This window comes from Massilia sp. DD77, from assembly GCF_036961685.1.
In the GTDB taxonomy this organism is placed as follows: domain Bacteria; phylum Pseudomonadota; class Gammaproteobacteria; order Burkholderiales; family Burkholderiaceae_D; genus Telluria.
Window position 1 is genome coordinate 1 of the sequence record NZ_JBAMDH010000025.1, and the last position, 57671, is coordinate 57671.

44 protein-coding genes and 1 tRNA gene are annotated in these 57671 nt (G+C 66.9%); 28 read left to right on the forward strand and 17 right to left on the reverse strand.

Features of this window, described 5'->3' with window-relative positions; all coding sequences use genetic code 11:
* Window positions 1–211: 211 nt before the first annotated feature.
* Together V7778_RS15980 and V7778_RS15985 are read right to left on the reverse strand one after the other, a co-directional pair.
* The gene (locus V7778_RS15980; RefSeq protein WP_335557033.1) at window positions 212–1054 is read right to left on the reverse strand and encodes a chemotaxis protein; all 843 of its coding nucleotides are present in this window, start codon (window positions 1052–1054) and stop codon (window positions 212–214) included.
* Window positions 1054–5958 carry a response regulator gene (locus V7778_RS15985; RefSeq protein WP_335557035.1) on the reverse strand — a complete coding sequence of 1635 codons (4905 nt, stop codon included), beginning with the start codon at window positions 5956–5958 and terminating at the stop codon, window positions 1054–1056. Before V7778_RS15985 ends, V7778_RS15980 begins: the two co-directional genes overlap by 1 nt.
* A 365-nt stretch (window positions 5959–6323) precedes the next feature.
* Here V7778_RS15985 and V7778_RS15990 point away from each other — a divergent pair, with 365 nt between their 5' ends.
* The gene (locus tag V7778_RS15990; protein WP_335557036.1) at window positions 6324–7064 is read left to right on the forward strand and encodes a LuxR family transcriptional regulator; all 741 of its coding nucleotides are present in this window, start codon (window positions 6324–6326) and stop codon (window positions 7062–7064) included.
* Here V7778_RS15990 and V7778_RS15995 read toward each other — a convergent pair.
* Together V7778_RS15995 and V7778_RS16000 are read right to left on the reverse strand one after the other, a co-directional pair.
* Entirely contained in the window at window positions 7039–7311 is a 273-nt protein-coding gene (locus tag V7778_RS15995; RefSeq protein WP_211522085.1) for a helix-turn-helix domain-containing protein, read from the reverse strand. The genes V7778_RS15990 and V7778_RS15995 overlap by 26 nt on opposite strands.
* Before the next feature lie 152 nt (window positions 7312–7463).
* Entirely contained in the window at window positions 7464–9548 is a 2085-nt protein-coding gene (locus V7778_RS16000) for a prolyl oligopeptidase family serine peptidase (RefSeq protein WP_335557039.1), read from the reverse strand.
* An 83-nt stretch (window positions 9549–9631) separates the two neighbouring features.
* Between V7778_RS16000 and V7778_RS16005 the strand changes: the two genes are divergently transcribed.
* The 5 genes from V7778_RS16005 to V7778_RS16025 all read left to right on the forward strand — a co-directional run bounded on the left by V7778_RS16005 (window position 9632) and on the right by V7778_RS16025 (window position 22694).
* Window positions 9632–12742: a CHASE domain-containing protein gene (locus V7778_RS16005; protein WP_335557041.1), complete on the forward strand. Its 3111-nt coding sequence runs from the start codon at window positions 9632–9634 to the stop codon at window positions 12740–12742.
* Window positions 12743–12846: 104 nt separating this feature from the next.
* Window positions 12847–16233: an exodeoxyribonuclease V subunit gamma gene (gene recC, locus V7778_RS16010; RefSeq protein ID WP_335557043.1), complete on the forward strand. Its 3387-nt coding sequence runs from the start codon at window positions 12847–12849 to the stop codon at window positions 16231–16233.
* A complete protein-coding gene (gene recB, locus V7778_RS16015; RefSeq protein ID WP_335557044.1) occupies window positions 16230–19889 on the forward strand; it encodes an exodeoxyribonuclease V subunit beta in 3660 nt (1219 codons plus the stop codon). Before recC ends, recB begins: the two co-directional genes overlap by 4 nt.
* Entirely contained in the window at window positions 19876–21807 is a 1932-nt protein-coding gene (gene recD / locus V7778_RS16020) for an exodeoxyribonuclease V subunit alpha (RefSeq protein ID WP_335557046.1), read from the forward strand. Before recB ends, recD begins: the two co-directional genes overlap by 14 nt.
* Before the next feature lie 92 nt (window positions 21808–21899).
* Window positions 21900–22694: an IS1595 family transposase gene (locus V7778_RS16025; protein ID WP_335557048.1), complete on the forward strand. Its 795-nt coding sequence runs from the start codon at window positions 21900–21902 to the stop codon at window positions 22692–22694.
* Window positions 22695–22756: 62 nt separating this feature from the next.
* On the opposite strand, the gene V7778_RS16030 is transcribed toward V7778_RS16025, so the two are convergent.
* A complete protein-coding gene (locus tag V7778_RS16030) occupies window positions 22757–23692 on the reverse strand; it encodes a serine hydrolase (RefSeq protein ID WP_335557049.1) in 936 nt (311 codons plus the stop codon).
* 300 nt (window positions 23693–23992) lie between these two features.
* Entirely contained in the window at window positions 23993–25003 is a 1011-nt protein-coding gene (locus V7778_RS16035; protein WP_335557051.1) for a sulfate ABC transporter substrate-binding protein, read from the reverse strand.
* Window positions 25004–25219: 216 nt separating this feature from the next.
* Here V7778_RS16035 and V7778_RS16040 point away from each other — a divergent pair, with 216 nt between their 5' ends.
* The 5 genes from V7778_RS16040 (at window position 25220) to V7778_RS16060 (ending at window position 27891) form a co-directional block, all read left to right on the forward strand.
* Window positions 25220–25753, forward strand: coding sequence for a GNAT family N-acetyltransferase (locus V7778_RS16040; protein ID WP_335557053.1), 534 nt, complete (start codon window positions 25220–25222; stop codon window positions 25751–25753).
* A gap of 69 nt (window positions 25754–25822) precedes the next feature.
* Window positions 25823–26452 (forward strand): YcbK family protein, encoded by a 630-nt coding sequence (locus V7778_RS16045; protein WP_335557055.1) that lies wholly within the window; start codon window positions 25823–25825, stop codon window positions 26450–26452.
* A gap of 125 nt (window positions 26453–26577) precedes the next feature.
* Complete coding sequence (locus V7778_RS16050; RefSeq protein WP_335557057.1) at window positions 26578–26871, forward strand: DUF378 domain-containing protein; 294 nt, start codon at window positions 26578–26580, stop codon at window positions 26869–26871.
* A gap of 5 nt (window positions 26872–26876) precedes the next feature.
* Window positions 26877–27338 carry a metallophosphoesterase family protein gene (locus V7778_RS16055; protein ID WP_335557060.1) on the forward strand — a complete coding sequence of 154 codons (462 nt, stop codon included), beginning with the start codon at window positions 26877–26879 and terminating at the stop codon, window positions 27336–27338.
* A 148-nt stretch (window positions 27339–27486) separates the two neighbouring features.
* Entirely contained in the window at window positions 27487–27891 is a 405-nt protein-coding gene (locus V7778_RS16060) for a hypothetical protein (RefSeq protein ID WP_335557061.1), read from the forward strand.
* A 1-nt stretch (window position 27892) separates the two neighbouring features.
* Here the strand turns inward: V7778_RS16060 and V7778_RS16065 are convergent, their stop codons facing one another.
* Window positions 27893–28834 (reverse strand): SMP-30/gluconolactonase/LRE family protein, encoded by a 942-nt coding sequence (locus tag V7778_RS16065; RefSeq protein ID WP_335557063.1) that lies wholly within the window; start codon window positions 28832–28834, stop codon window positions 27893–27895.
* A 117-nt stretch (window positions 28835–28951) separates the two neighbouring features.
* Here V7778_RS16065 and V7778_RS16070 point away from each other — a divergent pair, with 117 nt between their 5' ends.
* From V7778_RS16070 to V7778_RS16085, 4 genes are all read left to right on the forward strand, one after another.
* Complete coding sequence (locus V7778_RS16070; protein ID WP_335557065.1) at window positions 28952–30058, forward strand: Gfo/Idh/MocA family protein; 1107 nt, start codon at window positions 28952–28954, stop codon at window positions 30056–30058.
* Window positions 30059–30139: 81 nt separating this feature from the next.
* Window positions 30140–30952, forward strand: coding sequence for a transporter substrate-binding domain-containing protein (locus tag V7778_RS16075; protein ID WP_335557067.1), 813 nt, complete (start codon window positions 30140–30142; stop codon window positions 30950–30952).
* A gap of 35 nt (window positions 30953–30987) precedes the next feature.
* A complete protein-coding gene (locus tag V7778_RS16080) occupies window positions 30988–31650 on the forward strand; it encodes an amino acid ABC transporter permease (protein ID WP_335557173.1) in 663 nt (220 codons plus the stop codon).
* Window positions 31651–31808: 158 nt separating this feature from the next.
* Window positions 31809–33935, forward strand: coding sequence for a putative bifunctional diguanylate cyclase/phosphodiesterase (locus tag V7778_RS16085; protein WP_335557069.1), 2127 nt, complete (start codon window positions 31809–31811; stop codon window positions 33933–33935).
* Window positions 33936–34214: 279 nt separating this feature from the next.
* On the opposite strand, the gene V7778_RS16090 is transcribed toward V7778_RS16085, so the two are convergent.
* Window positions 34215–34748, reverse strand: coding sequence for a hypothetical protein (locus V7778_RS16090; protein WP_335557070.1), 534 nt, complete (start codon window positions 34746–34748; stop codon window positions 34215–34217).
* A 198-nt stretch (window positions 34749–34946) separates the two neighbouring features.
* Window positions 34947–36623 carry an electron transfer flavoprotein-ubiquinone oxidoreductase gene (locus V7778_RS16095; RefSeq protein WP_335557072.1) on the reverse strand — a complete coding sequence of 559 codons (1677 nt, stop codon included), beginning with the start codon at window positions 36621–36623 and terminating at the stop codon, window positions 34947–34949.
* A gap of 173 nt (window positions 36624–36796) precedes the next feature.
* On the opposite strand from V7778_RS16095, the gene V7778_RS16100 reads away from it, so the two are divergent.
* Window positions 36797–37573, forward strand: a complete 777-nt coding sequence (locus V7778_RS16100; protein ID WP_335557073.1) for an SDR family oxidoreductase — start codon at window positions 36797–36799, stop codon at window positions 37571–37573.
* A 40-nt stretch (window positions 37574–37613) separates the two neighbouring features.
* Entirely contained in the window at window positions 37614–38036 is a 423-nt protein-coding gene (locus V7778_RS16105; protein ID WP_335557075.1) for an acyl-CoA thioesterase, read from the forward strand.
* A gap of 150 nt (window positions 38037–38186) precedes the next feature.
* Here the strand turns inward: V7778_RS16105 and V7778_RS16110 are convergent, their stop codons facing one another.
* The gene (locus tag V7778_RS16110) at window positions 38187–38747 is read right to left on the reverse strand and encodes a PAS and helix-turn-helix domain-containing protein (RefSeq protein WP_335557175.1); all 561 of its coding nucleotides are present in this window, start codon (window positions 38745–38747) and stop codon (window positions 38187–38189) included.
* Between the two features lie 244 nt (window positions 38748–38991).
* Here V7778_RS16110 and V7778_RS16115 point away from each other — a divergent pair, with 244 nt between their 5' ends.
* Window positions 38992–39690 carry a CoA transferase subunit A gene (locus V7778_RS16115; RefSeq protein ID WP_335557077.1) on the forward strand — a complete coding sequence of 233 codons (699 nt, stop codon included), beginning with the start codon at window positions 38992–38994 and terminating at the stop codon, window positions 39688–39690.
* A gap of 19 nt (window positions 39691–39709) precedes the next feature.
* Complete coding sequence (locus V7778_RS16120) at window positions 39710–40360, forward strand: 3-oxoacid CoA-transferase subunit B (RefSeq protein ID WP_335557080.1); 651 nt, start codon at window positions 39710–39712, stop codon at window positions 40358–40360.
* Between the two features lie 117 nt (window positions 40361–40477).
* On the opposite strand, the gene V7778_RS16125 is transcribed toward V7778_RS16120, so the two are convergent.
* From V7778_RS16125 to V7778_RS16145, 5 genes are all read right to left on the reverse strand, one after another.
* Window positions 40478–41734 carry a M56 family metallopeptidase gene (locus V7778_RS16125; RefSeq protein ID WP_335557082.1) on the reverse strand — a complete coding sequence of 419 codons (1257 nt, stop codon included), beginning with the start codon at window positions 41732–41734 and terminating at the stop codon, window positions 40478–40480.
* Window positions 41731–42126 carry a BlaI/MecI/CopY family transcriptional regulator gene (locus tag V7778_RS16130; protein WP_335557083.1) on the reverse strand — a complete coding sequence of 132 codons (396 nt, stop codon included), beginning with the start codon at window positions 42124–42126 and terminating at the stop codon, window positions 41731–41733. The genes V7778_RS16125 and V7778_RS16130 overlap by 4 nt, the downstream gene beginning before the upstream one ends.
* Window positions 42127–42261: 135 nt before the next feature.
* The gene (locus V7778_RS16135; RefSeq protein ID WP_335557085.1) at window positions 42262–43563 is read right to left on the reverse strand and encodes a dicarboxylate/amino acid:cation symporter; all 1302 of its coding nucleotides are present in this window, start codon (window positions 43561–43563) and stop codon (window positions 42262–42264) included.
* 121 nt (window positions 43564–43684) lie between these two features.
* Window positions 43685–44968 carry a metal-dependent hydrolase family protein gene (locus V7778_RS16140; protein ID WP_335557087.1) on the reverse strand — a complete coding sequence of 428 codons (1284 nt, stop codon included), beginning with the start codon at window positions 44966–44968 and terminating at the stop codon, window positions 43685–43687.
* A gap of 148 nt (window positions 44969–45116) precedes the next feature.
* Window positions 45117–45911, reverse strand: a complete 795-nt coding sequence (locus V7778_RS16145) for a 3-hydroxybutyrate dehydrogenase (protein WP_335557088.1) — start codon at window positions 45909–45911, stop codon at window positions 45117–45119.
* A gap of 126 nt (window positions 45912–46037) precedes the next feature.
* Here V7778_RS16145 and V7778_RS16150 point away from each other — a divergent pair, with 126 nt between their 5' ends.
* The 6 genes from V7778_RS16150 (at window position 46038) to V7778_RS16175 (ending at window position 52135) form a co-directional block, all read left to right on the forward strand.
* Window positions 46038–46916 carry an alpha/beta fold hydrolase gene (locus V7778_RS16150; RefSeq protein ID WP_335557089.1) on the forward strand — a complete coding sequence of 293 codons (879 nt, stop codon included), beginning with the start codon at window positions 46038–46040 and terminating at the stop codon, window positions 46914–46916.
* Between the two features lie 37 nt (window positions 46917–46953).
* Window positions 46954–47304, forward strand: coding sequence for a RidA family protein (locus tag V7778_RS16155; protein ID WP_335557091.1), 351 nt, complete (start codon window positions 46954–46956; stop codon window positions 47302–47304).
* Between the two features lie 6 nt (window positions 47305–47310).
* Window positions 47311–49548: a RelA/SpoT family protein gene (locus V7778_RS16160; protein WP_335557093.1), complete on the forward strand. Its 2238-nt coding sequence runs from the start codon at window positions 47311–47313 to the stop codon at window positions 49546–49548.
* Window positions 49549–49734: 186 nt separating this feature from the next.
* Window positions 49735–50541, forward strand: a complete 807-nt coding sequence (locus V7778_RS16165; RefSeq protein WP_335557095.1) for an MlaE family ABC transporter permease — start codon at window positions 49735–49737, stop codon at window positions 50539–50541.
* Window positions 50542–50573: 32 nt separating this feature from the next.
* Window positions 50574–51506 carry an MlaD family protein gene (locus V7778_RS16170; RefSeq protein ID WP_335557097.1) on the forward strand — a complete coding sequence of 311 codons (933 nt, stop codon included), beginning with the start codon at window positions 50574–50576 and terminating at the stop codon, window positions 51504–51506.
* Window positions 51503–52135 carry a hypothetical protein gene (locus V7778_RS16175; protein ID WP_335557099.1) on the forward strand — a complete coding sequence of 211 codons (633 nt, stop codon included), beginning with the start codon at window positions 51503–51505 and terminating at the stop codon, window positions 52133–52135. The genes V7778_RS16170 and V7778_RS16175 overlap by 4 nt, the downstream gene beginning before the upstream one ends.
* Window positions 52136–52229: 94 nt before the next feature.
* Here V7778_RS16175 and V7778_RS16180 read toward each other — a convergent pair whose 3' ends face one another.
* Both V7778_RS16180 and V7778_RS16185 read right to left on the reverse strand, forming a co-directional pair.
* Window positions 52230–53159 carry an NAD(P)/FAD-dependent oxidoreductase gene (locus V7778_RS16180; protein ID WP_335557101.1) on the reverse strand — a complete coding sequence of 310 codons (930 nt, stop codon included), beginning with the start codon at window positions 53157–53159 and terminating at the stop codon, window positions 52230–52232.
* A 68-nt stretch (window positions 53160–53227) separates the two neighbouring features.
* On the reverse strand, window positions 53228–54151 hold the full coding sequence (locus V7778_RS16185) for a cation diffusion facilitator family transporter (protein WP_335557103.1): 924 nt from the start codon (window positions 54149–54151) through the stop codon (window positions 53228–53230).
* A 132-nt stretch (window positions 54152–54283) separates the two neighbouring features.
* Here V7778_RS16185 and V7778_RS16190 point away from each other — a divergent pair.
* The 3 genes from V7778_RS16190 (at window position 54284) to infC (ending at window position 57054) form a co-directional block, all read left to right on the forward strand.
* Window positions 54284–54360, forward strand: a tRNA-Val gene (locus tag V7778_RS16190).
* Window positions 54361–54586: 226 nt separating this feature from the next.
* Window positions 54587–56497 carry a threonine--tRNA ligase gene (thrS, locus tag V7778_RS16195; RefSeq protein ID WP_335557105.1) on the forward strand — a complete coding sequence of 637 codons (1911 nt, stop codon included), beginning with the start codon at window positions 54587–54589 and terminating at the stop codon, window positions 56495–56497.
* Window positions 56497–57054, forward strand: a complete 558-nt coding sequence (gene infC / locus V7778_RS16200) for a translation initiation factor IF-3 (protein ID WP_335557177.1) — start codon at window positions 56497–56499, stop codon at window positions 57052–57054. Before thrS ends, infC begins: the two co-directional genes overlap by 1 nt.
* Window positions 57055–57671 lie beyond the last annotated feature (617 nt).

Consider the following 57671-nt stretch of genomic DNA (forward strand, 5'->3'; position numbering starts at 1 on the left):
CTTGGGTCCCCGCCTTCGCGGGGATGACGATTTTCAGCTAGGTGAAATTATCCCGGACAGCAGTGGGCGAAGGCCGGAACCTAAGTTTACATGCGTACCACCAACATGGGCGTCCAGTGGCGGCGCAACGAACTTGGGTTCCGGCCTGCGCCGGAACGACGTGCATAGGGTGCGTGGAGATGGAGCGGAACGTGGTCGGCGACCGCAGGAACTACCTTACCCGCTTATACCAGGCCCCATCCTCGAACACCCGCTGGTAATCCTCCGCAAACGCATCCGTCGCCCCCAGCTCGCGGTCGATCCCCATCACCCCGAACAGCGCCAGGCTGTCGTGGAACAGCCGCAGTACGCGCTGGCGCAGCACCGGCCCGAAATCGGCCAGGGCGCGGCAGCAGACGATGGCGTGGAACTCGTTGAAGGAAGCGTCGGTCACGAGGCTGTACTGCGCCCAGGTGATGCGCTCGCGCAGGCGCGGCAGCAGGCGGGCTTCGCCGTTCGCCACCTCGAAGTAGTCCGCCAGCCGCCCCGTGCCGCCGCTCTGCTCGTACTGCGGTTGGAATTCGGCCAGCTGGGCCACCGGCACGGCGGCGTCGCGCAGCTCGGCCAGCAGTTCGTCGCTGGCCAGGGTGGCGAACACCTCGGTGCGCGCGTACAGCTTTTCCTCGGCCAGCAGGATCACCATGGTCCAGGCCTCGCCCACGCCGGCCGGCTCGGCCAGCCAGACCTTGGGCAGGGCGGTGGGACGCAGGCTGTCCGCGAGGGCGATGCGCTGGCGCCGCACCCAGTCGGGACGGTCGAACAGCGGCGCGCTCGGCACCGCCAGGGTGCGCACCACGCTGAGCGCGGCGCCCGATTCGTGCAGCACCTTCTCCTGTAGCGCCGACACCGTGGACAGCGCCCGCTGGCGCAGCAGCGCCAGCAGCTTCCTGCGCAGCAGATGCCTGTCGTAGCCGCGGAAATCGACACCGAAGCGCTGGAACAGGGCTTCCAGCAGCAGCTCGATCTCGAGATCTTCGGTCGCCTGCAGGGAGGCGAAACCGGTCATTGCGTCCATCAGTGCAGCCAGACGCGCATCATCGACAGCAGCTGGGCCACATCCACCGGCTTGGTAATGTAGTCCGAGGCGCCCGCGGCGATGCACTTGTCGCGGTCGCCCTTCATCGCCTTCGCGGTCAGGGTAATGATCGGCAGCGAACGGAACTTCGGAATGCGGCGGATCGCCCGCATCGTGTCGTAGCCGTCCATCTCCGGCATCATGATGTCCATCAGGACGATCTCGATGCTCGGGTCCTTTTCCAGCACCTCGATGCCGTCGCGGCCGTTCTCGGCGAACAGCACCTGCATCTGCTGGCGCTCCAGCAGGGTGGACAGGGCGAAGATGTTGCGCAGGTCATCGTCGACGATCAGGACCTTGCGGCCCGCCAGGCCGCCGTCCGCCGCGTGGATCTCTTCCAGCATGCGGCGCTGGGTCTCCGGCAGGCTGGCTTGCGAGCGGTGCAGGAACAGCGCTGTCTCGTCCAGCAGGCGCTCCGGCGAGCGGGCGTCCTTGATCACGATGGTCTTGGCGTAGCGCTTGAGCTTCGTGACTTCGCCGCGCGACAGTTCCTTGGCGGTGTAGATCACGATCGGCAGGTCGCGCAGGCGCTCGTTCTTGCCGATCTTGTCCATCAGCTCGAAGCCCGAGATGTCCGGCAGTGTCAGGTCCAGCACCATGCAGTCGAAGTGCGAGCTCTCCAGCGCCTCCAGCGCACCCTTGCCGTCTTCCACGGTGACGATGTGGATGTCGGTGTTGCCGATCAGGGCCACGATCGATTCGCGCTGGGCCATGTCGTCTTCCACCACCAGCAGCGAACGCTTGCCGCCCATCAGGAACTTCTGGATGCGCTTGAATTCCTCCTGCAGCTGCTCGCGGCCGACCGGCTTGTTGATGTAGGAGATTGCCCCCTGGCGCAGCGCGCGCTCGCGCTCGCGCAGCGAGGACATCACGTGCACCGGGATGTGGCGGGTGCTCGGGTCGCGCTTCAGGCGGTCGAGCACCGTGAAGCCGTCGATGTCCGGCAGGTCGATGTCGAGCAGGATCGCCGAGGGCAGGTAGTCGCGCGCCAGCGACAGGGCCGAGTCGCCGCGGTGGGTGACGATGCCCTTGAAGTTCTTCTCGCGGGCGAATTCGAGCAGCACCTTGGCGAAGCGTTCGTCGTCCTCGACGATCAGCACCGAGGGATCGCCCGGGGTGACCAGGCCGCGGTCGTCGGCCATGGACGCATATTCGACCAGGGCGCCGGCGGCGTCGAGCACCTCGACCGCGGCAGGCTCGAGCTGTTCCTGCACGGCCGGCAGCTGCGGCAGCTGCTGCAGCTGCTGCGGCGGAGCCAGGCGGGCCGGCTGCGGCTGGCGGGTCTGCTCGTAGTTGATGAAGCCGGCGCGGTTGTAGGGCAGGTAGAGGGTGAAGGTCGAACCGACGTTGACGGTCGACTCGACGCGGATTTCGCCGCCCAGCAGGCGCGCCAGTTCGCGCGAGATCGACAGGCCCAGGCCGGTGCCGCCGTACTTGCGCGCGGTCGAGCCGTCGGCCTGCTGGAAGGCCTCGAAGATCAGCTGCAGCTTGTCGGACGGGATGCCGACACCGGTATCGCGCACCGAGAAGGCCAGCACCGCGTCGGCATGCACCAGGTTCGGGTGGTCGGCGGTCCAGCCGCTGCCCACCAGGCTGATGGCCAGCGAGACGTTGCCGTGGCTGGTGAACTTGAACGCGTTCGACAGCAGGTTCTTCAGGACCTGCTGCAGGCGCGTGGTGTCGGTCATCAGGGCGGTCGGCAGGTTGTCCGCCAGCTCCACCTGGAAGCCGAGGTGCTTGGCTTCCGCCATGTGGCGGAAGGTGCGGTCCACGTAGTTGCGCAGGTTCGAGAAGCGGTATTCCGACACGTCCAGGGTGACGGTACCGGATTCGATCTTCGACAGGTCGAGAATGTCGTTAATCAGGGTCAAGAGGTCGGAACCGGACCCGTGGATGGTCTTGGCGAATTCCACCTGGCGCGCCGACAGGTTGCCCTCGGGGTTGTCCGACAGCTGCTGGGCCAGGATCAGGAGCGAGTTCAGCGGAGTGCGGAGCTCGTGAGACATGTTTGCCAGGAACTCGGACTTGTACTTGGAGGACAGGGCCAGCTGGGTCGCTTTTTCTTCCAGCGCCAGCTTGGCCTGTTCCACCTCGCGGTTCTTGCGTTCCACCTCGATGTTCTGCTCGGACAGCAGGCGCGCCTTTTCCGCCAGTTCCTGGTTGGTCTGCTGCAGTTCCTGCGCCAGCGACTGCGACTGGGTCAGCAGCGACTCGGTACGGCTGTTCGCCTCGATGGTGTTCAGCACCACGCCGATCGATTCCATCAGCTGGTCGAGGAAGGACAGGTGGGTTTCGGTAAAGCGGTCGAGCGAGGCGATCTCGATGACCGCCTTGACCTGCTGTTCGAACAGGATAGGCAGCACCACGATGTTGTTCGGCGGCGCCGAGCCCAGGCCCGAGGACACCACGATGTAGTCGCGCGGCACGTCGGTCAGCCAGATGCGGGTCTTCTCCAGCGCGCACTGGCCCACCAGGCCTTCGCCCGGCAGGAAGGAGGTCGGCAGCTTGCGGCTGGAACGGTAGCCGTAGCTGGCGATCATGCGCAGGCGCGCGTCGGATTCCTGCGAATCCATCATGTAGAACACGCCGTGGTGGGCCGAGACCAGCGGGGCCAGTTCCGACAGGATCAGCTTGGTCACGGCCTGCAGGTCGCGCTGGCCCTGGAGCAGGCGGGTGAAGCGCGCCAGGTTGGTCTTCAGCCAGTCCTGCTGCGCGTTCTTCTGCGTGGTTTCCTTCAGGTTGCGGATCATCTCGTTGATGTTGTCCTTCAGGTAGGACACCTCGCCGCGCGCTTCCACCTGGATGGAACGCGACAAGTCGCCGCGGGTCACCGCGGTCGCCACTTCACCGATCGCGCGCATCTGGTTGGTCAGGTTCGCCGCCAGCTGGTTGACGTTCTCGGTCAAGTCCTTCCAGGTACCCGCCACACCCGACACGTTCGCCTGTCCACCGAGTTTACCTTCCGTCCCCACTTCACGCGCCACGCGGGTCACCTCGGATGCGAAGGAGGACAGCTGGTCCACCATGACGTTGATGGTGTCCTTCAGTTCGAGAATCTCGCCCTTCACGTCCACGGTAATCTTCTTGGACAAGTCGCCGCGCGCCACCGCGGTGGTCACCGCCGCGATGTTACGCACCTGGCCCGTCAGGTTCGAGGCCATGAAGTTCACGTTGTCGGTCAAGTCCTTCCAGGTGCCGCCCACGCCAGGCACGTAGGCCTGGCCGCCCAGTTTACCTTCGGTACCGACCTCACGCGCCACACGGGTCACTTCCGATGCGAACGAGGACAGCTGGTCCACCATGACGTTGATGGTGTTCTTCAGCTCGAGAATCTCGCCCTTCACGTCCACGGTGATCTTCTTGGACAGGTCGCCGTTCGCCACCGCGGTGGTCACCTCCGCGATGTTACGCACCTGGCCGGTCAGGTTGCCCGCCATCGAGTTCACGCCGTCGGTCAAGTCTTTCCAGGTGCCCGCGACGCCCGGCACGTTCGCCTGGCCGCCCAGGCGGCCTTCGGTACCCACTTCCCGCGCCACGCGCGTCACTTCCGATGCGAAGGAGTTCAGCTGGTCGACCATCACGTTGATGGTGTTCTTCAGCTCGAGAATCTCGCCCTTCACGTCCACGGTAATCTTCTTGGACAAGTCGCCGTTCGCCACCGCGGTGGTCACGTCCGCGATGTTGCGCACCTGGCCGGTCAGGTTACCCGCCATCGAGTTCACCGAGTCGGTCAAGTCCTTCCAGGTGCCCGCCACGCCTTTCACGACCGCCTGACCGCCCAGCTTGCCCTCGGTACCCACCTCGCGCGCCACGCGGGTCACCTCGGATGCGAAGGAGGACAGCTGGTCCACCATCACGTTGATCGTGTTCTTCAGTTCGAGAATCTCGCCCTTCACGTCCACGGTAATCTTCTTGGACAAGTCGCCGTTCGCCACCGCGGTCGTCACCGCCGCGATGTTACGCACCTGGCCGGTCAGGTTGGACGCCATGAAGTTCACGTTGTCGGTCAAGTCCTTCCAGGTACCCGCGACACCCGGCACGTAGGCCTGGCCGCCGAGCTTACCCTCGGTACCCACTTCGCGCGCCACGCGCGTCACTTCGGAAGCGAAGGAACGCAGCTGGTCCACCATGACGTTGATGGTGTCCTTCAGCTGCAGGATCTCGCCGCGCACGTCCACGGTGATCTTCTTGGACAAGTCGCCGTTCGCCACGGCGGTGGTCACTTCCGCGATGTTACGCACCTGGGACGTCAGGTTACCCGCCATCGAGTTCACCGAGTCGGTCAAGTCCTTCCAGGTGCCCGCCACGCCCTTCACCTGCGCCTGGCCGCCCAGCTTGCCCTCGGTACCCACCTCGCGCGCCACGCGCGTCACTTCGGAGGAGAACGAGGACAGCTGTTCCACCATGGTGTTCGCGGTCATCGCCGCGCGCAGGTACTGGCCCTTCAGCGGGTGGCCGTCGACCTCGAGCGCCATGGTCTGGGACAGGTCGCCCTTCGCCACCGCGCCGATGACGCGCGCCATCTCGGTGGTCGGGCGCACCAGGTCGTCGATCAGGGTGTTGACCGAGCTGATGATGGTGCTCCAGCCGCCCACCACGCCCGGCAGGTCCGCACGCTGGGTCAGGTGGCCCTCGCGGCCGACCACGCGCGACACTTCGGTCACGGTCTCGACCATCTTCTGTTTGGTTTCGATGATGTCGTTCAGCGTATCGGCGATCTTGCCGGACACGCCCGTCCAGTCGGACGGCATGCGCACCGAGAAATCACCCTTTTTCAGCGCCATCAGGGTGTTCAACAGTAGCTTGACGTCCAACTGTTCGCCCATGTCGGTCATGTTGTTCATCGATAAATCCTTGTTTCGTAGAAGAGAGGGATCGGCAGGTGCGGCAGCCTGCGGACTGTTACAAATCGAATTGTGAAAAGATACTCTTGTATATATCCAAGTCAAGTATTGCCGTTCAACCAAGGAATCTTTTCAGAACAAAACTTGCAAAAATGAAATTTCTAGACATGAATCCGGGGGAGGGTAACCGAATTCATAGAGAGGATGGCGCACGATTGCAGCAACTGTCGTGTCTCGACTACAACAATAACTTTAGGTTGTAGGGTCATGTCTTAGAATTATTCTTCAGATGTTAATTTCTGTGAATCTTTAAGGGGGTGAACTCAACTAGCATAGCGGTGTTGCATATTAACTGGGCTCATCCCATGATCGATACCGCCTCACTCGCCGACATGATGCACTGCCGGGACGTCATGTCCTGGTCCGACCTGCTGTTCAAGCTGGCGCGCGGCCAGGGCTTCGACCGGGTGCTGTATGGCGTGGTGAATTCGCGCCACACCCGCTTCGATTCCGCCTTCTTGCGAAGTAACTATTCGTCGGAATGGCGGGAGCGTTACGACCGCAAGGGCTTCGCCCATGTCGATCCCACCGTCGGGCATTGCATGACCAGCAGCCTGCCGATCGTGTGGGAGCCGGCCACCTTCAGCGAGCCGGCCCAGCGCGCGATGTACGACGAGGCCAGCGAGTTCGGGATCCGGAGTGGGGTCACCCTGCCGGTCCATGGACCGCAGGGTGAGTTCGGGGTGCTCAGTTTCGCGTCGGATGCGGAGCCGGACGATGCATTTCGCAAATCGGTGGCCGAGGTGCTGCCCGGCCTGTCGTTGATCCGCGATTATGCGTTTGCATCGTCGGCGAAGTTTCGGGTTCAGGATACCCGTCAGGAAAGTAGTGTTCCGCGTTTGACGCGGCGCGAACTGGAAGTGCTGCAGTGGGTGGCGGCTGGCAAGTCATCCTGGGAGATTGCGCGCATCACCAGCTGCTCCGAGGCGACCGTCAACTTCCACCTGGCGAATGTGCGCCAAAAATTTGGCGTCAACACCCGCCAGCAGGCGGTTGTGAAGGCGATCGCCCTGGGCCTGATCAGCCCTGAAGATCCCCATCGTTGAGCTTACCGTTGATGTAGAGGCGCAGCAGGATCGCGACCGGGGCGGGAATCGCCAAGCCGGTTTCGAACCGGCTGCCGCTCGACTGGGTCACGCCGAAGCGGCTCCAGAATTTCTCCTGACTTTCGCGCTTGCTGATGCGAAGGCGACGCAGTTCGTGGGGCGCCATGCGAAGCGCTCCCGCTGCCTGGACTACTTGCTGGGCCTGAAGCTCTGCGGCCAGCGCGTCGCACATCAGATCATTTGCCATGGTACTTCCTTTCCTGAGGATTCGTTAGTCACTACAGGAACAAGTATTCCACCGACCGGCCCCGTCGCCACCTAGCAGAGCTGATAGTGTGGAAACAGGTCTCTCGATCAAGGCCGAATTCAAGGCCGAACTCAAGGTGGAATTCGAGGTCTTCAGGGCCGTTTCGACAGCTCCTCGAGCAAGAAGGTATAGGTCAGCGCGAGCATGCGCGCGGTCTGCGCATTGTCCGCCGCGCCGGCATGTCCGCCCTCGGTATTTTCCCAGTACAGCAGGTCGTGGCCTTGCTCTCGCATGCGTGCCGCCATCTTGCGTGCGTGGCCGGGATGGACCCGATCGTCGCGGGTCGAGCTGGTGAACAGCACGCGCGGATAGCGCCGCTGCGCCGACACCTGGTGGTAGGGCGAATAGCGCGCCAGCCAGGCCCATTCGGCCGGATCGTCCGGGTCGCCGTACTCGCTCATCCATGAGTGCCCGGCCAGCAGGGCGTGATAGCGGCGCATGTCCAGGAGAGGCACCTGGCACACCACGGCGCCGAACAGCTCGGGGCGCTGAGTGAAGGCGGCGCCCACCAGCAGGCCGCCGTTGCTGCCGCCCATGATCCCGAGATGCGGCGGGCTGGTCAGGCCGCGCGCGACCAGGTCCTCCGCCACGGCCAGGAAATCGTCGAAGGCGCGCTGGCGGTGCTGCTTGAGGGCGGCCTGGTGCCAGCGCGGGCCGAACTCGCCCCCGCCGCGGGTATTGGCCAGCACGTAGATGCCGCCAGCGTCCAGCCAGGCCGCGCCTGTCATGCCGCTGTAGAAGGGCTTGAGCGAGACTTCGAAACCGCCGTAGCCGTAGAGCAGGGTCGGATTGCGGCCATCCGCCACGGTGGCGCGGTTCATCACCACGAAGTAGGGCACCATGGTGCCGTCCTGCGAGCGCGCCGCGTGCTGGCCCACGGTGTAGGGATGGGCGTCGAAGAAGGCGGGCATGGCCTTGAGCGGCTCGCGCTCATCCATACCGACGCGCATCAGGTAGAGCGTGGTCGGGTGCAGGAAGTCGGTCACGGTCAGGAAGAATTCGTCGGACTCGTCCGGGTCCAGGCTCGCCACGCCGAGGGCGCCCATGCCGGGGGCCGCGACCTCGCGCCGCTGCCAGGCGCCATCCACATGGCGCAGCTCGACCACGCGGTTCTTGACCTTGTCGAGGATGGTCAGGAGCAGGGCGCTGCGGGTCACCGCGACGCCGTCGAGCGAAGTGTCCGGCGTCGGTGTGTAGAGCATCTGGAGATCCAGGCCGCCATGCATGAAGTCGTCGAAACCGGTCGCCAGCAGCGCGCCCTGCGGATACAGCCTGGCGCCCGGCTGCCAGTCCGAGCGCAGCTCGATCACGAGCTGGTCGCGTACGGTGAAAGCGTTGGCGTCTGGCGGCTTGGGCACCGGCAGCAGCCGTCCGCCGCGCCGCAGGAACAGTTCGGTGGTGGTGAAGTCGAGCTGGCGCTGGATGAACTCGCGCTCGTGGCCCGGTGTGCTGTCCTTGTAGCCGGAGGCGGCCAGGTCGCCGGGGAGGGCCTCGTACACGGTCGGGGCGCCGGCGAGCGGCGTGCCGCGCCGCCATTCCTTGACGATGCGCGGGTAGCCCGATTCGCTCAGGCTGCCGGGGCCGAAGTCGGTGGCGACGAACAGGGTGTCGCGGTCGATCCAGGCGACGTCGCTCTTGGCCTCGGGCAGGAAGAAGCCGCCCTCGACGAAGCTGCGCGATACCAGGTCGAACTCGCGCAGCTCGTGCGCGTCGCCGCCGCCGCGCGAGAGCGAGACCAGCACCCGGTCGCCGTGCGGCTCGAGCCAGACCACGCCGGCCCAGACCCAGTTTTCGCCCTCGCCCCTTGCCAGTTCGTCCAGGTCGAGCATGGTCTCCCATGCCGGCTCCGGGCGGCGGTACTGGTCCAGGGTGGTGCGGCGCCAGATGCCGCGCACGTGCCCGGCGTCGCGCCAGAAGTTGTAGCACAGGCCGCCGTGCACGCCGGCGTAGGGGATTTTTTCCTTGGAATCGAGGATCGCGGTGAGCCGCTCACGCAGTGCGCCGTAGCCGGGGCGGGCCTCGAGTTCGCTTTCGGACTCGGCGTTGCGCTCGGCGACCCAGGCAAGGGCGCGCTCGCTGTCGATGTCTTCCAGCCAACGGTAAGGATCGTCCGGCGCCGGACTCCCCGCTTCCCCGCTGGTGGGCAGGCCAGGTTTTTCTTCAGCGAACTGTTGCATTACAGCCTCTCTCCTTATGCCTTTGTCACCGGCGGCACTTATACTAGCAATTTTTGAGGGCCGGGACCGTCCGCGGGAACAGCATGATGCGATCGAAACAGGGCGGGGAAGGCAGCACGCGCGCCGCGGCGGATAGCCGTCGGGGTAGGCGCGCGCGCCGCAGCGCCGCTACGCGCCTGGCCTTGCGCTGGGGCGGCGGCGTGCTGCTGGCGCTGGCCGTGGGCGGGGCGCTGGGCACCGTGACGGCGCGCGCGATCGAGGACGACGCCCGGCGCCGCTTCGACAACCTGGCGCGCGGCGCCCAGGAACGCCTGAACGTGGCGATCGCCTCGTACGGGCGTGCGGTGCGCGGGCTGGCGGCCCTGCACGCGGCCGGCGACACGCCGGACGGTTCGCTGTCGCGGCGCGCCTTCGAGCGCTACGTGCGCGCCCTCGACCTGGCGCGCGACTATCCCGCGATCGAGGCGGTGACCTTTGCCGCGTATGTACGCGAGGGCGAACGCGCGGCCTTCGAGGCCGCCATGCGCGGCGACCGCAGCGTCGATCCGGACGGCTATCCCGATTTCACGATCCGCTCCGACGGCCCCCGTCCCAGCTACGAAGTGATCGCCTACCAGTTCCCGTCCAGCCTGCCCAGCGGACGGGTCGGGGTCGACATCGCCGCCCAGCCGCTGGTGGCCAGGTCGCTGGCGCGTTCGCGCGACAGCGGCGGCCTGAGCGCTTCTGGCAACCCGGTCCTGATCCGCCATCCAGTGCCGCACAACGTACTGGGCATGCGCCTGCCGCTGTACCGCGGCGGCATCCTGCCGCCGACCGTGGAAGCGCGCCGCGCCGCCTACCTGGGCTCGGTGGGTATCGCCTTCTCGGTGCAGGAACTGGTCAGCGGCGCCCTCGGTTTCCTCGAGGACCAGCCGGTGCGCGTGAGCCTGTACGGCAGCAGCCTGCCGACCGGCAGCACCGGCCTGGTGCCGGGCGCCGCCGACCGCCTGCTGTTCGGCGCCGACGTGCGCGCGGGCCGCGGGCAGGGGGGAGGAGCCGGGGACGAGCGCTTCGTCTCCCTGCTCGGCGTCGACTATGCCGGCAGCCAGTGGAAAGTGCATTTCTCGGCTCCGCGCAGCGGCATGATGGTGGGCGCCGACCCCTACCTGCCGGGCGCCGCGCTGGTGCTGGGCTTCGGCGGCACCCTGCTGGTCTACGGCCTGTTCCTGGCCCAGTACAACGCGCGCCGCCAGGCGGTGCGCCAGCGCCTGCTGCTCGACTCGGTGCTCGACAACCTGGATGCCTGCGTCTACCTGAAGGACGGCGCGCGCCGCTTCCGCTACGTCAACGCCAAGGGCGCCGAGGGCCTGGGCCAGCCGGCCGCGCTGCTGGTCGGACGGCGCGACCTGGACGTGATGCCCGCCGCCAGCGCCGACGCCCTGTGGGAGCGCGACCGCGCCGTGCTCGAGGGCGGCCAGCGCAGCGCCGGCCAGGTGGAGCAGGCGGCGCCCGACGGCGCCCCGCGCCAGTTGTGGAGCGTGCGCGTGCCGTTGCAGGTCGGCAGCCACGACCCGGCGGTGCTGTGCGTGTCGACCGACATCACCGAGCTGCACCAGCTCAAGGCCCAGGCCGACGCCGCCAGCAAGGCCAAGAGCGACTTCCTGTCGAACATGAGCCACGAGATCCGCACGCCGATGAACAGCATCATCGGCATGACCCACCTGGCGCTGCAGGGCGCGCCCGATCCGCGCCAGCGCGACTACCTCGAAAAGATCCACCACTCGGGCCAGCACCTGCTGGGCATCATCAACGACATCCTCGACTTCTCCAAGATCGAGGCCGGCATGCTCAAGCTGGACCAGGTCAGCTTCATGCTCGACAGCCTGATGCGCAACGTCGAGACCCAGCTCGGCCAGGCGGCCGCCGCCAAGGGCCTGGGCTTCGACGTCGACATCGCGCCCGAGCTGATGCGCCCCCTGCGCGGCGACCCGCTGCGCCTGGGCCAGGTGCTGCTGAATTTCGCCGGCAACGCGGTCAAGTTCTCCTACCGCGGCCGGATCGCGCTGCGGGTGCGCCTGGAGCGCGCTTTCGGTCCCGAGGTGCTGCTGCGCTTCGAGGTGCGCGACCAGGGCATCGGCATCGATCCCCAGGCCGCCATGCGCCTGTTCACGCCTTTCCAGCAGGCCGACGGCTCGGCCACCCGGCGCCACGGCGGCACCGGCCTGGGCCTGGCGATCAGCCGCCAGCTCGCCGAGCTGATGGGCGGCGCGGCCGGCGTCGACAGCAGTCCGGGACTGGGCAGCACCTTCTGGTTCACCGCTCGCCTGGGCCTGGATGAAACCATGGGCGGCGCGGGAGCGGGCCTGGGCGCCGCGCCGGCGCCGCAGAGCGCGCGCCTGGACGGCTGCGCGGTGCTGCTGGTCGAGGACAATCCCTTCAACCAGCAGGTGGCGCGCGAGCTGCTCGAGCAGGCCGGCGCCGCCGTGGTGGTGGCCAACCAGGGCGAGGAAGCGCTGGCGGCGATGGCCGGGCAGCGCTTCGACTGCGTGCTGATGGACATCCAGATGCCGGTGATGGACGGCCTGGAAGCCACGCGCCGCATCCGCGCCACCCCGCAGCTGGCCGATACCCTGGTGGTGGCCATGACCGCCAATGCCGGCGTCGACGACCGCACCCGCTGCCTGGAGGCGGGCATGAACGAATTCCTGACCAAGCCGGTGGTGCCGGAGCTGCTGGCCGCCACCATCGCGCGCTGCCTCGGCCGCACCTCGGCGCCGGTGCCGGACGTGGCCACCGTCAACCCGGCGGCTGTCGCGGCCGCGGCCGGCGGCCTGCTCGACATGGCCCAGCTGGGCGTGACCTCGAGCGGCGACCGCGCCAAGATGCGTAAATACGCCTTCATGTTCCTGGAGGCGGCGCGCGAAGCCCTGCCCGAGATCGACGCCGCGCTGGCCGCGGGCGACCTGGAGCTGGCGGCCAGCGTGGGCCACCGCATCAAGTCCTCGGCGCGCGCCGTCGGGGCGCGCGATTTCGGCGCCGTGTGCGAAGACCTGGAAGCCCAGCCGCGGCGCCAGCAGGGCAAGACCGGCCCCACCAGTACCGCCCAGGCCCGGGCCCTGGTGGCGCGCCTGCGCGCCATGCTGGTGCGGCTCGAGCGCGAGATCACGGCCCAGCTCGGCGACCGCGCCGGAGATCAACGCGGGGACGCGCGCTAGGTGTGCCCGGCAGGGCGCCTGCGCGGCCCCTGTTGGCCGCCATGCACTACCGCCGAGCGCGCAAAACGGGTATCCTTTGCCCCTGAGCTGTCCGAACCGAATCCATGTCCTCCCCCATCACTCCCGGCTTGTTGATCTTGCACGGCAACCACCTCGAGTTGCTGCGCAGCGCCGTGTTCGACTGGATGCGCAGCCACCCGCTCGGGCCCCTGGAAGAAGAAATCATCCTGGTGCAATCGAACGGCGTGGCCGAGTGGCTCAAGATCGCCCTGGCCGAGGAACTGGGGGTGTGCGCCGCCACCCGCGTGGCCCTGCCGGCGCGCTTCATGTGGGAAGCCTACCGCGGCATGCTGGGGCGCGAGCGCGTGCCCACCCGCTCGCCCTTCGACAAGGATCCGCTCACCTGGCGCCTGATGCGCCTGCTGCCCGACCTGCTGCAGGAGCCGGGCTACGAGCCGCTGGCGCGCTTCCTGGCCGACGGCGACGCCGAGCGCCGCCTGCAGCTGGCCGAGCGCCTGGCCGACCTCTATGACCAGTACCAGGTCTACCGCGCCGACTGGCTGATCGACTGGGCCGCCGGGCGCGACCAGTTGCGCCGCGCCGTGGGCGACCCGGTGCCGCTGGCGCCGGACCAGAAATGGCAGGCCTGCCTGTGGCGCGCCGTGCACGCCAGCGTGTTGCCGGAACAGCGTTTCTCGGGCCGCGCCACCATCCACCAGCAATTCCTGGCCGCCAACCTGGAAAGCCGGCGCCCGGTATCGCGCCTGCCGCGCCGGGTGATCCTGTTCGGCATGTCGACCCTGCCTTACCAGACCCTGCAGGGCTTCGCCGCGCTCTCGCTGCACACCCAGGTGGTGGTGGCGGTGCCGAATCCCTGCCGCTTCTACTGGGGCGACATCATCGAAGGCCGCGAGCTGCTGCGCGCCGCGCGCCGCCGCCAGCCGCTGCGCGCGGGCGCCGACCTGGCCAGCGTGCCGATCGAGGAACTGCATTCCCACAGCCACCCCCTGCTGGCGAGCTGGGGCCGCCAGGGCCGCGACTTCGTGCGCATGCTCGACGAGTTCGACAATGGCGAAGGTGCACGACAGGGCAACCTGCGCGTCGATCTGTTCTCGGAGGAGGACGGCGAGACCCTGCTGGCCCAGGCCCAGGCCGCAGTGCGCGACCTGCTGCCCCTGAGCGAGCACCCGCACGTGCCGCCGGCGCGCGCGGACCGCTCGATCGAGTTCCACATCACCCACAGCGTGCAGCGCGAAGTCGAAGTACTACACGACCAGCTGCTGTCCTGGTTCGCCCAGGACCCGAGCCTGCGCCCGCGCGACATCGTGGTGATGGTGCCCGACATCGACGCCTTCTCGGCCGCCATCCACGCCGTGTTCGAGCAGCACCGCCGCAGCGACCCGCGTCACATTCCCTTCGAGATCGGCGACGTGCGCGACCGCAGCGTCAACCCGCTGCTGGCCGCCCTGGAATGGCTGCTGCGCCTGCCGCAGCAGCGCTGCCGCCAGAGCGAGGTGCGCGACCTGCTCGACGTGCCGGCGGTGGCGCGCCGCTTCGGCCTGCGTGAGGACGACCTCGCCATCCTGGGCCGCTGGATCGAAGGGGCCGGCGTGCGCTGGGGCCTGGACCGCGAGCACCGCGACGGACTGGGCCTGGGTTCGGCGGGCGAGCAGAATGCCTGGATCTTCGGCGTGCGCCGCATGCTGCTCGGCTATGCCAGTGGCGCCGGGAGCAGCTTCGGCGAGATCGAGCCCTATGCCGAAGTGGGCGGGCTGGACGCCGCGCTGGCCGGCTCGCTGGCCCAGCTGGTCGAAGCCCTGCTCGAATGGCGCGCCGTGCTGGCCGCGCCCCGCCGTCCGCTCGAGTGGGGCGAGGTGGCGCGCCGCATGCTGGCCGCCTTCTTCACGGCCCAGGACGAAGCCGACCGCCTGACCCTGGCCCAGCTGAACGAAGGCCTGCAGTGCTGGCTGGAGACGGTCGACGCGGCCGGCTTCGACGAACCGGTGTCGCTGGCGGTGCTGCGCGAAGCCTGGCTGTCCCAGCTCGACCAGCCGACCCTGAACCACCAGTTCGTTTCCGGCGGCGTGACCTTCTGCACCCTGATGCCGATGCGCGCCGTGCCTTTCCGCGTGGTCTGCCTGCTCGGCATGAACGACGGCGACTTCCCGCGCCGCGCCCAGCAGGCCGACTTCGACCTGCTGGCCTTGCCGGGGCTGGCGCGCCCGGGGGACCGCTCGCGCCGCGACGACGACCGCTACCTGATGCTGGAAGCGATGCTGGCGGCGCGCGACAAGTTTTACGTGAGCTGGGTGGGGCGCAACGTGCGCGACAACAGCGAGCAGCCGGCCTCGGTGCTGGTGGCCCAGCTGCGCGACTACCTGGCCAATGGCTGGGACCTCGACCTGTCCGAGCGCACCGTCGAACACGCGCTGCAGCCTTTCAGCCGGCGCTACTTCGAGCGCGGCGGCCTGCTGACCTATGCCGGCGAATGGCGTTCGGCCCATGGCGCCGAGTCGGGGGAGGCCGGCGATGCGCTTCCCCCGTATGAACTGGAACCGGGCGCCGTGCTGCGCCTCGGCGAACTGGCCAGCTTCCTGCGCCAGCCGGCGCGCTACTTCTTCCGCCGCCGCCTGGGCGTGAGCTTCGCCGACGCCGCCGTGGTGGGCGAGGACGAGGAACCCTTCGCCCTTGACGCGCTGGAGCGCTTCTTCATCGAAGACCACCTGCTGGACGACAGCGGCCCGGCCGAGGGCCTGCACGAAGTGCGCGCCACCCTCAAGGGCCGCGCCGAGCGCCTGGCGCGCGAAGGCGTGCTGCCGATCGGCCTGCTGGGCCGCCAGTATCAGGAGCAGCTGGTCGAGGGCCTGGTGCCGGTGCGTAGCGCCTGGCTGCGCCTGGGTGCGCGCTTCCCCCAGCCGGCGCCCAAGCTGGCCGTCAGCCTGGTGTTCGACGACGGCCTGGCGCTGGAAGACTGGATCGACCGCTTGCGCAGCGACGGCGAACGCAGTGCCTGGCTGGTGCAGATCTCGTCCAAGGTGCTGGATAAACAGGGACGTCCGCGCGGCGACAAGCTGATCGGCCCCTGGCTGCGCCAGCTGGCCAGCGCCGCCTGCGGCACGCCGGTGGCGGGCTGCCTGGTGGCGCGCGACGCCGTGATCGAGATGGCGCCCCTGGAGCAGGAGGCCGCCCGGCGCGCCCTGCGCGAGCTGGCGCTGCTCTGGCGCAGCAACCTGGACCAGCCCCTGGCCGTGGCCTGCAAGACCGCGCTGGCCTACCTGGCCGAAGGCGATGCGCGCGCCACCTACGACGGCACCTACGAGATGTCGGGCGAGGTGGTGGAACCCTGCCTGGCGCGACTGTGGCCGGACTTTGAAAGCCTGGCCGCGGCCGGCGACTGGCCCCAACTGGCGGTCCAGCTCTACGGACCGCTGGCGCGCTGGCTCGACGAGGGGCTGACGGCGACGCCGCTTGGCGCGGAGGAAGACGCATGAGCATCGAGCTCCAGCCGCTGTCCTTCCCGCTGCACGGCTCGCGCCTGATCGAGGCCTCGGCCGGCACCGGCAAGACCTGGACCATCGCCGCGCTCTACCTGCGCCTGGTGCTGGGGCATGGCGGCGACGATGCTTTCGCCCGACCTCTGTTGCCGTCCGAGATCCTGGTAATGACCTTCACCCGCGCCGCCACGCGCGAGCTGTCGAACCGCGTGCGCGAGCGCCTGGTGCAGGCCGCCGCCTTCTTCCGCGGCGAGCTGGACCTGATCGATCCCTACTTGCGCGACCTGGCCGAGGCCTACCCGGAAGGCAGCGCGCGCAGCGTGGCCGCGCACCGCCTGATGCTGGCCGCCGAGACCATGGACGAGGCGGCGATCTTCACCATCGACGCCTGGTGCCAGCGCATGCTGCGCGAGCATGCCTTCGATAGCGGCAGCCTGTTCGACGAGGAACTGGTCACCGACGAGCGCGCCCTGTTCGAGGATGCGGCCCACGACTACTGGCGCCAGCACGTCTATCCGCTGGGCGCCGAGGCGCTCGAGCAGGTGCTGGCATGCTGGAGCAGCGTCGAGGCGCTCAAGGAAAGCGTGCGCGAACTGGTCTACCGCACCGCGCTGCTGGGCGACCTGAGCGAGGAAGCCCTGGGCGTGCTGGTGGGGCGCCTGGCCGCCGCCCAGCGCGCCCAGCTGGCGCAGCTCAAGGAAGGCTGGCACGAGCGCGCCGGCGAGATGGAACGCTGGATCGCCGCGCACCGCGAGCGCAATCCGAAGTGCTTCAATGGCAACAAGATGCGCGCCGATTCCCTGGTCAAGTGGTTCGACGCCTTGCGCGCCTGGTCGCTCGACCCCGACCTGCATCTGCCGCGGCTGCCGGACACCGCCTGGAAGCGCCTGACCGAGGAAGGCATCGTGGACGCCTTCAGCAAGGATTTCCATGCCGAGGTGCCGGACTGTTTCGGCTGCATGGCGCAGCTCCGGGAAGACCTTCAAGCCTTGGCGCCGATCGGCCACGCGCTGCTGCGCCACGCCGCCGGCCAGATCGCCCAGCGCATGCGCGAGCTGAAACGCCGCAACCGCCAGTTCGGGTTCGCCGACATGCTCGAACGCCTCAAGGATGCGCTCGAAGGCGAGAACGGCGAGGTCCTGCGGCGCCGCATCGTGGAACAGTATCCGGTGGCGATGGTCGACGAGTTCCAGGATACCTCGCCCGACCAGTACCGCATCTTCGACCTCTTGTACCGCGTAGCGGACGACTCGCCGCAGCAGGGCCTGTTCCTGATCGGCGACCCCAAGCAGTCGATCTACGGCTTCCGCGGCGCCGACATCCATAGCTACCTGTCGGCGCGGCGCGCCACCGCAGGCCGCCACTACAAGCTGGGCACCAACTACCGTTCGACGGCGCCGCTGGTGTCGGCGGTAAACCGCGTGTTCGCCTGCGCCGAGGGCGACGGGAATGGCGGCGGCTATCCGCAGGGCGCCTTCCGCTTCCGCCGCGGCGAGGACAATCCCTTGCCCTTCGAACCGGTGGCGGCCAAGGGCCACCGCGAGCGCCTGGTCGGCGCCGAGGGCGTGCTGCACGCGATGACGGTGGCCTGCTGCCACCGCGACGACCTGAAGGGCGACGAATACCGCGAGTTCTTCGCCGGCCACTGCGCCGAACAGATCGTGCGCCTGCTGAACGACGAGCGGGTCGGCTTCTCGGACGGCGAGCGCTTCCGCCGCCTGATGCCGGCCGATATCGCGATCCTGGTGCGCGACCGGCGCGAGGCCGGCGCCGTGCGCCGCGCCCTGGTGCGGCGCATGGTGGCCAGCGTCTACCTGTCGGACAAGGATTCGGTGATCGAAAGCGAGGAGGCGGCCGACATGCTGCGCTGGCTGTACGCGGTCGCCAATCCGCTCGACGGCGCGCTGGCGCGCGCGGCCTTCGCCACCCGCACCGCCGGGCTGCCGCTGGCCGAGCTGGCGCGGCTTTCGCACGACGAGGAAGCCTGGGAAGCGCGGGTCGAGCAGCTCAAGGCCCTGCACGGCAGCTGGCAGCGCCAGGGCGTGCTGGCCATGCTGCGCCGTTTCGTCCACGAACTGAACCTGCCGGGACGCCTCTTGCGCGAACCGGGCGGCGAACGGCGCCTGACCAATTTGCTGCACCTGGCCGAACTGCTCCAGGAAGCCAGCACCCAGCTGGAGGGCGAGCAGGCCCTGATCCGCTGGTTCGCCGAGCAGATCGAAGGCCTGGGCGAGGGCGGCGACGAGCGCGTGCTGCGCCTGGAAAGCGACGCCGAGCTGGTCAAGGTGGTCACGGTGCACAAGTCCAAGGGCCTGGAATACCCGCTGGTCTTCCTGCCCTTCGCCGTGACCGCGCGCCCGGTGGAGAAGGGCAGCCGCGCCTTCTTCGAATTCATCGACCAGGACGGCGAGCGGCGCCTCGACCTGAGCCTGAGCGCCGAGGCCCAGGCCGCGGTCGACCGCGCGCGCCTGGAGGAAGACCTGCGCCTGTTCTATGTGGCGCTCACGCGCGCGCGCCACGCCCTGTGGCTGGGCACGGCCGTGGTCCTGCACCGCGGCAAGAACCGCCTGCATGAATCTGCCTTCGGCTACCTGCTGGCCGGCGGCGAGCCGATTCCCGCGCCGGCGCTGCGCGAGCGGCTGGAAGCGCTGTGCGGGGGCCTGGACTGCATCCGCCTGCTCGACCTGGAACAGGACCGCGGGGAGTGCGGTTCGACGGCCTTCGCGCGCGACGACGAGCGGGCCGACTTGCTGGACGCGCCGCGCTACGCGGCCAGCTTCGAGCGCGACTGGTCGATCGGCTCCTTCACCTCGCTGACCCGCCACGCGGTGGCGGTGGCGCCGCCGGCGCCGATGCGGGCCCAGGAACAGACCTTGCTCGAGGAAGAACCTGCCGTGGCCACGCCGCCCAGGATCGAGGACGCGCCCTGGCACCGCTTCCCGCGCGGCTCGGTGCCGGGCAACTTCATGCACGAGCAGCTCGAGTGGCTGGCCGGCGAAGGCTTCGGCTGCCTGGACGACCCAGCCTGCGAAACCCGCCTGGTGCAGCGCATCGAGCGCGCCGGCTGGGCCAACCGCCTGGACGACGCCCTGGCCTGGCTGCGCGCCATCGTCGCAGCCGAATTGCCGCCGCTGGGCACTTCGCTGGCCGAGCTGCAGGACCCGCTGCCCGAAATGGAATTCTGGTTCCCGAGCGAGCGCCTGGACCTGCCGCGCCTGGACCGCCTGTGCCGCGCGCACATCTTCGACGGCGCCCAGCGCCCGATCCTGCCCGAGCGTGCGCTGCACGGCATGCTCAAGGGCTTCGCCGACCTGGTGTTCGAGCACGAGGGGCGCTTCTGGGTGCTGGACTACAAATCGAATGCGCTGGGGCCGGGCGACGCCGCCTATACCCAGGCGGCGATGGAAGCGGGCATGCTGGAACACCGCTACGACATCCAGGGCACGATCTACATGCTGGCCCTGCACCGGCTGCTGCGCGCGCGCCTGGGCGACAGCTACCGTCCGCGCGAGCAGCTGGGCGGCGCTGTATTCCTGTTCCTGCGCGGGGTCGCCAACCCGGCCACGCGCGGCTGCTGCACCCTGGCGCCGGACCTGGCGCTGCTGGATGGACTGGAACGCTTGCTGAACGAGGACCACGATGGCCAAGGCTGAAGGCAGCATCGCCGCGCTGTGGAGCGAGATCGGCCGCCTGACCGAGGAGGGCGAGCTGCGCCGTCTGTCAGGCGCCTTCGCGCGTTTCGTGGCCTCGCTGGGCCACGGCTCGCCGCCGCTGGTCCTCGCGGCCACCGTGCTGTCCGAGCTCGAAGGCCATGGCCACAGCTGCCTGCAGCTGTCCGACCTGGCCGACGGCCAGGCCGCGGCTAGCCTGCTGGGCTGGAGCGAGGAGCAGTGGAAGGCGCTGGCGGCATGCGCCGCGCCCTTGCCGCGCGGCGCCAAGGCATGGGCGGCCCAGCTGGCGGCCTGCGAGCAGGTCTGGCAGGTCGGCGAATTCAACTACGACCAGCCGCTGGTGCTGGACGGCGAGCGGCTCTACCTGCGCCGCTACTGGCGCGACGAGCTGCTGGTGGCGCAATCGGTGCGCGAGCGCGCCAGGTCCCAGCGTCCCGTCGATGCGGCCGCCGTGCGCGAATGGCTCGATATCCTGTTCGCCTCGCAGCGCGCGGCGGAAAAGCCCGACTGGCAAAAGCTGGCCTGCGCCATCGCCCTGCGCGGCGCGGTCGGCATCATCACCGGCGGTCCCGGCACCGGCAAGACCTATACCGTGGCGCGCCTGCTGGCGCTGCTGTTCGCCACCGCGCCGCAAGCGGGCAGCCAGCGCATCGCCCTGGCCGCGCCGACCGGCAAGGCGGCGGCGCGCCTGAAGCAGTCGATCGACAAGGCCCTGAACGAGCTGGCCGAGCGCGTGGGCGACAAGCTGCCGCTGCGCGACCTGACCGCCCGCATGGGCGCGGCGCGCACCCTGCACAGCCTGCTGGGCGCGCGCCCCGACAGCCGCGCCTTCGCCCACCACCGCGGCAATCCGCTCGACGTCGACGTCCTGATCGTCGACGAAGCCTCGATGGTGCACCTGGAGATGATGGCCAGCCTGCTGGACGCACTGCCGCCCACGGCGACATTGATCTTGCTGGGCGACAAGGACCAGCTGGCCTCGGTGGAGGCGGGCGCGGTGCTGGGCGACTTGTGCCACAACGCCCAGGCCGGCGCCTACTCGCCTGCCACGCTGGACTATGTGCGCGAGGCCAGCGGCGAAGACCTCCCCGAGGAATTCCTCGGCGGCGGCGGGCCGCTGGCCCAGCAGACCGTGATGCTGCGTCACAGCCGCCGCTTCGGCGGCCCGATCGGCCAGCTGGCCCTGGCCGTGAATGCGGGCGAGGCCGCGCGCGCCGTGGACACCTTGCGCGCCGGCGAAGCCAGTGTGCGCTGGATCGACCATGCCCAGCCCCAGCAGCTCTTGCAGCTGGCGCAGTCGGGCTATGGCCCCTACCTGGAGCTGCTGCAGGCCGGGCCGCAGGGGCCGCATGACGACTGGGTGCGCCAGGTGCTGCTGCGCTTCGAAGCCTTCCGCATCCTGTGCGCGGTGCGCGAAGGCGAGTGGGGCGTGGCGGGGCTGAACGACGCCATCGGCCAGCGCCTGGAGTCGGCGCGCCTGCTGCGCCGCGGCGGCGAATGGCATGTGGGGCGCCCGGTGATGGTGACCCGTAACGACTACGGCACCGGGGTATTCAACGGCGACATCGGACTGACCCTGATGGACCCGGCGCGTCCCGGTTCCCTGCGCGTCTATTTCCTCGAGGGCGACACGGTGCGCAGCGTGCTGGCGACCCGCCTGCGCAACGTCGAGACGGCTTTCGCGATGACGGTGCACAAATCGCAGGGCTCGGAATTCCGCCACACGGTGCTGGCCCTGCCGCGCGAGCGCAGCGCCATCCTGACGCGCGAGCTGGTCTACACCGGCATCACGCGCGCCAGCGAGTTCTTCACCCTGGTCACGCCTGCCGGCGAGGTACTGCTGGATGCGATCGGGCGGCGCACCCACCGGACCAGCGGATTGCGCGACATGATCGGGTAAGAAAGAAGGCGCTGTCACCGCTGTGTGTGGAATTTGAACTGTCGAGCTTTGTCGAAGTCCAAGTCGCATCCTCACAGGCCAGCGGAGCAGCGATGGAAACGAAACGCTTTGGCAGGTGGCTGCGGCAGCTTTCCCTACTGACCAGGCGCCAGCGTCTCCAACTGATGGATGCCTTGCGCCCGGCGGTCGGATTGGACCAGGTGTGCGAGGCAATGGCGGGCGCGGCGCCAGATCCTTGCTGTCCGTCATGTCAGGGCCGGCGCCCTTACCGGCACGGACACGAGGTGCAACGCAACACGAGCTTCCGCTGGCGCCACCGCTTTCTCGCGCTCGTCAAACACGACCGCCCGGAGCGGCTGGCAGGCATTGCCGAAGCCGACGAACTTTTCCTACTCGAGTCGCAGAAGGGCTCGCGCAAGCTCGACCGGCCGGCGCGGCGCCGGGGCGGCGTGGCTGCGAGCCGCGTCATCTCCCGCGAGCACGTGTGCGCGCTGGTCGCGCGCGACCGCACCGGCGGCACCCACGACTTCATCACCGGACGCGGCGCCCTCACCAAGGATCAATTGCACCGGCACCTGTTGCCCGTGCTCGATCCCGATGTGCTGCTGGTGACCGATGGGCATCCGGCGTACCGCTGCTTTGCGCGCGAGGCGGACATCTCCCATCAGTTCGTCAACTTGCGGTCCGGCGAGCGTGTCCGTGGCGCCGTCCACGTCCAAAACGTGAACGCTTACCACCGGCGCTTCCGGCAATGGCTGGCGCGATTTCATGGCGTTGCCTCTCGCTACCTGCCGAATTACCTGGGCTGGCAATGGGCGCTGGACGGGGCGCGCATCGCCACGCCAGAGCGATTTCTGCGCTGTGCGATCGGCGTCTTCAACACATAACGGGCACAGCGCCAAAAAGAAAAGGGGCCTTGCGGCCCCTTGAGCATTCCTGCGTGCGGAGTTTAATTCCTGCGCTTGCGGGTGACCTTCACCTTGGCCTTGCTGCGTTTCTTGGTCACCTTGAGCTTGCCTTTGGCGGCGCTGGCCTTGATGCGGGCGCGGCCCGAGCTGGCCTTGAAGCGCGGCGCGCGGGTCGAGGCGGTGGCCACCGGTTCGCCGCTGATGAAGCGGCGGATCTTGAGGGCGTCCAGGATGCGGGTCGACGAGGCGCTGGCATTCAGGAGCACCAGGGTCGCATTCTTGCCGGCGGCCTTGATGTTCATGATCAGGCAGCGGCCCGCCTCCGAGGTGTAGCCGGTCTTCGACAGGCCGATGTCCCAGCCCTTGGCGCCCACCAGGCGATTGGTATTGCGGTACTCGACCTGGCGGCCGTTGATGCTGATGAGATCCTTCGAATCCGTGGTCATCTCGGTGATCTCGGGATAGCGGCTCGACGCGGCCGCCATCTTGATCAGGTCGCCCGCGGTCGAGCGGTTGCGCGGCGACAGGCCGGTCGGCTCTTCGATCACGGTCTGGCTCATGCCCAGCGCGGCGGTCTTGCGGCGCACGGCGGCCTTGAAGCCGGCGTCGCCGCCCGGAAAGGTGCGAGCCAGCGCGGCGGCGGCGCGGTTGTCGGAAGACATCAGGGCCAGGTGCAGCACGTCGCGGCGCGAGATGTGCGCGCCAACCGGCACCCGCGAGCTGCTGTGCTTGAAGGTGTCGACGTCGCTGCGGTCGATTTCGATCAGCTCGTTCATGTCCTGCTTGGCGTCGAGCACGACCATCGCGGTCATCAGTTTGGTCAGGGAGGCGATCGGCACCACTGCGTCGGCATTTTTCTCGAGCAGGATTTTGCCGGTATCGTCTTCCACCACGAGCACCGACTGCGAACCGAAGGGCACGGCGAAAGCCGCAGCCGAGATCGACATCAGTACGGTGGCGAACAGTTTTTTGATCATTGCTGGGTCTGGAATCCGGGTTGATTTGACAGTTTCGGCACGCGCCAGGGCGGCGCGCAGTCAACATCTATCTGTAGGGCAACTATAGGAGGGACGATAGCACCTATCCGCTTGGCATGTCTATGGCGTACAAACAAAATCCCCCTTGGAAAGGGTATTTTTCGCGGAAAACATGGCGCGAATGCGTCACTCCTTGTCGAGTGCATACCAGATCTGCTCAGCAGTATACCTGGAAGCAAAAAAGAACAAGCCCTGCGCACGGCAGGGCTTGTTTGACAATCGTATTGACGCCGGACAGCGTTACTTCGACTGGTAGATCTTGTCGAATTCGCCGCCGTCGTCGAAGTGGCGGTCTTGCGCTTTTTGCCAGCCGCCGAACAATTCGTTCACGGTGAACAGGGTAACCGGCTTGTAGTTGGCAGCGTACTTTTTCATCACCGCTTCGTTACGCACGCGCAGGTAGTGCTTGGCGCCGATTTCCTGGCCCTGCGGCGTGTACAGGAAGTTCAGGTAGGCGGTCGCCTGCTTGCGCAGCTTGCGCCGGTCGACCACCTTGTCGACCACGGCCACCGGCGACTCGGCCAGGATCGAGACCGAGGGGTAGACCACTTCGAAGTTGTCGCCGAACTCGGCGCGCACCATGCTCACTTCGTTTTCGAAGGTCACCAGCACGTCGCCGATCTGGCGCTGGGTGAAGGTGGTGGTGGCGGCGCGGCCGCCGGCATCCAGGATCGGCACGTTCTTGAAGATGCGGCCGACCAGCACGCGCGCCTGCTGCTCGTTGCCGCCTTTCTTCAGCACCGAGCCCCAGGCCGCCAGGTAGGTGTAGCGGCCGTTGCCCGCGGTCTTCGGGTTCGGGATGATGACCTGCACGCCCGGACGGGCCAGGTCTTCCCAGTTGCGGATCTGCTTCGGATTGCCCTTGCGCACCAGGTAAACCATGGTCGAGTAATAAGGTGCGGCATTGTTCGGGAACTTCTTGGCCCAGTCCTTCGTCACCAGGCCGCGCTCGGCCAGCATGTCGATGTCGTTGGCCTGGTTCATGGTGACCACCGAGGCTTCCAGGCCGTCGGCAACGGCGCGCGCCTGCTTGCTCGAGCCGCCGTGCGACTGCTTGACGGTCACGGCCTCGCCGGTCTGCTTCTTGTAGGCGTCGATGAAGGCCGGGTTGATGTCCTTGTACAGTTCGCGCGCCACGTCGTAGGACACGTTCAGCAGCTCGGTGCCGGCCGCATTCGCCTGGAAGGGCAGGGCCGCGCCCAGGACCAGGGTAAGGATCCAGCGGCGCAGTGAATTCGGGGTGGTGGTCATGTTGTTCTCGCTTGGTCAGTGATGCATGGTGCGGGGTAATGCACAGGGACCATGTTCACTAATTTCACGCAGGAACGGAACGACAGATTTGTCATATCCATATACGGCGCCCGTATTGTGCAGTGCGAAAGCAGAGCCTCTACCTTTCGGTGTATAGTCGAGGCCTCGCGACGCGCCGGCGGCGCTCGTTCGTTTCGTTTTCAATGTAGATGATAGATGTCCACCCGTATTGAAATCCGCAAGGCCGTCCCCGAGGACGCGCCTGCCGCCTGCACCCTGCTGCGCCGCTCGATCGAGGAGTGCCGCCAGGACGACCACCGGAACCATCCGGAGGTGCTCGGTCCCTGGCTCGGCAACAAGACCCCGGCCACCGTGGCCGCCTGGTTCTCGACCCCCAGCAATTTCGCCCTGGTCGCCGAAAGCGAAGGCCAGCTCGTGGGCATGGCCCTGCTGACCCAGGCCGGCAAGGTGGCCCTGTGCTATGTGCTGCCCGAAGCCCTGCGCTGCGGCGTCGGCCGCGCGCTGCTGGCCGCGCTCGAAGACCAGGCGCGCGCCTGGAGCATCACCAAGCTGCACCTCAACAGCCCGGCCGGCGCCACCGCTTTCTTCGAACGCCACGGCTATCTCAACGCCGGCAAGGAGAAGTCCTGCTTCGGCCTCGACTGCGACCTGATGTGGAAACGCCTCGACGAGCGCTGCGCGGCCGACGAGGGCGCGGCGCGCAAGCGTTTCTGCAACTGCAGCGGATAAACCACACACCCGTCTTTTGTGCCGCCCCGCCTTACGCTATAGTACGCGTCTCGCATTGATGAGTTCGTTATGGCTTCACGTAGAGATTTCCTGAAACAGGGCGCCGGCCTGTGCGCCCTGGGCGCCCTCGGCGGCCCGATCGCGGCAGCCGCAGCTTCCAACACCACCGATATGTCGCCGCCGCCCGACCTGTTCGACGCGCAGCTGCTCGACCTGGACTTCTGGGTCAAGCCGCGCACCCTGTCGGTCGTGCGCCCGGCCAGCGGCGAACGCAGCAAGGTGCTGTACTGGAAGGACGGCGAGGTGATCGATTCGGCTTACCAGGAACTGTGCCACCTGCTGCGCGACGTGAACGGCCGCGAGACCGCGCCCATCGATCCCAAGCTGCTCGAAATGCTGTGGGGGACGCAGGCTTTCATCGCCCGCTACGGCTTGGTGCAGCCGCTCGAGATCCTGTCGGGCTACCGCACCGAGGCCTCGAACAAGCGCCTGATCGAAGAGGGCATCCCGGCCGCGCGCAAGTCGCTGCACATGCTGGGCAAGGCGGCCGACATCCGGGTCGCCGCCCTCAACGAGGAAGTGCTGGGCGGCCTGATTCGCAGCTTCCGCCAGGGCGGGGTCGGCTACTATTACCGGTCCGGCCCGAAAGGCGGCTGGATCCATGCCGACACCGGCCTGCAGCGCACCTGGAAGGGCTGACCCCGGACGCGTGCGAGGGGCTTGCAGAACTTGGGCTAGTATTTGCCATCATGGCCAGGGCAGGACGCCCGGACCGGCCATTCCTTACCGCATTTCCTTTTAGCATACGTTTCAAGGAGGCAGTGATGGCAACAATGAACGCACCCACGATGGACCGCAGGACCACCGGCGAACGCCGCGTGTCGATGCGCCCGCATACCCGCTCCGCGATGTCCGCCCTCGACTACCTGGCGATGGCGCTCCTCATCATCGGCGGCCTGAACTGGGGCATGGTCGGCCTGTTCGACGTCGACATGGTTGCCACCCTGTTCGGCCCGGACAGCCCGCTGACCCGCGTGGTCTATGTGCTGGTGGGCGTGGCGGCGCTGTATTCCGTCTACACGATGGCCAAGATGACCGGCAGCAAGCGCGGCGTGTGAGCTGCTTGCGGGTCGGACTGATCTCCGACACGCACGGGCTGCTGCGCCCGCAGGCGCTCGACTTCCTGCGGGGCAGCGCCCACATCCTCCACGCGGGCGACGTCACCGGGCCGGACATCCTCGAACGCCTTGGCGAGCTGGCGCCCGTCAGCGCGGTGCGCGGGAACAACGACCGCGGGGCCTGGGCAGCCGGCCTGCCGCATGCGCTGCGTCTGGAACTGGGCGGCGTCGGCGTCTATATGGTCCACGATCTCAAGGAACTGGATATCGATCCGGCGGCCGCCGGCGTGCGCGTGGTGGTGGCGGGGCATTCCCACAAGCCGTCGTGTGTGGAGCGCGCTGGTGTGTTGTATGTGAATCCGGGGAGTGCGGGGAGGCGCAGGTTCACGCTCCCGATTTCGGTGGGGGAGTTGCTGATTGAAGATGCCCAGGTGCGTGTGCGGATCGTAACGCTAGAGCTCGATTGAGGTGGTGTGCTGCGGACTTGCGTTCCGAACGTGTCAGATTTTTTGTGTGGCCGGGATCCAAGTTCGTCGAGTCGCCACCAAGCTCAAACTTCAGCCTGATCCTTAAAATCCCGTAAGATAGCGTCGACCCCTACACGATATGCAGCACATGACTTCCCAGCCAGACACACCACCCCGCTTCAAGCCCCGCCCCTGGACCCCCCTCGAGACCCCACAGGACGTCGAACTCTGGATCGACGAGCACAACCGCTTCCTGCAGGAGACCGTCAAGCCCCAGGAAACCGGCGTCGGCATCTGCTTCACCTTGGGCGAAGGGGGCAATGTCTACATGCAGACCACGGCCGACGCCGTCATCCTCGACGTCGACCAGGACGCCGCCTGGATCGCGCCTCTGGTCAGCGCCGCCACCGGCGCCGAGCCGCCGCGTGGCCAGATCTGGGTGCTGCCCGACGACAAGCTGGTCCAGCTGATCCTGGGCCTGTCGATGCTGGTCGAGAGCACGACCCTGGTCACCGGCCACCACTTCGGCCCGCAGGGCCGGCGCGCCTGGTAAATCAGTAGGGCAGGCCGCTCACCGCGAGCGGCAGCCGCCACAGGGCCCCCGCGCCCGTGATGTACAGGGTCTTGTGGTCCTTGCCGCCGAAGGCCGCGTTGGTGACGTTGGCGTCGACCCGGATCGTGGCCAGCTCCCGGCCCTGCGGCGAGAACACGCGCACCCTCCTGGCCCCATGTTCGGTCACATAGACATTGCCGTGGCAGTCCAGCGTCATGCCGTCGCCGCCTTCCAGGCCGCTCACCAGGGTGCGCCCGGCCTGGACCGCGCCTTTCACGATCGGATAGGCCTTGAGCAGGCCATCGCTGGCGTTCACGTAGAGCAGGTCGCCTGCCGGCGAGAGCGCGATCCCGTTCGGATTGGGACGCGTCCCGTCCACCAGCGTCACCTTGCCGTCGGTGCCGACCCGGTAGATCCCCGTTACCGGCTGCCCGCCGGGCGCCGCCGCCTTCTGCCAGTCCGGATCGGTGAAGTAGACCGTCCCGTCGGCCGCGATCGCGATGTCGTTCGGCGAATTGAACACATTCCCCTTGTAGCTGCCCGCAATCAGCGTTGCCTTGCCGCCGTCCCAGGCATGGCGCAGCAGGGCCTTGTCCTTGTGGCTGGCCAGCACCAGCTGGCCGTCCGCATGGATGGCCAGGCCATTGCTGCCGCTGTCCTCGATCGCCGTGCTCACCTTGCCGTCCGGGCCCAGCCTGCGCACGCGCGATGGGAAGCCCCTGGCGAAGCTGAAATCGGAAAAATAGAGTGCGTCCTTGACCCATACCGGCCCTTCGTAGAGCCCGGGTTCGGTGCGCGAGGGCGCGGCCGCGGCCACGCGTTCAGCCTTCAGCTCGCCCGAGGGGGCCGCGCCGCAGGAGGCTGCCACGGCGCTGGCGGGGAGCAGCGCGGCGCCGAAGGCGAAGCAGGAAAGCCTGGATAGGCACAGGATGGAACGTCGCATGCTCATTGTTTGTTACCGCTACCATTTATCGTAAAACGATTGTATCCTTGTTAAGCCCGCGTGGAAATACCCGGCGGCGCGTGGAGACAAGCAAACGAACGAGAACAGGAGATAGGCATGATCGATCAACATCGGCGCGGCATGGTCCTGGCCGCGGGCGCACTGGCGGCTTCCGCGGTCGGCGTGCCGGCTTGGGGACAGAACGGGGGCCAGGGCGAGCGCAAGCTGGGCTACGCGATCGTCGGTCTGGGCGGCTACGGACTGGGCGTCGTGATCCCGAAGTTCAAGCATTGCCGGCACAGCCGCCTGGTGGCGCTGGTGAGCGGCGATCCGGCCAAGGCCAGGCGCGTGGCCCAGGAATACGGGGTGCCGGAGAAGAACCTCTACAACTACGAGAACTACGACGGCATCCGCGACAATCCGGACATCGACATCGTCTACATCTGCCTGCCGGTGTCCATGCACGCCGAGTACACGATTCGCGCCGCCAAGGCGGGCAAGCACGTGCTGTGCGAAAAACCCATGGCGCTGTCCTCGCGCGAATGCGAAGCCATGATCGCGGCCTGCCGCCAGGCCGGCAAGAAGCTGATGATCGGCTACCGCTGCCACTTCGAGCCCTATAACCTGGAAGCGATCCGCCGTGCGCGCGCGGGCGACATCGGCAAGCTGCGCTACTTCCGCTCCGAGCACGGCTTCAACTTCAGCAACCCGAACGCCTGGCGCCTGAAGCGGGCGATGTCCGGCGGCGGCTCGATGATGGACATCGGCATCTACGCCTTGCAGGCGGCGCGCTACATGACCGGCGAGGAGCCCGTGGCCCTGTATGCCAAGGAGACCACCGACAAGCGCGACCCGCGCTTCCGCGAGGTCGAGGACATGGTCGAGTTCCAGCTCGAATTCCCGTCCGGCGTGATCGGCTCCTGCATGTCGATGTACAGCGCCAACCAGAACCACATCCTGCTGATGGGCGACAAGGGCCGCATCGAGATGGAGCCCGGCACCGGCTACGGCGGCAACCGCCTGTGGGTGGGCAAGGGCCGCGAGACCGAGATCACGCCGCCGAACGCAGGCGCCAACCAGTGGGCCGGCCAGCTCGATCACCTGGCGCAATGCGTGCTGCAGAACCGCGAACCGATCGTGGCGGGAGAGGAGGGCCTGCGCGATATCCGCATCATCGAGGCGGTGTACAAGTCGGCGCGCGAACAGCGCAGGATTGTGCTGTAAGGACCGCGTCGTTGCCGGAGCTAGGCACCGTCGCCGGTTTTCGGTTATAAAGGCAGCTCGATTGTTGTGCGGAGTAAAGTGATGGGTGAGGGAATCACGAAGCTTGGCCGGCGCGGCGCGCTGGCCCTCGGTCTGGCAACGGGTATGCTGCTGGCGCTGCCGCAGGTCCAGGCGGCCGACCTGCTGGCGGACACCAAGGCGCGCGGCACCCTGCGCATCGCCATGGAAGGCACCTACCCGCCCTTCAACTTCAAGGACCCCAGGACCGGCCAGCTGGCCGGCTACGACGTCGACGTGGCCCGCCTGGTGGCCGGCAAGCTGGGCTTGCGGCCCGAGTTCGTCAGCACCGAGTGGGCCGCCATCCTGGCCGGCCTGGCGGCGGGCAAGTACGACGTGATCGTCAGCCAGGTCGGTATCACCGAGAAGCGCCGGCAGGCCTTCGATTTCTCGGTCCCCTACACCTATTCGAGCCCGCAGCTCATCGTGCGCAAGAACGAGCGCGCCAGCTATGCCAGTCTGAACGACCTGAAGGGCCGCAAGGTGGGCGTGGGGCAGGGCAGCGTGTTCGAGCAGCAGGTCAAGGCGGTGCCGGGCATCGAGGTCAAGAGCTATCCGGCGGCGCCGGAGAACCTGCAGGACCTGGCCTTCGGGCGCATCGACGCGGCCCTCAACGACAGCCTGATGGTGGCCTACCTGCTCAAGAATTCGCGCCTGCCGATCAAGGCCGGGCCGCGCCTGGGCGCGGTCGAGCGCATGGGCGTCGCCATGCGCAAGGGGAACCCGCAATTCAAGGCGGCGGTCGACAAGATCATCGAGGACGCCCGCAAGGACGGCACGCTGAAACAGCTGTCGCTCAAGTGGTTCGGCACCGACGCGAGCCAGGAACCCAAGTGATCCCCGCCGACGCGGCCTCAGGGAGCGCCGCGCTCCTGGAGCTGGCCGGCCTGCTGCGCGAAGCGGCGCCCGTGATGCTGGCCGGCGCCGGCTACACCCTGCTGTTCGCGGTCGCCTCGATGGTGGGCGGACTGGCGCTGGGCTTTCCCGTGGCCCTGATGCGCCTGGCGCCCTGGCGCCTCGTGCGCCTGCCGGCCACGCTCTACGTGAGCGCGATGCGCGGCACGCCGCTGCTGGTACAGATCTTCGTCATCTACTATGGCCTGCCGAGCGTGGGCATCGAATTCACGCCGGTGACGGCCGGCGTGCTGGCGCTCTCGCTCAACGCCGGCGCCTACTTGTCCGAAAGCCTGCGCGGCGCGATCCGCAGCGTCAGCGAAGGGCAGTGGCGGGCCAGTTTCAGCCTGGGCCTGGGCTGGTGGCAGACGCTGGGCTACGTGATCCTGCCGCAGGCGCTGCGGGTAGCCGTGCCCTCGATGAGCAACACCTTGATCAGCCTGATCAAGGACACCTCGCTGGTATCGGTCATCGCGCTGACCGAGCTGATGCTGGCGACCAAGGAAGTCATCGCCGTCACCTTCCAGCCCTTGCCCCTCTACCTGGCCGCGGCCGCCATCTACTGGTGCCTCAGCCTGTTCTTCGAAGCCCTTCAGCGCCGCGCGGAACGGCGCCTGAACCGGGCGCACCAGCCGCGCTGAGCCGGCCCGTGTGTTGTAGAAATGCCGATTGCATTTGCACAACACACCTCGACAGCCGTATCGACCAGTGTTAGTCTTTTTGGAAATACTGACAATCGGCAACGATCGGCGGAGGATTTATGGAACACGGCCCGCTACGGCCGCCCCTTGCGTCTCCCATGCCCCGGGACGCGGATGCTGATGCCGAAGCCGTTGCGCTGCCGGGCGGCGGCGCCATGTTCTCGGCGCCCGCACAGCCTACCGCCGGCTATAACGAGCTGTTCCTGCTGGCGCCCTTCGGCTTCTTCCTGATCGCGCCCGACGGGGTCATCCTTCAGGCCAACCTGTGCGGCGCGCGCATGCTGGGCCTGCCGCGCAGCGCCCTGGCCGGCCTGCGCCTCCGTGATTTCGTCGGCGGGGCCGACGGCGAGGTGCTCGCGCGCTTCCTGGGCGAATGCTGCGCCGCCGTGGCGGAGCCGCGCTGCGAGCTCATGCTGCGTGCGCGCGACGGCGGCGCCAGCTGGGTCAGCCTGCTGGGCAGTTTCGACATCGGCGCGCGCGCCTGCCGCGTGGTGACCGAGCAGGCGGGCAGCCGCCTCGAGGCCCTGGCGCGCAGCGAGGAGCGCCTGCGCCGCATCGTGCACTGCGCCGACGAGGGCGTGTGGGAAGTCGACGCCTTCGGCCATACCACCTTCGTCAACCCGCGTATGGCGGCGCTGCTGGGCTACCCGATCGAAGACATCCTCGACCTGCCGGTGGGACGCTTCATGGACGACGAGGGCAGGGCCCTCCTGGAGCGCAACATCGCGCGCCGGCGCCAGGGCGAGGTAAGGCGCTACGAGTTCAAGTTCATCCGCAGCGACGGCGCCGAGCTGTGGGCCTGCGTGGCCATCAATCCGCTGTTCGACCCCGGCGGGCGCTACCTGGGCGCGCTGGCGCTGGTCAACGACATCACCAGCCAGCGCGCGGCCGCGGCGCGCATCTGGCGCCGCGCAAACTACGACGACCTGACCGGCCTGCCGAACCGCCACATGTTCATGGACCGGCTGGCCCAGGAAACCCGGCGCGCCGACCGCTGTTCGGACGGCAGCGCGGCTTTCCTGGCGCTGCTGTTCATCGACCTCGACCACTTCAAGGAAGTCAACGACCGTCTCGGCCATGCGGCCGGCGACCGCCTGCTGGCCGAAGCCGCGCAGCGCATCGGCGCCTGCGTGCGCGCGTCCGACACCATCGGCCGCCTGGGCGGCGACGAATTCACCGTGGTGCTGTCCGGGCTGGACCGGGTCGGCACGGTCGACCGCATCGCCCAGGGCATCGTGGACGCGCTGGCGGCGCCTTTTGCGCTGGACGCGGGAGCGGAGTCGGTGCAGGCCGAGGTCTCGGCATCGGTCGGCATCGCGCTCTACCCGGCGGACGCCGGCCAGGTCTGCGACCTGATGGCGCGCGCCGACCAGGCCATGTACGTGGCCAAGCATGCCGGCCGCAACCGCTATGCCTACTACACCGACGGTGCCCAGCAGGCCATGCTGGCGCGCCAGGCGATCGCCGCCGAACTGCGCGCGGCGCTGGCCGCGAGCCAGTTCGAACTGCTGTACCAGCCGATCGCCTCGCTGCGCGACGGCCGGGTGCGCAAGGCCGAGGCCCTGCTGCGCTGGCGCCATCCGCGCCGCGGGCTGCTGCGTCCGGCGGAATTCATGCCCTTTGCCGAGTCGAGCGGACTGATGGTCGAGATCGGCGACTGGGTGCTGCGCGAGGCGGCGCTCCAGGTGCAGCGCTGGCAGGGAAGCGTCGATGCCGGCTTCCAGGTCAGCGTCAACAAGTCGCCGGCCCAGATCCAGCGCGAACCGGGCGACTACGACGGCTGGCTGGCCTTCCTCAAGGAGCGCGCACTGCCGCCGCGCAGCGTAGTGGTGGAGATCGGCGAAGCGATGCTGCTCGAGGGCATGGACGCCGTGATCGAGCGCCTGCGTCCCTACCGCGCCATGGGCCTGCAAGTGGCGCTGGACCATTTCGGCGCCGGCTATTCCTCGCTGGCCCACCTGGTGCGCTACGAGCTCGACTACATCAAGATCGACCAGGGTTTCGTCGAGGCGCTGGAGCGCGAGCCCAACGGGCTGGCGGCCTGCGAAGCCATCATCGCGATGGCCCACAAGCTGGGCATGAAGGTGGTGGCGGAAGGCGTCGAGACCGAGTTCCAGCGCAGCATGCTGCGCGAGGCCGGCTGCGATTATGCGCAAGGCTATGTCGTCGGCGGGCCGATGCCGGCCGGCGAACTGGAACGCCTGGCCCGGAGCACAGGGCGCTAGGAACCTATCCCAACAGGCGAGAGTCGCTCCTGGCGCGCCTGGAAAGCGCAGCCGGCCTAGCTCGTCGTTGTGTGGCCAGCCACACTGCCTCCTCGCGCCTTGCCTTTACTTCCCATGCATCGCCATGCGCTTTCTCCCGCCTACTGGGCTAGGTGCTCAGCGATCACCGGAGCACGATGGAAACGGCCGGCCACAGGGGCCGGCCGCAAAAAATGGGAACGGCTGGCACTGAGGGCCAGCCGTGGGGCGCGCTGTGCGCCCTATGCGAAGCCTACCGCCTCAGCGGTTGCCGCGCTGCTTGTCGACGCTGTTGTCCTGGCTCCAGGCTTGAGACGCATCCTTTGCGCTCTCGCCTTTCGAATCCAGGTCGTCCAGTGCCGGCGTACCGCCGGAAGCATGCTGGCCGCCCGACTGCTGGCTGCCCTGCCGGCCCGACTGCTGACTACCTTGTTGCTGGCCGGATTGCTGGCTGCCCTGCTGGTTGATGTTGGACTGCCTGCTTCCTTGCTGCTGCTGCCCCGACTGCTGGCTGCCTTGCTGCTGCTTACCGGATTGCTGACTACCTTGCTGCTGTTTACCGGATTGCTGACTACCTTGTTGCTGCTTATCGGATTGCTGACTACCTTGCTGCTGTTGACCTGATTGCTGGCTACCCTGTTGTTGCTGCCCCGACTGCTGGCTACCGGATTGCCGCCCCGACTGCATGTTGCCCGATTGTTGCTGGTTCAGCTTGTCGCGCTGGACATTGGTGTCCATATCATTCAGCTGATCGTAGCTCGGGCCTTTGGTGCCATGTCCTTTGTTCTCACCCATGGATCCTCCGTATTTAGTGCTTCGAGAACTTCATTCTAGGCTTCTGGCCCGTCAGGACAATCGGAGCGTGGGAGGCAGGACCGTAGGACAGGTCGGACATAGTCGGCAGTGGAATCATGCCGTGGAGAAGGAGTTTTCAGCCGCAGAAATGTGGCCAAGGAAATACACCGCCCCGGGCGGGGCGGTGCGGAACGACCCTTACATGTTCGGGTAGTTCGGACCGCCGCCGCCTTCCGGCGTGACCCAGACGATATTCTGGGTCGGGTCCTTGATGTCGCAGGTCTTGCAGTGCACGCAGTTCTGGGCGTTGATCTGCAGGCGGTCCTTGCCCTCGTCGGTCTTGACGAACTCGTACACGCCGGCCGGGCAGTAGCGCTGTTCCGGTCCCGCGTAGGTGGCCAGGTTCACGTCCACCGGCACGCCCGGGTTCTTCAGGGTCAGGTGCACCGGCTGGTCTTCGCCGTGGTTGGTGTTCGAGATGAACACCGAGGACAGGCGGTCGAAGGTCAGCTTGCCGTCCGGCTTCGGATAGACGATCGGCTTGAACTGCGAGGCCGGGCGCAAAGCTTCGTGGTCGGCGTGCTTGTGGCGCAGGGTCCAGGGCGCCTTGCCGCGGAAGACGATCTGGTCGATGCCGGTCATGATCGTGCCCAGCACCAGGCCCTTGGCCATCCAGGGCTTGAAGTTGCGCGCGATGTGCAGCTCCTCGTGCAGCCAGGACTGCTCGAAGGCGGCCGGATAGCTGCTCAGCTCATCGGCCTGGCGGCCGGCGGCCAGCGCCTCGTAGGCGGCGTCGGCGGCCAGCATGCCGGTCTTGATCGCGGCGTGGCTGCCCTTGATGCGGCTGGTGTTCAGGAAGCCGGCGTCGCAGCCGATCAGGGCGCCGCCCGGGAACACGGTCTTCGGCAAGGATTGCAAACCCCCTGCCGTGATGGCGCGCGCGCCGTAGGAAATGCGCTTGCCGCCTTCGAAGAAGTGGCGGATCGCCGGGTGGGTCTTGTAACGCTGGAATTCCTCGTAGGGCGACAGGTAGGGGTTCTGGTAGGACAGGCCCACCACGAAGCCGACCGCGACCTGGTTGTTTTCCAGGTGGTAGAGGAAGGAGCCGCCATAGGTGCTGTTGTCCAGCGGCCAGCCGGCGGTGTGGATCACCAGGCCCGGCTTGTGCTTGGACGGATCGATCTCCCACAGCTCCTTGATGCCGATGCCGTAGGTCTGCGGGTCCTTACCCTTGTTCAGGTCGTATTTGGCCATCAGCTGCTTGCCGAGGTGGCCGCGCGAGCCTTCCGCGAACAGGGTGTACTTGGCGTGCAGCTCCATGCCGAGCTGGAAGTCCGGACCCGGCTCGCCGTCGCGCTTGACGCCCATGTTGCCGGTGGCGACGCCCTTGACCGAGCCGTCCTCGTTGTACAGGATCTCGGCGGCCGGGAAGCCGGGGAAGATCTCGACGCCCATCGCCTCGGCCTGCTGGCCCAGCCAGCGCACCACGTTGGCGAGCGAGATCACGTAGTTGCCATGATTGGTCAGCGCCTTCGGGATCGCGAACGACGGGGTGGCATAGGACTTGGTCTCGGTCAGGAACAGCACGCGGTCTTCGGTGACGGCGGTGTTCAGCGGCGCGCCCTTTTCCTTCCAGTCCGGGATCAGCTCGTCCAGCGCGCGCGGATCCATCACCGCGCCCGACAGGATGTGCGCGCCGACTTCGCTGCCTTTTTCCAGAACGCAGACCGACACGTCGTGGCCTTTTTCCGCGGCCAGCTGCTTGAGCCGGATCGCCGCGGACAGGCCCGCGGGGCCGCCGCCGACGACGACGACGTCGTACTCCATCGCTTCGCGCGGCCCGTATTGTTCAAGAATGTTGGTTGGCTCTGTCATGGTTTTTATATGAAGAAATAAATTTAAGCACGAGTGTGCCTTTTTTTGGTCCCGAATGCAACTCCGCCGCCATTTTACGGGCATTATTGGATGCGGCAATCTAATACTGATGTTTTGTGTAATGATGATGGCTTCGCAACAAGGTCATGCGCAGTGCGCCGAGGGAGCCATCCGTGGGGATTGAAGTCAATTTCGAAGGCAAGATTGCAATGGTCACGGGCGCGTCCAGCGGGCTCGGCGCGCGCTTCGCAAAAGCGCTGGCGGGGGCGGGCGCCCAGGTGGTGCTGGCCTCGCGCCGGGTCGAGCGGCTCAAGGAACTGCGGGCCGAGATCGAGGCCGACGGCGGCGCGGCCCACGTGGTGCGCCTCGACGTCACCGACCTGGACAGCATCAAGGCGGCCATCGCGCACGCCGAGACCGAGGCCGGCCCGATCGACATCCTGGTGAACAACTCGGGGGTGTCGGCCACCCAGAAGCTGCTGGACGTCTCCGAGGACGATTACGCCTACATCATGGACACCAACCTGCGCGGCGCCTTCTTCGTGGCCCAGCAGACCGCCAAGCGCATGATCGCGCGCGCCAAGGGCGACCCGCGCAAGCAGCACCGCATCGTGAACATCGCGTCGGTGGCGGGCTTGCGCGTGCTGCCCCAGATCGGCGTGTACTGCATGAGCAAGGCCGGCGTGGTGCAGATGACCAAGGCGATGGCGGTCGAGTGGGGCAAGTACGGGATCAACGTGAATGCGATCTGTCCGGGCTACATCTCGACCGAAATGAACGAGGACTATTTCGATACCGAACAGGGGCGCAAGCTGATCGACGGGCTGCCGCGCAAGCGCCCAGGCAAGCCGGAAGACCTCGACGGGCTGCTGCTGCTCCTGGCGGCGGAGGAAGCCCACTTTATCAACGGCGCCATCATCACGGCCGATGACGGAATGACGGCGCAGTAACAGAGGTCGCAGTAACAGACCAAGTACGTAAAAGGACGCAATGAGCAGTAAGAAGTTCGTGCATGCGATGCGCATGCCTATCCGTTGGGGTGACATGGACGCCATGGGTCACGTCAACAACACCAATTATTTCCGGTACATCGAATCGGCCCGCATCGCGTGGCTGGAAAGCGTGGGCGGCCTGCCCGATCCGCGCGGGGAAGGGCCGGTGATCGTCGCCGCCTCGATGAGTTTCCTGAAGCAGCTGACCTATCCGGCCGAGATCGAGGTGCGCACCTTCGTGGCGCCGCCGGGCCGCTCCAGCGTCGAGGTCTCGCACGAGATCCGCCTGGTGGGGGCGGACGGGGAAGCGGGCGAGCTGCATGCCGAAGGACTGGCCAAGGTCGTGTGGGTGGATTTCGCGAAGCAGAAGTCGGCGCCGTTGCCGGAGGCGTTCAGGGAGCAGCTGCCGGTTACCGGGTGATGCGGTTCGGCTGAACAACGGACTTGGATCCCGGCCTGCGCCGGGATGACGTTGATCGCTTCCGCCCGTAAACCACGTAAGCAACTTCGGACACGTTCCATGGCACGTCATCCCCGCGAAGGCGGGGACCCAAGTTTTCCACCGCAGCCCCTACCTCGCCACCCCCACCAGCTTGTGCACCAGCTCCGACGAAGTGGATGCCGAGAACTTCCGCATCAGGCTGGCCCGGTGCATCTCCACCGTCCGCGGCGACAAGTCGGTCTCCCGCGCAATGATCTTGCTGGTCTTCCCCTCGACCAGCAAGGCCGCGATCTCGCGCTCGCGCGGCGTCAGCTCCGCCGTCACCGGCCGCTTCTCGCTCACGTCCTCGAACGTCCACACCCCCGCGCCCAAGGGCTGCGAGGAATCGAGGGCGCGCCCCGTCACGTGGCACCAGAACAGCTCGCCGTTTGCACGGCGCATGATGCGCTCGTCCGAATAGCGCCCCTTGGCATTCATGATGGGAACGATGCGGTCGCCCGTGCGCAGGAACTCGTCCATGGTCGGGTAGAGCACGCTGAACGACTGTCCCTCGAGCTGTCCACGCGCGTGGCCGAACATCCCCGCCAGCGCCTCGTTGCAGGACTGGATGACGCGATCGACCGAGACGCACATGCCCACGGGCGCGTGCTGGAAGATCATCTCGTAGTCGATGGTATAGGGGGCGTTCATCTGAGGCAGGTCGACGGCAATGTTCATGGAGGTCTGGCCGTATTTTTACGGTATTGTGCTTCGGTCCGGGCTATTTTATGCTGAGAATCTACTCTTGCAGTATAGAAGAGCTGTTCGGCGGTGAGCGCATTCCTAAGCCTCGGGGCAAGGCGCGTCGCCGAAGACAGTACTGTGGTACGGCGAGGCGATGCAACGCCGCCACGGGGATTTGTATTGCGCTCAATAACTTATAAAAGGGACGGGTATGAACAAAGTGTATCCTGATGCGACATCGGCCCTGGCCGGTATCGTTGCGGACGGCCAGACCATCGCCGTCGGCGGCTTCGGCCTGTGCGGCATTCCTGAGGCGTTGATCGCGGCGCTGCGCGATTCGGGCGTGAAGAACCTGACCGCGATCTCGAACAACGCCGGCGTCGACGGCTTCGGCCTGGGCCAGCTGCTGGAGACGCGCCAGATCAAGAAGATGATTTCGTCCTATGTGGGCGAGAACAAGGAATTCGCGCGCCAGTTCCTGGCCGGCGAACTGGAACTCGAATTCACCCCGCAGGGCACCCTGGCCGAGAAGCTGCGCGCCGGCGGCGCCGGCATTCCGGCCTTCTTCACCAAGACCGGCTACGGCACCATCGTCGCCGACGGCAAGGAAACCCGCGAATTCGACGGCGAACACTACGTGATGGAACGCGCCCTGGTGCCGGACGTGTCGCTGGTCAAGGCATGGAAGGCCGACAAGGCGGGCAACCTGATTTTCCGCAAGACGGCCCGCAACTTCAACCCGAACGTCGCCACCGCGGGCAAGGTTTGCATCGTGGAAGTCGAAGAGCTGGTCGAGATCGGCGAGATCGATCCGGACCAGGTGCACACCCCGAGCATCTTCGTGCACCGCATCGTCCACAATCCGACGCCGGAAAAGCGCATCGAACAGCGCACCGTGCGCGCCAACTAAGATCAATCGGAGACAGAACATGGCATGGACTCGTGATGAAATGGCCGCGCGCGCGGCGAAGGAACTGCAGGACGGTTTTTATGTGAACCTGGGTATCGGCCTGCCGACCCTGGTGGCGAACTACGTTCCGAACGATATGGAAGTTTTCCTGCAGTCGGAAAACGGCCTGCTGGGCATCGGGCCCTTCCCGCGCGAGGCCGAAGTGGACGCCGACCTGATCAACGCCGGCAAGCAGACCGTGACCGCGCTGCCGGGCGCCGCCTACTTCAGCTCGGCCGATTCCTTCGGCATGATCCGCGGCGGCAAGATCAACCTGGCGATCCTGGGTGCGATGCAGGTGTCCGAGCGCGGCGACCTGGCCAACTGGATGATTCCAGGCAAGATGGTGAAGGGCATGGGCGGCGCGATGGACCTGGTGGCCGGCGTCAAGCGCGTGGTCGTGGTGATGGAACACGTCGCCACCGCCAAGGATGGCTCGACCTCGCACAAGATCCTCAAGAAGTGCGACCTGCCGCTGACCGGCGTGGGCGTGGTGGACCGCATCATCACCGACCTCGGCGTGATCGACGTGACCGACACCGGCCTCATGCTGGTCGAGCTGGCGCCGGGCGTCACCAAGGAGCAGGTGCTGGCCGCGACCGGCTGCGAGCTGGACGTCGCGACGGTCTAGAACGCAAACGGGCGGCTCGCGCCGCCCATCGGGGTAGACCACATGAACAGCCCGGCGAGCGTCCTCGTCCGGGCTGTTCTTATTCCTGTGTTCTCATTCCTGTGTTCTTATTCCTGCTTACTGCAAGGACCAGACATACCGGACCTTGGTCCAGGCCTCGACCGGCAAGCCGGCGGTGCGCGCCGGGTAGAACCGGCACACCGTCAGCGCGCTGCGCGCCGCCTCGTCCAGCGCCGGGTAGCCCGCCGACTGGATCACCTTGGTGTCCTTGACCCTGCCGTCGACGCCGATCAGGAAGCTCAGGCTGACGGTGCCGGTCTGGCTCTTGGCGATCGACTCCTTCGGATAGGCAGGCTTGGGGCAGGACTGGAAGTCCACCAGGGCCTCGGTATCCGGCTTGGCCGGCTTGGCCGGCGCGGCATGGGCAAACAGCCCGATGCTCATGACCGCCAGTCCCAGCGCGGGAATGGCCGCCTTCCAGTTCGAACCCCGCGACTCGGGACGTAGCAAGCGTGTGATGCGTGACATAAGATCTCCTCCGTTGGCCGCCTGGGCCAGGTGGTGGGTTGAGAACTGGAGTTTTTCCAGTTCGGAAAGCGCAAGGGCCAGGCGCCGCGGTTCGCCGAGTATCCTTGCTGCGACATCGTCTGCGATCTGCTCACGCTCGGTGCGGATGCGGTGCGACAGCCACCACACGGCCGGGTGATAGAACAGCAGGGTTTCCACGACGTTCTGGGCCAGGTTCACCAGGTAGTCGTGGCGTTTGATATGGGCCAGTTCGTGCGCCAGCAGCGCCTCGAGCAGGTTGGGCGCCATGCCCGACACCAGCGAAGCGGGCACCAGCACCACCGGGCGCCACCAGCCGGCCGTGACCGGGCTGGCCAGGTGCCCGACCACGCGCAGGCTGACGCTGCGCGCGATGCCGAACTGCCCGGCCAGGCGCTGCAGGCGCGCCTGCCAGAGCGGGTCGCTCGGTTCGCGGGCGGCCGCGCGGCGGATCCACAGCAATCCAGCCACCATGCGCAGCGAGAGCAGGGCGGCGCACACCGCCCAGCCGAGTACGATCCAGCCCAGGTGTTCCTGGACGAAGGCTTCCCATCCCGGCCCGCCCGCGGCATCGCCCCGGCCTGGCCCCGCGCGCAGGAAGGCGACCGGGCTGCCGGCCCCGGCGCTGTGCAGGCGCTGCGCCAGCGTCGCCGCCGGCCACAGGATGCAGGCCAGCAGTCCCAGGCAGGCCGCCAGGTAGCGCTGCTCGGGGCGCCCATGGCGCAGGAGACCGAGCACGGCCGCGGTGAGGCCCGCGACCAGCGCGCCCTGCCACAGGAAGTCGACCAGGGTCCAGCCGAGGGCGGCCATCACGGCGCCGGCGCTCATGCCTTGTCCTCCGGCTTGTCTTCCTTGAGCAGCCTTTCGATCTCGTCGCGCTCCTTCTTCGAGATGCCGCTCTTGAGCGCGGCCAGCACCAGGGCCTTGGCCGAGCCGGCGAAGGCGCGCTGCATCAGGTCCTTCAGCAAATTGGTCTGCAGGGCGTCGCGCGCATGGGCCGGTGCGTAGACGTGGGAGCGTTCGCTCTCGTCGCGGATCAGGAGTCCCTTGCCGTGCATCACCTGCATCAGGCGCAGCACGGTGGCATAGGTGACGTCGGGGCGCTCCTTGAGCATTTCCTCGTGCACCTGCTTGGCCGTGGCGGAACTCATCGGCCACAGCACTTGCAGCAGATCGAGTTCGGCGGGCGTGGGCTTGGGCGCGTCGGCGTGGCGGGGCATGGCATCCTCTCGTAGGCTTGAATGCTTACTAGAGTAGTTGGTCTAGACCGATATGTCTACAACTTTCTTCAGGCGGAACGCATAAAAAAACCGCGCCGGTTGGCGCGGTTTCTGGGAGGGGCGGGAACGCGCCTGTCAGGCCGCTTCGCGCACTTCGTGCAGGCGCTTGTCGTCCTCGACCGCCACACGGCCGTCCAGGACTTCGTGCATGCGATTGGTATCGAGCTCCTTCTCCCACTTCGACACCACCACCGTCGCCACGCCGTTGCCGACGAAGTTGGTCAGGGCGCGGCATTCGCTCATGAAGCGGTCGATGCCGAGGATCAGGGCCATGCCCGCCACCGGGATGGTCGGCACCACGGCCAGGGTCGCGGCCAGGGTGATGAAGCCGGCGCCGGTGATGCCCGAGGCGCCTTTCGAGGTCAGCATCGCCACGAACAGGATGGTCAGTTCCTGGGTCAGCGTCAGGTCGGTGTTGGTTGCCTGGGCCACGAACAAGGCGGCCATGGTCATGTAGATGTTGGTGCCGTCCAGGTTGAAGGAGTAGCCGGTCGGGACCACCAGGCCCACCACGGGCTTGGAGCAGCCGAGCTTTTCCAGCTTGCGCATCAGGGCCGGCAGGGCGCTCTCGGAGGAGCTGGTGCCCAGCACGATCAGCAGTTCTTCCTTGATGTAGGCGATGAACTTGAAGATCGAGAAGCCGGTCATCCTGGCGATCGCGCCGAGCACCACCACCACGAACAGGAAGCAGGTCAGGTAGAAGGAACCCATCAGCTTGGCCAGCGGCAGCAGCGAATCGAGGCCGTATTTGCCGATGGTGAAGGCCATCGCACCGAAGGCGCCGACCGGGGCGACCTTCATGACGATGTTGACGACGCCGAAGATCACGTGCGAGAAGTCCTCGATCAGCTTGGTCACCGGGCGGCCGCGCTCGCCCATCATCGACAGCGAGAAGCCGAACAGGATCGCGATCAGGAGCACCTGCAGGATGTCGCCCTTGGCGAAGGCATCGATGAAGGTGTTCGGGATGATGTTCATGATGAAGTCCACCGTGCTCTGGCTGTGCGCCTTCTCGGTGTACTGGGCGATCGACTTGGTGTCCAGGTGGGCCGGGTCGACGTTGAAGCCGGCGCCCGGCTTGACCACGTTGGCCACCACCAGACCGATGGCCAGGGCGAAGGTCGAGACGACCTCGAAGTAGAGCAGGGCCTTGCCGCCGACGCGGCCGATCTTTTTCATGTCCTGCATGCCGGCGATGCCGGCGACCACGGTACAGAAGATCACCGGGGCGATGATCATCTTGATCAGTTTGATGAAGCCGTCTCCCAAGGGCTTCATCTTGGTGCCGAGTTCAGGGTGGAACACCCCGAGCAGTACGCCGACGAAGATGGCGAACAGCACCTGGACATACAGGATTTTATAGAATGGCTTTTTCATGACAACTCTTCAACGAGGTTGGTGATGTGGCCATCTTCGTTGAATCGCCCGCGCGTCGCTATTGTGGAAATCCGCAGGCGGGCACGGGCCTGTCGCCCTGGGACGACAGGCGCCGCAGCGCTCAAGGGCGGCGGTAGACCGTGCCGCCCTTCATCACGAAACGTACGTTCGCGGCGGCGCCGATGTCCTCGAGCGGGTTGCCGTCGACGGCGGCGAGATCGGCCAGCATGCCCGGCTTGATCGCGCCCAGCTCCTTCGATTTGCCCAGGATGCCGGCCGCCACGCCGGTCGCCGCGCGCATCGCTTCGAGCGGCGTCATGCCGAGCCTGACCATCCAGGCCAGCTCGCGCGCATTGGTCCCGTGCGCGAACACGCCGACGTCGCTGCCGTGGCCGATGGTCACGCCCAGGCGCCGCGCCAGGCGGAATGCGGCGTGGGCCTGCGCCATCGCCGGTGTCGGCGCAGCGCCACGCACGTGCTTCTGGAGGTACTCGCCGATCGCTTCCGGCGCCGTCAAGGTCGGGATATAGGCCGTGCCGCGCTGGGCCATCAGCTTGAAGGTGGCTTCCGAGGCGCCGTAACCGTGCTCGATGGTGTCGGCCCCGGCCAGCACCGCCATGCGGATCGCCTCGTCGCTGCTGGCGTGGGCCGCCACCTTGCGGCCGCTGACGTGGGCGGCGGCGACCATCGCCTTCATCTCTTCCAGGGTGAAGGTCGGGCGTGCGCTGCCGTCGATGCCGGTGCGGTAGTCCGCATAGAACTTGATCCAGTCGGCGCCGCGCGCGGATTGCTCGCGCACCGCCTTCGTGACTTCGTCGATGCCGGTGGCCGGCTGGGCGCCGTAGGGCAGTTCCATGTCGGGGCGGTAGGTCTTTTCCGCCGGCCCGTAGCTGTAGCTGGCCACGATGGCGCGGGTGGCGATCAGGAGGCGCGGACCGGGCGCCACACCTTCCTCGATGGCGCGCTTGATGCCGGCGTCGGCGTAGTCCGCGCCCTCGGTGCCCAGGTCGCGCAGGGTGGTGAAACCGGCCTGCAGGGTGTCGGCGGCGTGCTTCGCGGCCAGCACGATGCGGTAGGCGACCGGCTCCTTGATCACCTGGTCGTCCCAGGTGGTTTCGTTATACGGGTGCAGCAGCACGTGCGAGTGCAGGTCGATCATGCCCGGGATCAGGGTCTGGCCCGGCAGGGCGATGCGCTCGGCGTCCCGGGGCGCATGGATCGTGCCGGCCGGCCCGGCGGCCTCGATGCGGCCGTTCGCGACCAGCACGGCCCAGCCGCGCTGGGGTGCGCCTTCGCCGGTCCAGACGCGGTCCGGCGTCAGGAGGATGGGGCGCTGGCCGGCGGCCTGGCTGGATGTGGAAAGGAAGGCGAGGGTGAGTGCGAGGGTCGTGGCCCAGGTCCGCATGGTGGTTGTCCCCTTGTTATTGTGATGGGGGCATGTAGGGTGGGCGGGTCTCCCGCCCACGCGGTGATAGATGCCGGCACCGCTCCCGAGCACGATGATCTGCCCTCCATCACAAGCCGCCCACCCTGCGGTCACGGTGACGAAATTCCTACTGCGCCGCCCAGCCGCCGTCCATGTTCCAGGCCACGCCGCGCACCTGGCTGCCGGCCGGGCTGCAGAAGAACACGGCCAGCGCGCCCAGTTCTTCCGGGGTGACGAATTCGCCCGAGGGCTGCTTTTCCGCGAGCAGGGCGCGGCGCGCTTCGTCGTTGCTCAGCTTGTCGCGCGCGGCGCGGTCGTCGACCTGTTTCTGGACCAGCGGGGTCAGGACCCAGCCCGGGCAGATGGCGTTGCAGGTGACGCCGGTGTGCGCGGTTTCGAGCGCGGTGACCTTGGTGAAGCCGACCAGGCCGTGTTTCGCGGCGACGTAGGCGGATTTCTGGGCCGAGCCCACCAGGCCGTGGACCGAGGCCAGGTTGATGATGCGGCCCCAGTTCTTCTGCTTCATGCCTGGCAGGGCCAGGCGGGTGGTGTGGAAGGCCGAGCTCAGGTTGATGGCCAGGATGGCGTCCCACTTCTCGATCGGGAATTCCTCGACCGGGGCCACGTGCTGGATGCCGGCATTGTTGACCAGGATGTCGACGCCGCCGAACTTGTCGGCCGCGAACTTCATCATGGCCTCGATCTGGTCCGGCCTGGACATGTCGGCGTTATGGTAGGCGGTCTGGACACCGAACTCGGCGCCGATGTCGGTGTGGAGCTTCTCGATCTGCTGGGCGTCGCCAAAGCCGTTGAACACGATGTTCGCGCCCTGTTCGGCCAGGCTGCGGGCGATGCCCAGGCCGATGCCGGACGTCGAGCCGGTCACGAGAGCGGTCTTGCCAACTAACATCTTCGAATCCATTGTGTCCTCTATGTGAAGGTGATCGGGAAGCTTCCTCGGAATTGGTAGAATTCTAATCGCAACGGCGGGTAGAATGTTGCATTGCGGTGTAGAGAAGTGATTAATCTTGTCATATGGAGCGGCCCCATGTCTGAACCCAGCTTGAAGAGCGTGCAGTGCAGTTCGCCTGCAGGCCTGCACCGGGTCGCCTACAAGGAGTGGGGCGATCCCCTCAACCCCAAGGTCCTGGTCTGCGTGCACGGCGTGACCCGCGTCGGCGACGACTTCGACCACCTGGCGCGCGCCCTGTGCGGCGAATACCGCGTGGTCTGCCCTGACGTGGTCGGCCGCGGCCGTTCGGACCGGCTGCGCGACCCCGCCCACTACGTCATCCCGCAGTACGTGTCCGACATGGTCACCCTGATCGCGCGCGTCACCGCCCCCGGCGAGGCGCGCGAGGTGCACTGGCTCGGCACCTCGATGGGCGGCCTGATCGGCATGGTGCTGGCCTCGCTCGAAGGCACGCCCATCAGCCGCATGGTGCTCAACGACATCGGACCGGTGCTCGACCAGGCGGCGCTGCAGCGCATCGGCGAGTACATCGGCCAGGACATCCGCTTCCCCAGCTTCGAGGCGGGGGCGGAATACGTGAAGGCGGTGTCGCTGTCCTTCGGTCCGCACACCGACGACGAGTGGCTCAAGCTCTCCAGCGACGTGCTGCGCCGCCAGGACGACGGCCAGTGGGTGCGTCACTACGACCTGGGCCTGGCCCAGCCGTTCAAGGCCATCACACCCGAGCGCGCGGCCGGCGACGAGGCGGCCCTGTGGGCCGCCTGGGACGCCATCCGCTGCCCCACCTTGCTGGTGCGCGGCGAGCACTCCGACCTGCTGTCGCGCGAGACCGCGGCCGAGATGACCAGGCGTGGCCCGAAGCCGCGCCTGGTCGAGATCGCGGGCGTGGGCCATGCGCCGACCTTCATCCAGCCAAACCAGATCGCCATCGCGCGAGAATTCTTGATCGGCTGACGGGCGCCTAGCCCCAGCCAACTTTACGAAAGCAACCATGGAAATCAAACGTATCCACGTCGGCAAGCGCCTCTCCGAAATCGCCATCCACAACGGCACCGTCTACCTGGCCGGCCAGATCGCCGAAGACACCGCCCAGGGCATCGATGGCCAGATGCGCGAGGTGCTGGCCCACGTCGACCGCCTGCTGGGCGAGGCGGGCAGCGACAAGTCCTGCATCCTGATGTGCCAGATCTTCATCTCCGACATGGCCAACTTCGCCGGCATGAACGCGGTATGGGACGAATGGGTCGCCCAGGGCCACACCCCGCCGCGCGCCACCGTCGAGGCCAAGCTCGCCAATCCCGCATGCCTGGTGGAGGTCTGCATCACCGCCGCCCTGCGCTAAGCCGGCATGGTATCGACCGCCGCACTCGGCGACGCCAGGGCCCAGCTGGTCCAGGGACTCAGCCCCGAGGATTGCGCGCGCGTGCACGGCGCGCTCGACCATGCCGCCGAGGCCTACGGCGAGCGCCTCGCCAGTTCCGGCCAGAACGCCTTCGAGTTCTCGCTTGGCGTGGCCGGCACCCTGGCCTACCTGCGCACCGACACCGAGACCCGCATCGCCGGCCTGCTGTTCGAGCTGGCGATCTTCGACCCGGCGGCCGCCGACAAGCTCGAGGAACGCTTCGGCAAGGAAGTGGCGGACCTGGTGCGCGGGCAGTTCCAGCTGATCCGCCTGCGCGACCTGACCGCGGTCCAGGCGCCGGTGGGCAGCGGCAAGAACGCGGCCCAGCAGGCCGCCCAGCAGGTGGAAACCCTGCGCAAGATGCTGCTGGCGATGGCCTCGGACATGCGCGTGGTGCTGATGCGCCTGGCTTCGTGCGCGGCCAGCCTGCGCTATTTCGCCGACCAGAAGCGCTTCGACGAGGTCACCCGCGCCTATGGGCGCGAGGTGCTGGATTTCTACGCGCCGCTGGCCAACCGCCTGGGGGTGTGGCAGCTCAAGTGGGAGCTGGAAGACCTGTCCTTCCGCTTCATCGAGCCCGAGACCTACAAGCGCATCGCCAAGATGCTCGAAGAGAAGCGCATGCAGCGCGAAGGCTTCGTGGCCTCCTCGATCGCCCGTCTGCAGGAGGAACTCGCGCAGGCCGGCGTGAAGGCCGAGGTGTCGGGCCGGCCCAAGCACATCTACAGCATCTGGAACAAGATGCGCGGCAAGGAGCTCGACTTCACCGACCTGTACGACGTGCGCGCCTTCCGCGTGATCGTGCCGGACGTGAAGACCTGCTATACCGTGCTGGGCGTGGTCCACAATATCTGGACCCCGATCCCCAAGGAATTCGACGACTACATCTCCCGCCCCAAGCCGAACGGCTACCAGTCGCTGCACACGGTGGTGACGGCCGAGGACGGGCGCCCGCTCGAGGTGCAGATCCGCACCCAGGAGATGCACAACTTCGCCGAATACGGCATCGCCGCCCACTGGCGCTACAAGGAAGAGGGCGGCTCCAACTTCAAGAGCCAGAAGTACGACGAGAAGATCGCCTGGCTGCGCCAGCTGCTGGCCTGGAAGAGCGACGTCGCCGACGTCGTCGCCGGCCAGGAAGACCTGCAGCGCGAATGGGTGGAAAAGCTCAAGGCCGCCACGCTCGACGACCGCATCTTCGTGCTGACGCCGCAGGCGCGGGTGCTGGAGCTGCCGGTGGGCGCCACGCCGATCGACTTCGCCTACCACCTGCACAGCGAGGTCGGACACCGCTGCCGCGGCGCCAAGATCGACGGCGTCATGGTGCCGCTCAACACCCCGCTGAAGAACGGCCAGACCTGCGAGATCATCACCGCCAAGGGCGGCAGCGGCAGCCAGGGCCCGTCGCGCGACTGGGTCAGCCCCGGCTACACGGTGTCGAGCCGCACCCGCACCAAGATCCGCGCCTGGTTCCACGCCCAGGAGCTCGCCGAGACCCTGGCCCAGGGCCGGGCGCTGGTCGAGAAGTCGCTCCAGCGCGAGGGCAAGACCGCGGTCAACCTGGAAGCGCTGGCGCACAAGCTGGGCTTCGCCAAGGTGGACGACCTTTTCATCCAGGTCGGCAAGGAGAAGTTCAGCCTGCGCCATGTGGAAGCCGCCCTGCACGAAGGCGAGCCGCCGCCGCAGGAAGACGCGGCCGTCATCAGCAAGAGCCGCGCCTCGAGTGTGGAGCAGGGCGCCAAGTCCGGCGTACTGGTGGTGGGGACGGAAGGCCTGATGACGATGCTGGCCAAGTGCTGCAAGCCCGCTCCGCCCGACCCCATCGTGGGCTTCGTCACGCGCGGCAAGGGCGTGTCGATCCACCGCCTCACCTGCAAGAACTTCGCCGAGATGCGGGCCAAGGCGCCGGAGCGGGTGATCGAGACCGAGTGGGGGCTGGCGGGCAGCGAGACCGTGTACCCGGTCGACCTGTTCATCCTGGCCCAGGACCGCCAGGGCCTGCTGCGCGACATCTCCGAGGTGTTCTCGCGCGAGAAGATCAACGTGACCGGGGTGAATACCCAAAGCAGCAAGGGACAGGCGCGCATGGTGTTCACGGCGGAGATCGGGTCGACCGCGCAGCTGCAGAAGGCGCTGGGGGCGATCGGGGAAGTGTCGGGGGTGGTGGAGGCGAGGAGGCAGTAAGGTTCGCACGCAAACTTGGGTCCCCGCCTGCGCGGGGATGACGTTCACATTTACGTAGCCGTGAGACCGTCATCCCCCGCCTCGGCGGCCCCCTTGGCGGGAACCGAAGTTTCTCACCGCAGCCCATAACGTATCCAGTTGTCACCAACCCGCGCAAACCGTTGCTAAAGCAGTATCATTCCCCCCATGCGCCGAACCCTCAACCTGACAGCCCGCCCCAGCCTGTGGGGCCTCGCCCTGGCGCGCTACCTGCGCAGCTGGTGGTACATGGTCCACCTGGGCGCGGTCGCCATCGTGATGGCGCTGTCGCCCTCGACCTATCACCGCGCCAACCGCCTGGCGGCCTCGCGCTACATCTATGCCAGCACCTGGCAGGTGCTGCCCTGGTTCACGCTCGCCTCGGCCCTGGTCGGCCTGGTCATCATCCGTATCGTGCTGGTCACGGCCAAGAGCTATGGCCTGTCGCACTACGCGCTGGAGATGGTGGTGCGGGTGCTGGTGCTGGAACTGATTCCCCTCTCGGCCGCGATGTTCGTGGCCCTGCGCGCCGGCATGGCCTTCGACGCCTCGGCCCTGGGCCTGGCGCGCGCCGGGCTGTCGCCGCAGGCCGCCGGCGACGAAGCCTTGCGCCGGGTGCGGCGCGACCTGGTGCCCCAGCTGATCGCCAACGCGGTCGCGGTCCTGAGCCTCGCCATGGTCACCTCGACCGTCGTGCTGGTGCTGGCCTACCTGAACGTCTACGGCCTCTCGCCCTGGGGCGTGGCCGACTATACCCGTACGGTGGGACGCGTGTTCGAGCCGGTGGTGACCGCGGGCTTCGTGCTCAAGACCGTGCTGTTCGGCCTGGCCGTGGCGCTGATCCCGACCGCCGCCATCCTGGAACTGCAGCGCTACCCGCGCCGCGTCGTCTCCACCGTCCAGCCGGGAGCGTTGCGCCTTCTGTTCGTGCTGTTGGTGATCGAGGCCGCCTCGCTCGCCCTGAAGTACATCTGATCCGATATTTCTAGACAAAGCAAAGGAAGTCCATGACCGAAGCGGAACCCGACGAACCAGCCCATGTCGAAGCCAAGGCCATCATCCTGCTGGTGCTGGTCGGCGCCCTGATCGCCGGCTTCGTGCTGTACGTGATGTACGCGCGGGGCGTGTTCGAACCGACCCAGCGCCTGACCCTGGTTACCGACGATTCTTCCGGCGTCATCCCGGGCATGGACATGAGCTTCGCCGGCTTCCCGATCGGGCGCGTGCGCCAGGTCGACCTGGCCGACGACGGCAAGGTGCAGATCCAGGTCGACGTCCAGAGCAAGGACGCCAAGTGGCTGCGCACCTCGAGCGTGTTCACCCTGGAGTCGAGCATCGTCGGCGAGACCCGGCTGCGCGCCTATACGGGCCTGCTGAACGACCCGCCGCTGCCGCCGAATTCCACCCGCACCGTGCTGCGCGGCGACGCCACCGCCGAGATTCCGCGCATCGTCGCCACCGCGCGCGCGCTGCTGGAAAACCTGGAAACCATGACCGCGGCCGAATCGGACATCAACGCCAGCCTGGCGAACCTCCAGGCCGTGACCGGCCGCATGTCGGGCAAGTACGGCGTGCTGGGGGGCGTGCTGGGCGGCGACGAAGAGGCGCGCAAGCTGGGGGAGGCCCTCGACCGCGTGAACACCATCCTGGCCAAGGCCGATACGCGCGTGTTCGGCAAGAACGGCGTCATGGACGACAGCCAGGCCGCCATCCAGCAGCTGCACGTGGTGCTGAAGGACGCCAGCGAGACCCTGAAGAAGGTGGACGCGGTGCTGGTCGAGGCCCAGGCGGTGGGCGCCAATGCGCGCGTGGCCACCCAGGACCTGGGCGCGCTGCGTGGCGAGGTCGACGCCAGCCTGCGCAAGGTGAACCGCCTGGTCGACGAGATCAACCGCAAGTGGCCCTTCGCCCGCAGCAACCAGGAGATCAAGCTGCCATGAGATTCGCACCCATCCTCATCCTGGCGCTGCTGGCCGGCTGCGGCAGCAAGCCCTTGCCGCCGGACTGGCAGGCCAATGCCAAGGGTTCGCTCGACGCCTTTACCGACGATTACCTGAAGGGCAACAGCGCCGCCGCCGAGGCCGAGTTCCGCCGCGCGCGCATGGAAACCACGGCCACCGGCCGGGTCGACCACGTGGCCCAGGTCGAGCTGGTGCGCTGCGCGGCCCAGGCGGCCAGCCTGGTGTTCGAGGACTGCCCCGGCTATGCCGCGCTGGCAGCGGACGCCACGCCCGCGCAGCGCGCCTATGCCGATTACCTGGCCGGCCGCTGGGACGGCTTGAACGCGGCGCTGCTGCCCGAGCAGCACCGGCCGGTGCTGGCGGGCGGCCAGCTGGGCACCGTGGTCGATCCGCTCGCGCGCCTGGTGGCGGCGGGTGCGCTGTTCAAGGCGGGACGCATCACGCCCGAGGGCATCGCGCAGGCGGTCGACACGGCCTCGCACCAGGGCTGGCGCCGCCCGCTGCTGACCTGGCTGGGCGTGCAGGCCCAGCGCGCCGAGAAAGCCGGCGATACGGCGGCGCTGGAGCAGGTCCGCAAGCGGATCGCGTTGGCGTCCGGCCAGCGCTAGCTCGTCGCTACCCGCAAAACCGTCCTACGCGCCACTGGCGCCTGCAACTTCCGGCCTTCGCCGGAACGACGTGCTGGCGGCGCAAGCCCGGGGTTCAGCGCAGCGACCAGGGCAGGGTATTGTGGATGGTGGTCGCCGCGATCGCCGCCTGCCCGGTCGCGACCGCGATCTGGTTCAGCCCGCGCGTGACGTCGCCGATGGCGTACAGGCCCGGCACCGAGGTGCGCAGGTGGTCGTCCACCAGCAGCTTGCGGCACTCCACCGTCTCGGCGCCCAGCGCCGCGGCGAGGTCCGAGCGGGCGGTCTCGCCCAGCATCGGATAGAACACGTCGCAGGGATAGTCCTCGCCGTCGGCCGTGTGCAGGACCGGCTTCAGGTCCTCGCTCATCGTCACGCCCACCAGCGGCGAGCCGACCAGGCGCACGTTGGCCGCGTCGAGCTGGCGCCGCTCCTCGTCGTTGATGGTGGATTCCGCGCTGCGCTCGAACAGGAGGACGTCCTTGCTGAAGGTGCGCATGAACAGCGCGTGCCCGACCGGGTTGACTTCGGACGTGACGACGCCGATGCGCTTGTCGATGACGTCAAAGCCGTCGCAGACGGGGCAGAGGCGCACCGCGCCGCCGGCGACCGCCTCGTCCCAGCGCTCGACCGGCATGCCGGCGTCGGCCACGCCGGTGGCCAGCAGCGCGGTGTGGGCGCGCAGCTCGGTCAGGTCGCCGTCCGGGCCCACGCACTCGCCCACGAACAGGCCGTCCTCGACGCGCAGGCTTGTGATTTCGCCGGGAATCACATGGCCGCCGTAATTGGCGAGCTGGGCGCGCAGGTTCTCCAGCAGCTGTTTGCCGTTGATTCCCTCGGGGAAACCTGGATAGTTGTGCGAGACGGGGATCCATCCCAGCCGGCTGTGGCCCTTGTCGACCAGGGCCACGTTGCGGGTGAAGCGGCGCAGGTAGACGGCGGCCGTCAGGCCGCCGGGGCCGCCGCCGACGATCAGGGTGTCGAATACGGTGTGGTCGAAGTCCATGCGCCGATTATCCGGACCACAGGCGGCCCGCCAATCGGCGTCTTCCTCAGCGGCTGGTAAGAGCCGGCTTACAGGGACTTGCCGCCGGCCGCCTCGGGCTGCAGGGTGACGTGGTCGATGCCGTGGCGTGTGCGCAGCATGGCGCGCACCGCCTCCAGCACGGATGGCCATTCTTCCAGCGAATGGATCTCGAGGTGGCCGATCAGGGCCGGCTCGCCCGGCGACATGTCCCACACGTGCAAGTCGTGCACCGACAGCACGCCCTTGATCCCGGCAATGTCGTTGCCGACCTGCAGGTAGTCGATCTGGTGCGGGACGCCTTCCATCAGGAAGTGGTAGGACTCGCGCAGGATCCCGACGGTCGACTTGAGGATCAGCAGCGACACGAAGACCGACAGGATGGGGTCGACCCGGTACCAGTCGGTGAAATAGATGATGACGCCGGCGGCGATCGCGGCGAGCGAGCCCAGCAGGTCGCCCATCACGTTGAGCAGGGCGGCGCGGGTGTTGATGCTGGTATTGTCGCGCGACAGCACCCAGGCCACCAGCAGGTTGATGCCGGCGCCGATGACGGCGACCACCAGGACGATGCCGCCCTGTACGGGTTCCGGATGCAGCAGGCGCTGCACGGCCTCCCAGCCGATCCAGGCGACCAGGGCCAGCATCGCCAGGCTGTTCACAAAGGCGGCCAGCGCTTCGGCGCGCACGAAGCCGAAGGAATGGCGCGCCGAAGGAGGGCGCTTGGCGATCAGCTGGGCCAGCAGGGCCAGGCCGAGGGCGGCGGCGTCGGTCACCATGTGGCCGGCGTCCGAGATCAGTGCCAGCGAATTCGAGATGAAGCCGGTGACGACCTCGATCACGGCGAACAGCAGGGTCAGGACGAGGGCGACCGACAATGCCTTCTGGCTGCGTCCTTCGATGGTGTGGGAATGGCGCGCGTCGCCGTCGAGGTGGGCGTGCAGGTGGGAAGGGTCGACGGGCCGGGATGTCATGTAATACGCGTTGATCTGGACAATTCGCTAGTGTAAAGCAAAGCCGTCTCTCCGGCGTGGCTGGGGCTGCCAGGCAAGTATTTCCGTGCAAGGGTTGCTTATCGGGAGCCCGGTCCCTATAATGGCGGCATCGGGCGGTTAGTTCAGCTGGTTAGAATACTTGGTCGACATCCAAGGGGTCGCAGATTCGAATTCTGCACCGCCCACCAGAATACTGTGCTTCAGTGCACACACAGTGTAAGAGCGAGAAAGGCACCGACGGTTATGACACCGCGAACTACAACCTGGTTGTGGGGGAATCGCTAGACGCGAAGGGGTGTGCTTTTGCTCAACACAACGAAACAACGCGGCTAGTGCCGCGTTTTTTTTCGTCCGTACATTTTTCACAAGTTTCAAACCTACTCACCGGCGCCCGCGCCACGATTGGAGAACAGCATGCTGAACGTTCGACTTCCCGATGGTTCGAACCGTCAATTCGAGGGTCCCGTCACGGTCGCCCAGGTGGCCCAGAATATCGCTCCCAGCCTGGCCAAGGCCGCGCTGGCCGGCAAGGTCAACGGCAAGGTGGTCGACACCTCCTTCCTGATCGAATCCGATGCCGACCTGGCCATCGTCACCGACAAGGATCCCGAAGGCCTGGACGTAATCCGCCACTCGACCGCCCACCTGCTGGCCTATGCGGTGAAGGAGCTGTTCCCGGACGCCCAGGTCACCATCGGCCCGGTGATCGAGAACGGCTTCTACTATGACTTCTCGTACAAGCGTCCCTTCACCCCGGAAGACCTGCAGGCAATCGAGAAGAAGATGCTCGAGCTCGCCAAGAAGGACGAGCCGGTCACCCGCAAGGTGCTGCCGCGCGACGAGGCCGTGGCCTATTTCAAGTCGATCGGCGAAGCCTACAAGGCCGAGATCATCGCCTCGATCCCGGCCAACGAAGACGTGTCCCTGTATAGCGAAGGCGGTTTCACCGACCTGTGCCGCGGCCCGCACGTGCCCTCGACCGGCAAGCTGAAGGTTTTCAAGCTGATGAAGCTGGCCGGCGCCTACTGGCGCGGCGACTCCAAGAACGAGATGCTGCAGCGCGTCTACGGCACCGCCTGGACCAGGAAGGAAGACCAGGAGCAATACCTGCACATGCTGGAAGAGGCCGAGAAGCGCGACCACAGGAAACTCGGAAAGCAATTGGACCTGTTCCACTTTCAGGAGGAAGCGCCGGGCCTGATCTTCTGGCACCCGAAGGGCTGGACCGTCTGGCAGCAGGTGGAGCAGTACATGCGCCACAAGTACCAGGTCAACGGCTACAGCGAAGTCAAGGCGCCGCAGATCCTGGACCGCAGCCTGTGGGAAAAGACCGGCCACTGGGAAAACTACCGCGACAACATGTTCACCACCGAGTCGGAGAACCGTTCGTACGCGCTCAAGCCCATGAACTGCCCGGGCCACGTGCAGATCTATAACGCCGGCCTGCGCTCCTACCGCGACCTGCCGCTGCGCTACGGCGAGTTCGGCCAGTGCCACCGCAACGAGTCCTCGGGCGCGCTGCACGGCCTGATGCGCGTGCGCGGCTTCACCCAGGACGACGGCCACATCTTCTGCACCGAAGCGCAGATCGAGGGCGAAGTGACCGCCTTCCACGCCCAGGCGATGGAAGTCTACGACGACTTCGGCTTCGAGAACATCGATGTCAAGATCGCCCTGCGTCCGGACAGCCGCATCGGCTCGGACGAGGTCTGGGACCAGGCTGAGGAAGCGCTGCGCTCGGCGCTGCGCGCCTGCGGCGTGAGCTGGACCGAGCTGCCGGGCGAGGGCGCCTTCTACGGCCCGAAGATCGAGTACCACCTGAAGGACAGCCTGGGCCGTCCATGGCAGGTCGGCACCATGCAGGTCGACTTCTCGATGCCGGGCCGCCTGGGCTCGGAGTACGTCGCCGAAGACAATACCCGCAAGGTCCCGGTCATGCTGCACCGGGCGATCGTGGGCTCGATGGAGCGCTTCATCGGCATCCTGATCGAGAACTACGCAGGTGCGTTGCCGCTGTGGCTTGCGCCTGTGCAAGTTGCTATCCTGAACATTTCGGATGCCCAGGCCGACTACGTCAAACAAGTCGAAGCGCAACTGCGCAAGGCAGGGCTGCGCGTGCACGCTGATTTGCGGAACGAGAAGATCACCTATAAAATACGTGAGCATTCCGTCCAAAAGCTGCCTTACATCCTCGTTGTCGGGGACAAGGAGCGGGATGCCAACACTGTGGCCGTGCGTGCCCGCGGCAATGTCGACCTGGGCGTGATGTCCGTCGATGCGATCGTGGAGCGTCTGGTAGGCGAAGTTGCCGCCAAGACGAAATAATCCCGGCCGAACTTTATACTCTCAAAGGAAACAACATAGCTACTGACAAGCAGAATCGCATCAATGGCGAAATCACCCATCCCGAAATGCGTCTGAACGGGATCGACAACGAGCCACTGGGTATTGTGACCCTGGCCGAAGCGTTTCGTCTGGCTGAAGAAGCGAACGTGGACCTGGTGGAGATTGCGCCAAACGCCGTCCCGCCGGTTTGCCGCCTGATGGATTACGGCAAGTTCAAGTATTCGGAGCAGAAGAAGGCGCACGAGGCCAAGCTCAAGCAGAAGATCATCCAGGTCAAGGAAATCAAGTTCCGTCCGGGCACCGATGAAGGCGACTACAGCATCAAGCTGCGCAACCTCATCAAATTCCTGGAAGAGGGCGACAAGACCAAGATCACCCTGCGCTTCCGCGGCCGCGAAATGGCGCACCAGGACATCGGCATGCGCATGCTCGAGCGTCTGCGCGGCGACCTGGAGCCCTACGGCCAGGTCGAGCAGTTCCCGAAGCTCGAAGGCCGCCAGATGATCATGGTGGTTGCGCCGAAAAAGAAGAAGTAATTCTTCGTTCAGTAGTATAGCCAGGACCGGATTCGGGGCGCAGTGATGCTGCGTTCCGCGCCGGTTTTTGGCGTTCTGGTTTTCTTCCCGCCTTCCGCGCCGATTCGGTGCGATGCCGTCGCCCCGCCTTGTCGGCGGCCGCGCGATGTGTCGCCTTGGCGGCAGTCCCGCCGCCTCTATCGCGCACTCCGCCGTGCCGGGCCCTGCAGGTCCCGCCGTATCGCCTGGCGCCCAGCCGCCGCGCTTGCACCATTCCCTTCCCATTGTCGACCTGCTGCACGGCGTCCGTACTTCCTGGGTTGACAAGCGACATATTTAATCCCGCCTTGGCGTGAATTGCAGTTTATGTCTCGGGAATATGGAATGAGGTCTTTTCATTTCGATTTCAATTCAATGTCGGCGTGGCGCGCGTTACCGCCATGACAATATGTACGCAGCATGAGAACAAATGTCCGATGGCCTGCCTGCTTTTACGCCAACGTTGAATAGAACATGATTTTCCCGCGGCTTGACGGGCTGATTTCTCTCGAATTCTATCGCCGCATGCCGCGCGGATATCCTGCATCAATAAAATCGGCCCACGCCGGGAAATTATCTTGTTTTTTCTTGTGATGGAT

Excerpts from the sequence above, each read along its gene's own strand:
- V7778_RS15980 (WP_335557033.1), bottom strand. The coding sequence starts at position 1,054 with ATGGACGCAATGACCGGTTTCGCCTCCCTGCAGGCGACCGAAGATCTC.
- V7778_RS15985 (WP_335557035.1), bottom strand. The coding sequence starts at position 5,958 with ATGAACAACATGACCGACATGGGCGAACAGTTGGACGTCAAGCTACTG.
- V7778_RS15990 (WP_335557036.1), top strand. The coding sequence starts at position 6,324 with ATGATCGATACCGCCTCACTCGCCGACATGATGCACTGCCGGGACGTC.
- V7778_RS15995 (WP_211522085.1), bottom strand. The coding sequence starts at position 7,311 with ATGGCAAATGATCTGATGTGCGACGCGCTGGCCGCAGAGCTTCAGGCC.
- V7778_RS16000 (WP_335557039.1), bottom strand. The coding sequence starts at position 9,548 with ATGCAACAGTTCGCTGAAGAAAAACCTGGCCTGCCCACCAGCGGGGAA.
- V7778_RS16005 (WP_335557041.1), top strand. The coding sequence starts at position 9,632 with ATGATGCGATCGAAACAGGGCGGGGAAGGCAGCACGCGCGCCGCGGCG.
- recC (WP_335557043.1), top strand. The coding sequence starts at position 12,847 with ATGTCCTCCCCCATCACTCCCGGCTTGTTGATCTTGCACGGCAACCAC.
- recB (WP_335557044.1), top strand. The coding sequence starts at position 16,230 with ATGAGCATCGAGCTCCAGCCGCTGTCCTTCCCGCTGCACGGCTCGCGC.
- recD (WP_335557046.1), top strand. The coding sequence starts at position 19,876 with ATGGCCAAGGCTGAAGGCAGCATCGCCGCGCTGTGGAGCGAGATCGGC.
- V7778_RS16025 (WP_335557048.1), top strand. The coding sequence starts at position 21,900 with ATGGAAACGAAACGCTTTGGCAGGTGGCTGCGGCAGCTTTCCCTACTG.
- V7778_RS16030 (WP_335557049.1), bottom strand. The coding sequence starts at position 23,692 with ATGATCAAAAAACTGTTCGCCACCGTACTGATGTCGATCTCGGCTGCG.
- V7778_RS16035 (WP_335557051.1), bottom strand. The coding sequence starts at position 25,003 with ATGACCACCACCCCGAATTCACTGCGCCGCTGGATCCTTACCCTGGTC.
- V7778_RS16040 (WP_335557053.1), top strand. The coding sequence starts at position 25,220 with ATGTCCACCCGTATTGAAATCCGCAAGGCCGTCCCCGAGGACGCGCCT.
- V7778_RS16045 (WP_335557055.1), top strand. The coding sequence starts at position 25,823 with ATGGCTTCACGTAGAGATTTCCTGAAACAGGGCGCCGGCCTGTGCGCC.
- V7778_RS16050 (WP_335557057.1), top strand. The coding sequence starts at position 26,578 with ATGGCAACAATGAACGCACCCACGATGGACCGCAGGACCACCGGCGAA.
- V7778_RS16060 (WP_335557061.1), top strand. The coding sequence starts at position 27,487 with ATGACTTCCCAGCCAGACACACCACCCCGCTTCAAGCCCCGCCCCTGG.
- V7778_RS16065 (WP_335557063.1), bottom strand. The coding sequence starts at position 28,834 with ATGCGACGTTCCATCCTGTGCCTATCCAGGCTTTCCTGCTTCGCCTTC.
- V7778_RS16070 (WP_335557065.1), top strand. The coding sequence starts at position 28,952 with ATGATCGATCAACATCGGCGCGGCATGGTCCTGGCCGCGGGCGCACTG.
- V7778_RS16075 (WP_335557067.1), top strand. The coding sequence starts at position 30,140 with ATGGGTGAGGGAATCACGAAGCTTGGCCGGCGCGGCGCGCTGGCCCTC.
- V7778_RS16085 (WP_335557069.1), top strand. The coding sequence starts at position 31,809 with ATGCCCCGGGACGCGGATGCTGATGCCGAAGCCGTTGCGCTGCCGGGC.
- V7778_RS16090 (WP_335557070.1), bottom strand. The coding sequence starts at position 34,748 with ATGGGTGAGAACAAAGGACATGGCACCAAAGGCCCGAGCTACGATCAG.
- V7778_RS16095 (WP_335557072.1), bottom strand. The coding sequence starts at position 36,623 with ATGACAGAGCCAACCAACATTCTTGAACAATACGGGCCGCGCGAAGCG.
- V7778_RS16105 (WP_335557075.1), top strand. The coding sequence starts at position 37,614 with ATGAGCAGTAAGAAGTTCGTGCATGCGATGCGCATGCCTATCCGTTGG.
- V7778_RS16110 (WP_335557175.1), bottom strand. The coding sequence starts at position 38,747 with ATGAACGCCCCCTATACCATCGACTACGAGATGATCTTCCAGCACGCG.
- V7778_RS16115 (WP_335557077.1), top strand. The coding sequence starts at position 38,992 with ATGAACAAAGTGTATCCTGATGCGACATCGGCCCTGGCCGGTATCGTT.
- V7778_RS16120 (WP_335557080.1), top strand. The coding sequence starts at position 39,710 with ATGGCATGGACTCGTGATGAAATGGCCGCGCGCGCGGCGAAGGAACTG.
- V7778_RS16125 (WP_335557082.1), bottom strand. The coding sequence starts at position 41,734 with ATGAGCGCCGGCGCCGTGATGGCCGCCCTCGGCTGGACCCTGGTCGAC.
- V7778_RS16130 (WP_335557083.1), bottom strand. The coding sequence starts at position 42,126 with ATGCCCCGCCACGCCGACGCGCCCAAGCCCACGCCCGCCGAACTCGAT.
- V7778_RS16135 (WP_335557085.1), bottom strand. The coding sequence starts at position 43,563 with ATGAAAAAGCCATTCTATAAAATCCTGTATGTCCAGGTGCTGTTCGCC.
- V7778_RS16140 (WP_335557087.1), bottom strand. The coding sequence starts at position 44,968 with ATGCGGACCTGGGCCACGACCCTCGCACTCACCCTCGCCTTCCTTTCC.
- V7778_RS16145 (WP_335557088.1), bottom strand. The coding sequence starts at position 45,911 with ATGGATTCGAAGATGTTAGTTGGCAAGACCGCTCTCGTGACCGGCTCG.
- V7778_RS16150 (WP_335557089.1), top strand. The coding sequence starts at position 46,038 with ATGTCTGAACCCAGCTTGAAGAGCGTGCAGTGCAGTTCGCCTGCAGGC.
- V7778_RS16155 (WP_335557091.1), top strand. The coding sequence starts at position 46,954 with ATGGAAATCAAACGTATCCACGTCGGCAAGCGCCTCTCCGAAATCGCC.
- V7778_RS16160 (WP_335557093.1), top strand. The coding sequence starts at position 47,311 with ATGGTATCGACCGCCGCACTCGGCGACGCCAGGGCCCAGCTGGTCCAG.
- V7778_RS16165 (WP_335557095.1), top strand. The coding sequence starts at position 49,735 with ATGCGCCGAACCCTCAACCTGACAGCCCGCCCCAGCCTGTGGGGCCTC.
- V7778_RS16170 (WP_335557097.1), top strand. The coding sequence starts at position 50,574 with ATGACCGAAGCGGAACCCGACGAACCAGCCCATGTCGAAGCCAAGGCC.
- V7778_RS16175 (WP_335557099.1), top strand. The coding sequence starts at position 51,503 with ATGAGATTCGCACCCATCCTCATCCTGGCGCTGCTGGCCGGCTGCGGC.
- V7778_RS16180 (WP_335557101.1), bottom strand. The coding sequence starts at position 53,159 with ATGGACTTCGACCACACCGTATTCGACACCCTGATCGTCGGCGGCGGC.
- V7778_RS16185 (WP_335557103.1), bottom strand. The coding sequence starts at position 54,151 with ATGACATCCCGGCCCGTCGACCCTTCCCACCTGCACGCCCACCTCGAC.
- thrS (WP_335557105.1), top strand. The coding sequence starts at position 54,587 with ATGCTGAACGTTCGACTTCCCGATGGTTCGAACCGTCAATTCGAGGGT.